Below are 57671 nucleotides of genomic sequence, written 5' to 3' on the forward strand. Positions count from 1 at the left end.
AGCACGTCGGTCTTCTTCAGGCCGCCGAGGAAGAAGGCTTCGTCGACGTTGACGTTCCAGGTGCGCAGCGTGTGGATCACGCGCTGGTGCGCCGGACTGTTGCGGGCGGTGACGATGGCGATGCGCACCGGGCATTCCTTGGGCGGGAACTGTTTCTGGATGGCCGACAGCGCCAGCAGCAGCTTGGCGAACGGGCCTTCCTTCATGGCCTTGTTGCGGTTGCGCTGTTCATGCTTGGCGAAGGCTTCCAGGCCTTTCTCGGCGAAGATGCGTTCCGACTCCGGCGAGAACAGCACGGCGTCGCCGTCGAAGGCGATGCGGATCTGGTTTTCCGGCGCGCTGTATTCGACCGGGGCGGTGTAGAGCTGGGCGGCGGCGACGCCGGCGTCGATGGCTTCCTGTACGTCGCCGGTATCGCGCGAGAGGAACAGGTCGATCTTGAACGCCTTCAGGTAAGGCGCGGTCGGGCCGCCGCCGGTGAAGGCGGCGCGGCTGATGTCGAGCTTGTGGGCGGCGATGGCGTTGAAGGCGCGCAGGCCGGTATCGGGCGTGTTGCGCGAGATGACCACCACTTCCACCAGGCGGCGCCCGGGGATCAGGTCGTTGAGCCTGAGCAGCGCCTTGGCCAGCGGGAAAGCGGTGCCGGGTTCCAGTGCATCGTTTTCGTGGGCACGCTGGTAATCGGCGTAGGCGTCTACCCCTTGCTCGTCATAGATGGCGTTTTCGGCTTCCAGATCGAACAGGGCGCGCGAAGAGATTCCGATGACGAGTTTGTCTGAGAGGTCGTAGGGCATGAAAGCATTCCGTAACTGGATCAACCATGATTGTAGAACTCATTTCATCAATAGGCGTGAGATGCGTTCTGCTCAGAAAGGACGCTGGCAAGGAAGGCGCGCGAGGCGTCGTGTGGCGGTGCCAAACGCAAGGAGCGCAACGCGGCCAGCGCCCTTTCTGAGCAGAACCCGGAGGGAGCGGCCCGTTTGGGCGGATTGCCGCGTTACGAATTTGGGTCAAGACGCCCAGTCTTGACCCAAATTCGCGCCTTGCACTCCATCCCAAACGGGACTCGCTCGCACTCACGCCTATTGATGAAATGAGTTCTAGAGCGGCACGGGGCGTTGCGCCGGCCTTGCCGGTGTGTGGCGGGCGGTTAGGGTGTGGCAAGGCCGCCAGTTATGCGAAATTTTCATGTCTGGATCGAACTTGCTGATATAACTGTATAACGTCGCTTAAAAGTATTCATTTGTCTGATTTTTTGGTCGTTTCTTCCGGTAAAAACAAAAAATCGCGTTGCCGATCGATCGATAAATTTGTATGATGACCGGATAACCTTACGATAACGACGCGAGACAGCATGTTTCAGAAAATCCCTGCACAGGCGCTTAGCGACAGGGTTGCCCGGCAACTGCTGGACAACATCGATGGCGGCGCTTTCCCGCGCGGCAGCAAGTTGCCTACCGAGGCGGTGCTGGCGCAGGAGTTCGGCGTCAGCCGCACCGTGGTGCGCGAGGCGATCTCGCGCCTGAAGCATGAGGGCGTGGTGGAACCGCGCCAGGGCAGCGGCGTTTTCGTGACGGAGCAGGCGGGTATCAAACCGCTACGCATTGACTATGCTGAAGTGAGTTCGCCCGACGCGGTATTGCAGATCGTCGAACTGCGCCGCGCGATCGAGGCCGAGGTGGCGGCGCAGGCGGCCAAGCGCCGCACCGAGGCCGATATCGAGGCGATCGAGGCGGCGCTGGCGCGTATCGGCACGGACGTGGCCGCCGGCGGCGACGGCGTGGCCGCCGATGTGGCGTTCCACCGGGCGCTGGCGCAGGCCACGCGCAATCCGTACTTCATCAAGACGCTGGAGTTCCTCTCGCAGTACCTGGAGGCGGCCACGGCAGTCACGCGCGGCAACGAAGCCCGCTACGAGGATTTTTCGCGCCAGGTGCGCGAAGAGCACGAAGCCATCGTCGAGGCGATCCGCGCCGGCGACGAGATGGCGGCGCGCAACGCGGCGCAGGCGCATATGTTCAATGCGGCGCGGCGCTTGAGCCTGGGGCAGAGCTAGCCCCCTGGCAGGGCAGGATTACGAATAGGCGACGCCGGCCAAGGCCGGCGTCACATCATCAACCGGCGCAGGTCTGCATCACGACAATGGCAGCGGCGCTTTTTGCTTCTCTCAGTGGAGACAACGATGTCCAAGAATGTGGGTGTGATCGGTTTGGGTGCGATGGGTTTCGGCGTCGCCAGTTCGCTGTTGCGCGCAGGCTTCAACGTGCATGCCTGCGATGTGCGCAAGGAAGTGCTGGATAAGTTCGCCGCCGCCGGCGGCGTGGCCTGCGCCAATCCGGCCGAGCTGGCCAAATCGGTCGACGTGGTGATCACGCTGGTGGTCAATGCCGCCCAGACCGAAGCCGTGCTGTTCGGCGAGAACGGTGCGGCGTCGGCCCTGAAGCCCGGTAGCGTGGTGATCTCCAGCGCCACCGTGGCGCCGGATTTCGCCATCGAACTGGGCAAGCGCCTGGGCGAGCAGGGCCTGCTGCTGCTGGACGCGCCGGTGTCCGGCGGCGCCGCGCGCGCCGCTTCGGGCGAGATGACCATGATGACCTCCGGTCCCGACGAGGTGTACGCCAAGATCGAAGACGTGTTGCAGGGCATGGCCGGCAAGGTCTACCGCCTGGGCAACGCGCACGGCATCGGTTCCAAGGTCAAGATCATCAACCAGCTGCTGGCCGGCGTGCATATCGCCGCCTCCGCCGAAGCGATGGCGCTGGGCCTGCGCGAAGGCGTGAACCCGGATGCGCTGTACGACGTCATCACCCACAGCGCCGGCAATTCCTGGATGTTCGAGAACCGCGTGCCGCACATCCTCAACGGCGACTACACCCCGCTGTCGGCGGTCGACATCTTCGTCAAGGACCTGGGCCTGGTGCTCGATACCGCCCGCCGCAGCAAGTTCCCGCTGCCGCTCTCGGCCGCCGCGCACCAGATGTTCATGATGGCCTCCACCGCCGGCCACGGCGGCGAGGACGACTCGGCCGTGATCAAGATCTTCCCGGGCATCGACCTGCCCGCGGCCAAGGCCAAGTAAGCACGCTCTAATATTCCGGAGTCAACCATGTCACAAGCCAAACCTCTCCTGGGTTGCATCGCCGACGATTTCACCGGCGCCACCGACCTGGCCAACATGCTGGTGCGCGGCGGCATGCGCACGGTGCAGACCATCGGCGTGCCGGCCGAGATGCCCGCCGTCGCCGCCGATGCGCTGGTGATCGCATTGAAGTCGCGCACCATCCCCGCCGCCGAGGCCATCGAGCAATCGCTGGCCGCGCTGCGCTGGCTGCAGCAGCAGGGCTGCACGCAGTTCTTCTTCAAGTATTGCTCCACGTTCGACTCCACCGACGCCGGCAACATCGGCCAGGTGACCGACGCGCTGATGAAGGAATTGGGCGTGGACTTCACCATAGCCTGCCCGGCCTTCCCGGAAAACGGCCGCACCATCTACCGCGGCTACCTGTTCGTTGCCGATGCGCTGTTGAACGAATCCGGCATGGAAAACCATCCGTTGACGCCGATGACCGACGCCAACCTGGTGCGCGTGCTGCAGCGCCAGACCGCATCCAAGGTCGGCCTGGTGCGCTACGACGCCGTGGCGCGCGGCGCGGCCGCCGTGCAGGAGCGCTTCACCGCATTGCGCGCCGACGGCGTGAAGATGGCCATCGCCGATGCGGTCTCCGACAAGGATCTGTTCACGCTGGGCGAAGCCTGCGCCGAACTGAAGCTGATCACCGGCGGTTCCGGCGTGGCGCTGGGCCTGCCCGAGAATTTCCGTCGCGCCGGCTTGCTGCATGCGGTCGGCGAAGCGGCGCAACTGCCCAAGGTGGACGGCTTGTCCGTGGTGCTGGCAGGCAGCGCCTCCAAGGCCACCAATGCGCAGGTCGCCGAATGGAAGGCCACGCGCCCGTCGTTCCGTATCGACCCGCTGGCCCTGGCGCGCGGCGAGGATGTGGTCGGCCAGGCGCTGGCTTTCTCCGACGAACGGATCAAGAACGAGCCGGTGCTGATCTATGCGACCGCCACGTCGGATGAGGTCAAGGCGGTACAGAAGGAACTGGGCGTGGCCAAGGCCGGCCACATCGTCGAACAGGCGCTGGCCGCCATCGCTGCCGGCCTGAAGCAGCGCGGCGTGCGCCAGTTCGTGGTGGCCGGCGGCGAGACCTCGGGCGCGGTGGTGCAGGCGCTGGACGTGCGCGCGCTGCGCATCGGCCCGCAGATCGACCCGGGTGTGCCGGCGACCGCCACGCTGGATGCGCAGCCGATCGCCCTGGCGCTGAAGTCGGGTAATTTCGGCACCGTCGATTTCTTCGAGAAGGCGCTGCGCGCGTTGGCGGGGAAGGCGGCATGAGCATCGAAGCCAAACTGCGCGAAGAGATCTGCCGCATCGGCGCATCGCTGTACCAGCGCGGCTATACCGTCGGTTCGGCCGGCAACATCAGCGCGCGGCTGGACGACGGCTGGCTGATCACGCCGACCGACGCCTGCCTCGGCTTCCTCGACCCGGCCGCGATCTCCAAGGTCGATGCCGGCGGCAACTGGGTAGCCGGAGACAAGCCGTCCAAGACGTTGGTGCTGCACCGCGCGGTGTACGACAACAATCCCGAGATGCATGCGGTGGTGCACACCCATTCCACCCACCTGGTCAGCCTGACCATCAAGGGCGTGTGGAAGGAAGAAGACGTGCTGCCGCCGATCACGCCGTATTACGTGATGAAGGTCGGCCATATCCCGCTGATCAAGTACGCGCGCCCCGGCGCGCCGGAAGTGGCCGAGCAGGTGGCGAAGATCGCCGCCAAGGTGCGCGGCGTGCTGCTGGAGCGGCTTGGTCCGGTGGTCTGGGAAAGCTCGGTCTCCAAGGCCGCCTTCGCGCTGGAAGAGCTGGAAGAGACCGCCAAGCTGTGGCATCTCTGCGGCGGAGCCGCGGCGCTGGAAGAAGCGGCGTTGCAGGAGTTGCGCGACGTATTCAAGGCGCGCTGGTAAACAACAGCGCTCCCGTTTTTGCGACAAGCGTGGCGGCGCCGCCTGCGCCGCCACGTGCCTTCCGCGCATGAAGCTTGCCGGAAGGGAAAGAGCCGGCACAAGACCGGACGATCAATCTTGAGGAAGCAGTCTGTCGTTTGCCCGCCTATGCGTATCCGGACGCAACCGCGCCCGCGATGCGAGCCAGCCGATAACCGCCCTTTCATATTGAATCCATAAATTGCCCGCATGCGAATGCGGGCGCCAAGCAACCAGCGGCCGTCACCAACGGCCGATACCTCTTAGGGAGATGTAGTAAGCATGACCACCGCAACCACCACCGCCGCTGCCGCAAGCGGCGCCAACGAGCAGGCCAAGGACGGCCTGTACAAGAAAGTCTTCTGGCGCATCATGCCGTTCCTGATGCTGTGCTACGTGATCGCTTATCTCGATCGCGTCAACGTCGGCTTCGCCAAGCTGCAGATGTCGGCCGACCTCGGCTTCTCGGAAACCGTGTTCGGCCTGGGCGCCGGCCTGTTCTTCATCGGCTACTTCCTGTTCGAAGTGCCGTCCAACATCCTGATGCATAAGGTCGGCGCGCGCATCTGGATCGCCCGCATCATGATCACCTGGGGCATCCTCTCGGCCGTGTTCATGTTCGTGCAGAACGCGACCCAGTTCTATATCCTGCGCTTCCTGCTGGGCCTGGCCGAGGCCGGCTTCTATCCCGGCATCATCCTGTACCTGACCTACTGGTTCCCGTCGCACCGCCGCGCCAAGGTGATCGCGGTGTTCATGTCCGGCATCCCGGTGGCCGGCATCCTGGGCAACCCGCTGTCGGGCTGGATCATGGACGCGTTCCACCAGAACGGCGGCCTGGAAGGCTGGCAGTGGATGTTCCTGATCGAAGCGATCCCGGCCGTGCTGATCGGCCTGGTGACGCTGCTGTACCTGGACAACGACGTCAAGAGCGCCAAGTGGCTGAGCGATGACGAGAAGAAGATGCTGCAAGCCGACATCGACGGCGACCAGAAGGGCAAGGAAAGCGGCCACGGCTTCGGCGCCATCGTCAAGGATGGCCGCGTATGGCTGATGTGCCTGATCTACTTCGCCTTCGTCATGGGCCAATACGGCCTGACGCTGTGGATGCCGACCCTGGTCAAGGCCACCGGCGTCGTCGGCAACCTGCAGATCGGCCTGCTGTCGGCGATCCCGTTCGGCTGCGCCATCGTCGCCATGAACCTGATCGGCCGCAGCGCCGACCGCATGCGCGAGCGCCGCTGGCACCTGGTGGTGCCGGCCATGATGGGTTGCGTGGGCTTCATCGGCGCCGCCATGTTCGCCGACAACACCGCGATCTCGATCGCCGCGCTGTCGCTGGCCGCCGCCGGCGTGCTGACCTGCGCGCCGCTGTTCTGGTCGCTGCCGACTTCGTTCCTGTCGGGCGCCGCCGCTGCCGTAGGCATCGCCGCCATCAACTCGGTGGGCAACCTGGCCGGCTTCGTCAGCCCGTACCTGATCGGCTACTTCAAGGACCTGACCAAGAGCAATGCGACCGGCATGTACATGCTGGCCGTGATGCTGGTGGTGGGCGCCATCGCGACACTGGTGACCAAGCCCAACGTGGTCAACAAGTAATATTTCCGTAAAATCCGGGCATGGCCGGTTCCGGTTGCCGGGGCCGGCCGCACCTCAACATTCAAGGAGCACACGATGCTGCGTTTTGCCGCCAACCTGAGCATGATGTATGCCGAACACGATTTCCTGGACCGTTTCGCCGCCGCGGCGAAGGATGGCTTCCCGGGCGTCGAATTCCTGTTCCCGTACGATTACCAGCCTGAGGAAATCAAGTCGCGCCTGGACGCCAACGGCCTGACCCAAGCGCTGTTCAACGCGCCGCCGGGAGACTGGGCCGCCGGCGAACGCGGCATCGCCTCGCTGCCGGGCCGCGAAGACGAATTCAAGCGCAGCATCGAGACCGCGCTGAAGTACGCCTCGGTGATCGGCAACAAGACGCTGCACGTGATGGCCGGCCTGATCAAGCCGGGCCAGGACCGCGCCAAGCACCGCGCCGTGTACGTGGACAACCTGTCGTACGCCGCGCACCAGGCGGAGTCGGCCGGCATCACCGTGGTGATCGAGCCGATCAACACCCGCAACATCCCCGGTTTCTTCCTGAACCGCCAGGACGATGCGCAAGCCATCTGCGCCGAGATCGGCGCAGAGAACCTGAAGGTGCAGTTCGATTGCTATCACTGCCAGATCGTCGAAGGCGACGTCGCCGTGAAGTTGAAGCGCGACATGGCCGGCATCGGCCACATCCAGATCGCCGGCGTGCCCGAGCGCCATGAGCCGGATGTGGGCGAACTGAACTATCCCTACCTGCTCAAGCTGATCGATACGCTCGGTTACCAGGGCTGGATCGGCTGCGAATACAACCCCGCCGGCGCCACATCGGCCGGCCTGGGGTGGCTCAAGGCGATCGCTGCCCAGGGACTGACCCAGTTGAAGGCTTGATCGAGGTAGTTGCCATCAGGCCGCATACGGGCCACAAACAAAAAGCGGAACGCATATACGTTCCGCTTTTTTTATGCATCAGAGAGGCGCGCTGGTGCTGCCGGCATCATGCGGGCGCGTTGCCATACGGCCGACGCCAGCCGGCGAAGGAGATCCGCAGTCGTCAGCGCTGGCGCAACATGTTAAGCTTGCGGCTTCAACATGACTCGCTCGCGGTTCGCTCTGATGGAGACGGTTTTGTACAGGCATCCTCAAATGCCGGAGACAAGAATCGGACAGGCAGTTGAATCCGGCAGGCGCATTGAGCCAAGCTTAGTGCCAGACCTTTCGGGGCAGCCGGTTCCGGCGCCCTCGAAGCCGGTAGTCTGAAATCCCCAAGTTCATGCAGACACGCGCAATTGGCGACGAAAGTACGCTTTTGCCGTCGCATCCTGCATGGCCATTGTGCAAGCCTGGGGAACGGATCTCACTTCATCAAACACGGATTAGACAATGTTGAAAAAATCCTTCCTGGCATTGCTGGGATTTGTATTTGCGCTGGTGCTGGCACCGGCTTCGCAGGCAGCCGACGTCAAGAAAGTCGACGTGCTGCTGATTGGCGGCGGCATCATGAGCTCCACGCTGGCGGTCTGGCTCAATGAGCTGGAGCCGGGCTGGTCGATGGAAATGGTCGAGCGCCTCGACGGTGTCGCCCAGGAAAGCTCCAACGGCTGGAACAATGCCGGTACCGGCCACTCGGCGTTGGCCGAGCTGAACTACACGCCGGAGAACAAGGACGGCAAGATCGAGATCGCCAAGGCCATCGAGATCAACGAAGCCTTCCAGATCTCGCGCCAGTTCTGGGCCTGGCAGGTCAGGCACAGCGTGCTGAAGAATCCGCGCTCCTTCATCAACTCGACTCCGCACATGAGTTTCATCTGGGGCGACGAGAACGTGGCTTACCTGAAGAAGCGCTATGAAGCGCTGCAGGCCAGCCCGCTGTTTGCCGGCATGCAGTATTCGGAAGACCACGAACAGATCAAGAAGTGGGTGCCGCTGATGATGGAAGGGCGCGATCCCCGGCAGAAGCTGGCCGCCACCTGGACGCCGCTGGGCACCGACGTCAACTTCGGCGAAATCACCCGCCAGTTCGCCGCCTACCTGCAGACCCGCCCCAATTTCACGCTCAAGCTTTCCAGCGAAGTGCGGGATATCACACGTAATGCCGATGGCACCTGGCGTATCGGCTACAAGAACCTGAAGGACGGCAGCACGACCGAGACCGACGCCAAGTTCGTCTTTATCGGCGCCGGCGGCGGCGCACTGAAGCTGCTGCAAAAATCGGGCATTCCGGAAGCGCGCGAGTACGCCGGCTTCCCGGTGGGCGGTTCCTTCCTTGTGACCGACAACCCGGCGGTGGCGGAGCGCCACCTGGCGAAGGCCTACGGCAAGGCTTCGGTCGGCGCGCCGCCGATGTCGGTGCCGCACCTGGATACTCGCGTATTGGACGGCAAGCGCGTGATCCTGTTCGGCCCCTTCGCCACGTTCTCCACCAAGTTCCTGAAGGAAGGCTCGTACTGGGACCTGTTCTCCAGCACCACCACGCACAATGCCTGGCCGATGGTGAAGGTCGGCGTCGCCGAATACCCGCTGGTGGAATACCTGGCCGGCCAGCTGATGCTGTCGGACGACGAGCGCTTCGCCGCGCTCAAGGAATACTTCCCCAATGCCAAGAAGGAAGACTGGCGCCTGTGGCAAGCCGGCCAGCGCGTGCAGATCATCAAGCGCGATGAAGAGAAGGGGGGCGTGCTGAGGCTGGGCACCGAGATCGTCGCCGCCAAGGATGGCAGCATCGCCGGTCTGCTGGGCGCTTCGCCGGGGGCATCGACTGCCGCGCCGATCATGCTCAGCGTGCTGGAGAAGGTGTTCAAGGACAAGGTCGCCACGCCCGCATGGCAAGCCAAGATCCGCCAGATCGTGCCGAGCTACGGCACCAAGCTCAACGATCATCCCGACCAGGTCGCCAAGGAGTGGGCTTACACCAGCGACGTGCTGCAACTGGCGCCGCCTCCGGCCATCGCGCCCAAGGCCGGGCAACCTGACGGCGGCCGCGCCAGCATGAGCAAGCCACAAGAGAAAGCCGCGGCCGACATGGCGTTGTGAGCGTGATGGTTTAGGGCCTGTTCACAGGCTTGTCGAGTAACAGCAAGGGCCGCCAGGCCGTGATGCCGTTCAGTGAATAGCTGAACGGCATTTTCATTTGTGCTGTTGAAATGCGGCGTCGCCGGCCCCGATGTGCCGTTGCGCCCGATCGATATGCATTGGCGCAAGCTGGTCAGTACCACGATAAAAAAATACAACAAATGCCATTTTAATTTTTTGATCCCATCTAAAAAATTGCTTCTATCCACAAAGGAGAAGTCATGGGGAATCAGAAGCTTTAATGTTTCTCCATCCGACTGAAGTACGGATCCTCAAGACTATTTTTATAGAAGGATGTCAAATGAAAAAATCACTGCTGGCACTGGCCGTCCTTGGCGCATTCGCAGGTGCTGCTCAAGCACAAAGCTCCGTTACCATCTACGGTATCGTTGATACTGGCGTTGTTTACCAAAGCAAAGTCGCCACCGGCGGCGGTAACACTGGCAGCAAGTTCAGCCTGAACTCGGGCGTCGTCCAAGGTTCGCGTATCGGCTTCAAGGGCGTTGAAGATCTGGGCGGCGGCCTGTCGGCCGTGTTCAACCTGGAGGCCGGTTTCAACAACGATACCGGCGGCCTGCAAGGCTCCGATGCGGCGACTTCCTCCAACCTGTTCCGCCGCAAGTCGGTGGTCGGCCTGGCCGGCGGTTTCGGTACCGTGCTGCTGGGGCGCCAGACTGACTTCGCCGACACCATTTCCGCCTACACCTCGGTTGCCGACTTCGGCGGCTGGACCGGTAACGTCGGCCACAACCTGGACCGCCTGGAAGGCACCCGCACCAACAACTCGATTTCCTACACCACCAACAACCTGAGCGGCTTCACCGGTAACCTGATCTATGGCTTCGGCGAAACCGCTGGCAAGACTTCCGCCGGCCAGTCCTTCGGCGCGGGCGTGAAGTACGACAACGGCCCGCTGGGCCTGGGCTTGAACTACTACCAGTCCAAGGCCAACGGCACCGCCTTCTCGTCGGATACCGCCCTGATCCCGTCGTCGAGCACCACCGCTTCGGTCAACACCCTGGACGGCACTGCCGGCAACACCGCCTACAAGGGCTGGAACCTGGTGGGTTCGTACCAGTTCGGCCCGGCGCGCGTGTACGCCAACTGGTCGCGCGTGAAGCAGGACCTCAATACCCAGGCCAATCTGACCGCCGTCGGCGTCGGCCCGCTGGATACGGTGACCAACCGTACCCTGGCGCGCGCGAACAAGGCTGACGTGTACGAAATCGGTACCGCCTACTCGCTGAGCCCGTCGCTGAAGCTGCTGGCAGCGGTGGAACACACCCGCGCCCAGTTCGACGGCGTGTCGGGCAAGGGCAAGCTGACCCAGTACAACATCGGTACCGACTACTGGCTGTCCAAGCGCACCGACCTGTATGCCTTCCTGGCGTACACGAAGGGCACCGACATGGTCAACACCGGCGTATCTGACAGCACCGGTGTCGATGGCAACCAGGCAGCCGTGGCCGTGGGTATCCGCCACAAGTTCTGATGCATTCGTCGCCCGTTGGGCGACTATGCATGAGCTTTTAAAAACAGGGGGCGCCGCATGATTTTCATGCGGTGTCCCTTTTGTTTTTTTACTCGCGAAGCTACGGAGATCGATTTTTCATTGCGATATTTTTTGCTCGGGACAAGCACGGCAATACATTCCGGATGAGTTGAAGCTGAGCCGGACGAAGGAGTTTTTCACTCTGCGCCTGGGCCATTGTTCAGGTGTGTCTTTGCAGTCCTGAACAGTAACCGCGATCTTGTAGCGGCGAATTTCTTAACAAGCATCAGCGATTCGTAATAGTCGATTGCGCCATTGAATTTTTGGCGCCGTCCGCTGCCAAAATACCGCAATCGTCAACACCGGCTCTGCCGGAATCTCCGGAAACCCGGAACCGCCACACCCAACAGAAGGCCCGACTCGGCATTGTCGCCGACCGATCACCAGGGCACAGAAATCCGACGCAGTGATATGCGCCGGCGGGGGATTCTTTTGTCTTTGATTTTACGAATCCAGGCGTCGCCACGACGCCACCTGTTGGAGAGATTTCATGCCTCACCGTCATTGCCTTTTTGTGGATCTCTCCGACGCCCATTCTCATCAAGCTTACGGAAGCGACAGGTAACCACAATGGCGACACGCGAAGAACTGGCCGTGATCAAGGCCGCACGAGCAGGCGAATCCAAAGCGCAACTGGCATTGGGCAGCCGCTACCTTTATGGCGGAACCGGACTGCCCAGAAGCAACGGCACCGCATTCTACTGGCTCAAGCGGGCGGCCCAGCAAGGGGTCGACGACGCCTGGATGATGATAGGGCGCAATATCCCTTATGAGCAGGTCAAGGACCTGTCGCCGCCGAGCGAAGCTGCGGTGTGGTACGAGAAGGCGTTCGATGCGGGCGTCACGCATGCCGGGCTCACATTTGCGCGCCTGGTGCTGGAGAACACGGAACAGTTCGACAGCAACAGTCACGCGAGGGCGATCGGCGCCTTGTCTTTCCTGGCCAGCAAGGACGACCACCAGGCGCAGTGGCTGCTGGCGCAGCAAATGCAGATGCACGGCCATGACGAGGATAGCGACGGCGCGACCGGGGAGAGGCTCAAGGCGATGCTGCCTGGCGGCGTCCTCAAGCTGGAAGACCGGTTGATCAGCGAGGCGGCACAGGCAGGCATCGAGCAGGCGCAGTACGCGTTGCTGGACAAGGCCTGGAAGAAAGCCGATTACGCGGGTTTTGCGCGCGGCGCCGCGGTACTGGTCAAGCGGCTGTTCGAACGCAATGCCGTTGCGGTAGCGCAGATGGAAAAGGAGGCGGACGTCGCCGGCGGTGTTTCCCTGTCGACCGAGGAGTCGGCCTTGCTGCTGCGGTTTGCGCAATGGCGCCTGCGGGCGCCGAAGCCGGACCTGGTCGAGATAGAGCATGCCCTGGAGCTGGCCGCCCTGGCCGGCAACACCGAGGCGCAGCTGGAACTGGGCCTGCTCTGCGCCAAGATCGACCGTGAGGGTAACCGGGTCTTCATGAAACACGGCCTGGCTAACTTCAAGAAGGCGCTGCACTGGCTGACGCTGGCCGGCGATGGCGGGGCGGCGCCGGCATGGCATGCGCTAGCCAGAATCTATTCGCGCTCGATCTACTCGCAGCGCAACCTGGAAGTCGCCCTGCGGTACCTGGAAAAGGCCGCGGACATGGGGCTGGTGGAAGCGCAATGCGAATTCGCGCAGGTCTCCTGGCGCAACCGCCGCGATGACAAGCTCAACGATGTGCGGGCGCTGTACTGGTGGCAACAGGCGGCCGGACAAGGCAACCGGCAGGCCAGGGAGGCGCTGGAGGCGTTTTCGGCGCGCGCCCATCCCAGCGCCTGGGCCGTGGCCGCCATGGGGCGCCTGGACGACAAATTCAGGAATGCCAACCCGTTCCTGAGCGCGCGGGTCGAACTGGCGGCGACGTTCGGCCTGACCAAGCCGGAGGCCTTGCTGATCGACGTGAAGCATGCCGACTACGGCCATTGCCTGGTGGTCGATATTTGCGACTGCTACGCCAGGAGCAAGCGCCGCCTGGTCGCCATCGAGACCGATGAGCAGCGATCCACATTGAATCGCATCGGCCGCCTGTTCAGCGATGTCGATTGCAGCTTCAGCGGCCTGGAAGGAAATTACCGGCAGCGGCAATACCGCCTGAAGACGTCGTTTCCCGACATCGCGTAGCGGGGATGTTCCTGTGCCGTGGAGGCGCAAAAAAACGGCGCATGGAACATGCGCCGTAACCTCAAAGACTATTTCAAGCAAGGAGATGCGGGATTCAGAAGCGGGTACGCATACCCACCGCAAGTTCGGTCTGGTTCTTGAAACCGTTGGCGGAGCCGACGCGATAATCGCCGGTGAGCTTCATGTAGTCGGCGGCGACGTACAGTTCGGTGCGCTTGGAGAGGTGGTAGAACATCGATGCGTACAGCGTCGATTTCTTGCCTGAGCTGGTTGCGGTCGAACCCGATGCGTCGCTGTAGGCGTTGAGCGTGGAATCGCCGGCCTTGTTCAAGGCCGCATTGCTGGCATTCATGACCTGGTAGCCCAGTTCGTAGTCCATCACGCCTTGCGGCGTCAGCTTGGTCGAGACGGTCCAGGCATTGTCGGTACGCTTGCCCAGCGCGCCTTGTTCGGCGGTGTAACGGAAGTAGCCGGCATTGAGGCGCACCAGCTTGTTGAGGAAGTAGCTGCCGCCCAGGGAGTAGGACTTGTGCTTTTCCGTGGTGGCGTCGACCTTGTTGTTGACGTTGGCTTCGTTGTAGAAGCCCGACACCAGGTAGCTGCTGCCGTTGTAGCCGAGCGCCAGCGACTTGGTGGAGCCGGAGTTGAGGGAGCCGGCGACTTCGCCGAACTGGTAGCCGGCGCCGGCGACGATGCCGTTGTTGAAGACTTTCTTCCAGACCAGGCCGTTATCGTAACGGGTACCCGTTGCGCTGCCGGCGTAGAAGATCATCTGCTTGAAGTTGTTGTTGTTGGTGAAGCCGCCTTCTTCGTAACCCAGCGCCTCGGAGCCGTAGGCGTCGCCATAGATCTGCGCGAAGTCGCGCGCCAGCGTGTTCTGGCGACCCAGGGTTACCTGGCCGAAGGTGTTCTTGTCTGCGAGGCCGACCCACGAATCGCGGTTGAACAGCACGCCCGGGGTATCCATTTCGCCGGTGCCGACCACGAATTCCGCTTCCAGCTTGAAGATGGCGCTCATGCCGCCGCCCAGGTCTTCATTGCCCTTGAAGCCGAGCCGGTTGCCGCTGAAGTAGGCGGTCGAGATGCCGGTCAGGCGGTGGCCGCTGGCGTCGGCATTGTTCTTGGTGCTGATGGTGGCATCGATCAAGCCATAGATGGTCACGCTCGATTGCGCCTGTGCGCTGCCGACGCCCAGCAGGGCGAGTGCTGCCATTCCGGCAATTTTGGTCTTCATGTGGTGGTCTCCAATTATTCGGGTTTGTTTGCGCTGGGCCGGCTGCAGCCCAGTGGAGCCACTATAAAATTTTGATTCTTACGACTGGCTTTCAGTTTTCGCCGCGGCTGTCTTGTTTTCGCAACGAGGTGGCGCGCGATATCAATGCGGCAACCCCGCGCTCATTGCCGGACGGGAATGGTGACGGTCACGGTCAGGCCGCGCTGTTCGTCGGAGGACGAGAGCGCGACGACGGCGCCGATGGCTGCCGCGATCTCGGCCACGATGGCCAAACCGAGGCCGGTGCCGTCAGGCTGGCCGGAGCTGAGGCGGTAGAAGCGTTCGAACACGCGCTGCCGCTCTTGCTCCGGGATGCCGGGGCCATTGTCGGCCACTTTCAGGACAATCGCCGCCTCGTTCCTTGCGAGCGATACCGTGACGATGCCGCCGCGAGGCGTATAGCGCAGGGCATTGTCGACCAGGTTGGAGACCAGTTCGTGCAGCATCCCGTTTCCGACGGTCACGCTGTCATATGCGCAATCGAAACCGAGGTCGATGCGCTTCTCCTGCGCGAACATGGCGAATTCTTCCAGGGTCTGCTGCACCACCGCGACCAGGTCGATTTCTTCCTCGCCTGCGCCGCCCCGCTTGTCGCCGGCGGCTTCCGCGCTGGACAGGAGCAGCAATTGGTTGACCAGGCGGATGCCATGCTGCAGCGAGATATCCATGCCGCGCAGCGCGGCATCCTTGCCCTGGAGATCGCCGCTGCGCAAGCCGTAGTCGACCTGGGTGGCCAGCACCGTCAAGGGCGTGCGCAACTGGTGGGAGGCATTGGCAATGAAGCGGCTATGCGCGGCCATATGCTCGTCCAGGCGCGTGACGTAGTGATTGACGGCATCGACGATCGGGACCAGTTCATCCGGGATGTTCAGCTTGGCGAGCGGTTCGAGCGAATCGGGCTTGCGATGCTGCATATGGTCCCGCAGTTGCATCGCCGGCGCCAGCGCGCTGCGCACGCCCAGGCCGAGCAGCACCGCGACGAATACCAGGATCAGCGAATGCTGCAGGACCGCGTGTTCCCAGATCTGGTCGGAAAAGATCTTGTGGGCCTGCAGGGTTTGCGCGACTTCGACGATGACCAGTTCGTCATCCGGCGCGGCAATGACGGATTTCCCATAAGCGGAAATGCGCACCTTCTCGCCCCGGAAGCTTGCGGTGAAGAAGATCGATGATTCCGGGCTCAGCTTGTCGGGCGGCAGGGGCAGGTCGTCCGATCCCGCCAGCAAGGTGCCGTTGGCGGCGGTGACCCGGTAATAGACATGGTCGTGGGCGCTCGACTGGAACAGCTCCAGCGCCGACGGCGGGACCTCCACCTGGAAAATGCCGTCGTCATAGCGTATCTGTTCGGCGATGATGCGGGCCGAACCGAGCAGCAGGCGGTCGTGGGTGGCGGTGGCCATGTCTACCGCGTTGCGATAGGTGACCCAGCTGCTGACTGCGACGAAGATGCCTAGCGGGAGCAGCAGCCACAGCAGGAGCTGGCTGCGCAGGCTAGTCAAGCTGGCCGCTCTGCTTGAGGATATAGCCCAGGCCGCGCAAGGTCACGATGGCCACGTCGCTGTTGGCCAGTTTCTTGCGCAAGCGGTGGATATAGACTTCGATCGCTTCGGAAGAGGCCGACTCGTTCATGGCGAACAAGGTGTCGGAGATCATCTTCTTGCTTACCGTCTTGCCTGATTTCAGCATCAGGGTTTCCAGCACGGCGTGCTCGCGCGGCGGCAGCGACAGCATCGCCGCGTCGAGCGTGAAGGCGCGGGTATTGCTGTCGTAGAGCAGGGAGCCGCATTGCCAATGCGGGCAGGGGTGCTGTTCGGAGCGGCGCAGCAGGGCGCGCATCCGGGCTTCCAGTTCCTTGACGGCGAAAGGCTTGCCCAGGTAGTCGTCGGCGCCCAGGTCGAGGCTGACCACGCGGCCCTCGACCGAGTTGTTGGCCGTCAGCATCAGTACCGGGACGGTACTGGCGCGTGCGCGCAACCGTTTGACGACTTCGTTCCCATTGAGCTTGGGCAAGGAAATGTCGAGCACGACCAGATCGTATTGTTGCGTCAGCAGCAGGTGATCGGCGCCCTCTCCATCGTAGACGCAATCGACCGAAAAATTGCTGCGCTCGAAGGTCAGCGACAGCCAGTCGGCCAGCGGCCTGTGATCCTCGGCCAGAAGAATGCGCATGGTGTCTCCATCTTTGTAGTTATTGCGCCGCCAACATTGTCGAGCTGGGCCAGCTCACGGCTACATATTCCTCGTAAGCTAGTAGACAATACTTAGGAAATGCTGAGGATTGCGGGGGCGGGATGATAAAAGCGCTTTGGAGTGTGCGGTTGTCAGTGTATTGACAGGTATGCCGCATAGTTTGCGGCCTTTTACACTCAAGGATGTGGTTTCCTGACTATAAAAACAGAAACGCCAACCATCGATGGTTGGCGTTTCTGTATATTGAAACATCGCAATATATCTGATGATTCTCTCGCCGGCTTCCGGCATCAATGCGGTTTTTGCAAGATGAGCGGCTCCAGCCATTTTGCAATATATTCCGATCCCGTTACCGACAAGTGGTCATAGTCTCGGTACAGCAGTTTTCCGTTTTGCATGATCGGGCATTGCCTGTCGTCGCAAAGCTTTGTTGCGCTGTCGAAGACTTGCACTTGAGGGAAATCTTTCAGGATGCGTGTAACGATCTCGCGGTAGTCATGTGTTTTTTCGTCAAATGCCTGTCGGGAAATGGCGCAGTTTCCGATTGCAGATATGCTGGGGCGCAATGGCAAGTGGATATCGAGGCAGTATTTGGGATGGAATTCGAGTATGGGGATATCCAGCACGAAGACGATGCGTTTGCCCTTGTTGGTCAAGCGTGTCAGGATTTCCCGCAAGGCTTGCTCCGAGGCGGCCTTGAGAGACGGTTCGAAATAAATATCCCAGCGCGCCGAGATGACTACGGTACGAATGTCATCGCTTGTGGCGGCTGAAAAAATGCGATTTTTGTTAGCGAGGCAATCGGTTCGCTTGGGGTCGGCAGATACGCCGGAAAATCCTAGGCAAGCCCCCATCGAGCGTACCGTGATGATTTCCTTCGTTCCAGAGGAGGCAGAGGTCAAGCCATCGAACAAATGCCAGGCATGGGAGTCTCCCAAGAGGAATATGGTGGGTTTCCCTGCTTTCGATTGCCGGCAGAATTCGATACCTTGTCCATCGGCAGCTTGGCAAATAGGGTCTGCGTTACCTGTGAACACAGGTTCCAATTCGTAATTCGACGGCAACCGGAACGATAAGCCGTTTCTTTCGAAGTCGTTGTAGCCGATGTAGCCAACGGCTGCTAAAACCAGAACGAGCGTAACCGGTATTGCCCAAGTGTTGCGTCCAAAGCGAATGGGCTTTTCCAACAGGCGATATGTAAGCCAGGCCAGCAAGAAGCTCAAGGCGACGGCGGCCATGCGAATGCGGGATGACGGTGTGGTCGCTGTGATGATATGGGCGAACGACAATAGCGGCCAATGCCATAGGTAAAGAGGATAGCTGATCAGGCCTACCCAGACCATCAGGCGATTGCCCAGTATGTGACGATTTACCCAGGCTTGTGGCCCGGACAGGACCAGCAATGCCGCACCAGTCACGGGCAGGAGCGCCCACCATCCGGGGAATAGGCTGTTCCTGTCGATGGTCCCCAATGCCGCGACAATCAGTGCCAGGCCGAATCCGGACAGGATATGGTTCGCTTTGGCATCGCCCCCGGAAAGCCACTTTGTGATGGTGCTATTGAGGCGCGTGGTTGCTAGCGCGCATGTTGCGCCGGCCAGCAATTCCCAGACGCGCGTTGCGGGATGATAGAAGGTTCCGGAGGCATCTTCATGTATCCACCATACATTCAAGCCGAAAGAGATCACCATGAGCACCAGAACCATGGCGCGCATATTTAGATTGCTTCTCCAGATGGCCCAGGCCAGCAAGGGGTAAAAAAGGTAGAACTGCTCTTCAACCGACAGGGACCAGAGATGAAGGAGCGGTTTGAGGTCCGATGCCACATCAAAATAGCCCGATTCTTTCCACAATACGAAGTTTTGTACGAAGCCTGCGCCGGCAGCCATATGCTTGCCCAGTTGTTTGTATTCGTCCGGCAGCAATGAGAACCAGCCGACGATGAAACAGGTCGTGAGTACCAGGGCCAGCGCGGGGAAAATGCGCTTGATGCGGTGCAGATAGAAGTTCGTGAAAGAGAACGTGTTCTTTTCCATTCCCCGGAAGATGATCGAGGAAATCAGGAAGCCGGAGATGACGAAGAAGATATCGACGCCGACGAAACCGCCGTGCAATAGGTTGGGAAAAGCGTGGAAGCAAACGACGGAGAGGATGGCGACCGCTCTCAGTCCATCAATATCAGGTCGATAGGCAAGCGGCATATCGCGCTTGACTGCCGGTTCGGCAACTTTCATTTCCCCCGCATCCCCGTTTTTATATGTAAGGCCGTTTATCAGGCGTCTGGAATCTGGAAATCCTGGGTAATCCAGAGAGCCAAGCCCGATTTATATATTGTGATGAATAAGATAAAAAAGAAAAACGCCAACCGGTGAGGGCTGGCGTTTTCAGGACGTTCTTGACGGCCTGGAGTGGGATCGAACCACCGGCACAAGGATTTCAATCCGTACAGCACCAATGCTATGAAACGGCGATAGCCTCATTTCAATCGATTGGCATCTTGTGGCGCAGCAACGATCGGCATTATATAGCATTGCCGTTGTCGGCTGGCCCACGAAGCCCTGAATGGTTGCGACCTGTTGATAAAAGACATCAGGCTTTTACGGAAGGTCAGTGTGTCGCTTCATGATTTCGGCGGATTGGGATAGAGTCGGACCAAATTCCTCACACCGGATTCGGCACCGCGCAAGATCAGTCTTGCTATCTTTTTTGATAAGACGACGCTGGTTTTTTCAACTGGGATCAGGCCGATACTGGCAATGAGACAGATAGTTACGGTCGAGAAAAAAATAAGGAAGCAAGAGTGAAGGTTGGATAAGCCAAACCTTGGAAGGTGAATGGCTAAATACGATGACCAGGAGCAAATGACCAGGATCTGAATTAGATACAGGGGAAATGAAATTTTCCCCAAAAATTCAGAAATACGTGTTGAAAAAAACGACTTCAGCCAAGAAGAGAAGGATACCGAGAAAACAATCGCAGTCGCGATCAAGAAAGTAATTTTGTCGTTCCCGCGGAAGAAGGTCGAGGCAATAGCCGCAATAGCAAAGATACACAGCAAAACGATTTGAGAGGGACATTTGTAGATGGCCATATCCCCAGACTGGTATTTTTTATTCAATTCGGCGATGACGTATCCCGCGACGAAGCAAGCGTAGAGTGTTTCAAATAGATACAAGGCCAAGCCGAGTATTCCAATGATTTTCCATTGGATTTTTTCAGTTTTTCTGAATACTGCAAGATACAAGTAAATAAAAAACGATCCATACAATTCGGTTCGCATCGTCCATAAGCTGGAATTGTATGTGCCTGCATCATCGTATTTTAGAAAGACGTCGTGAAGCGAGAATTTAAGTGCCTTAAGGAAGTTGGCATCAAAGTTATAAAATGTCCCAAGCCAATTGGCATATGCAGGTTCTGCTCTGGTCGCTTCTACGTTGAAAAACAAGCCGAATTTTAATAAAAGGTAGGCAATGCAACTGGTAAACAGAATGGGGATCATCAGTCGGAAGTACCGTGCCGCCGCGGCAAGTCCCAAATTCCGTTTTGGCGGGACTAAATGAGCGGCGCTGAGGGCGTATCCTGAAAGCACAAAGAAAATCAGAACGGCAAGATGCCCATCGGTGACGAATCGCAAAAAAACACCAAAGATGAAGCCCCAGTAGTGATGATCGGCGATATCGCTCATCAACTTCTCTTTGTTGAAATGAAGCTGTGGCGTAAATATCGCCAAGAAGTTTGCGACAAGGTGCGAGAGCAAGACCATGAGCGATGCCCAGCCCCTTATGCCGTCAAGGAAAATAACGCGGATTGAGTTTTTCACCAAAGTCTCATTGTCTTGTTTTGACCATATTGGATGTTCAGTATGGTTACCAACGATTTTATCAATCGGGTTGTGTAATGCGTATCGGAAGCTGATTGGTGAGCGCTGAACGTTGCCGCTTTCGTCGAACTACGGAAATGGATGAATTTGCTTGTTAAGGAGAGGGGGGGGGCAAAAGCCGAAGTACGGGTTAAGCCGAGGACAAGGCAAGCATATGGATTTTTCTGTCTCGGAAATGAAAAACGCCAACCCGAAGGTTGGCGTTTTTTATAACTTGGTGGCCCGGGGCGGAATCGAACCACCGACACAAGGATTTTCAATCCTCTGCTCTACCGACTGAGCTACCAGGCCAAGACGGAGAATTATAGCAAAGAAAAAAAATAGCGCAAGGACTTTCTCAAAAATAATTTACGGGGCCGAGTTTATAATGCCTCCCATGACTTCCAACACCCAATCCATCACTGCTTCGCCGGCCGCTGCCGGTACCGATATCTGCATCGTCGGCAACGGCGCGGTAGGCAAGGCCGCCGCGCTCGGGCTGGCGCAGGCGGGTTTGCGGGTGACGCTGTTGGCGCCGCCGGCGCGCCAGGCGGTGACGGATGCGGCCAGTTGGGATGTGCGCGTATATGCGCTGAACCATACTGCGCGCCGGCTGCTGTCGTCGGTGCGGGTCTGGGAGGCGATGGATGCCGGGCGCATCGCGCCGGTGGATAACATGACGGTGTTCGGAGACGGCGCGCCGGAGCAGGGCGGCGCAGGTTCGTTGTCCTTCGATGCCTACGGCGCGCACACCGATGCGCTGGCGTGGATCGTCGAAGACCGCAACCTGGATGCCGCGCTCAATGCCGCGTTGCGTTTCGCGCCCAATGTGAAACTGGTGCAGGGGCGGGCGGCGGCGTTGTCGGTGTCAGCCGATGCGGCCACGATCGCGCTCGAATCCGGCGAAAGCATTGCGGCATCGCTGGTGGTGGGCGCCGATGGCGGCCATTCGTGGGTGCGCGGGCAATGCGACATCGGACTCGATTACCGCGCCTACGGCCAGCGCGCCATCGTCACCAATTTCAGTTGCGAGAAGCCGCACCTGGGCGTGGCCTACCAATGGTTCAGTCCCGCCGAGGGCGTGATCGCGCTGTTGCCGTTGCCGGGCGACCGGGTTTCCCTGGTGTGGTCGGCGCCGGATGTATTGGCCGGGCAATTGCTGGCGCTGCCGGCGTCGGAACTGGCGCAGCGTTTGGCGGCCTGGGCCGGGCCGGTGCTGGGGGCGCTCGCGCCCTTGCAGCCGGAAGTGGTCAAGGCTTTCCCGCTGGCGCTGATCAAGCCGCACGCGATGATCGCCGAGCGCGTGGCGTTGGTCGGCGATGCCGCGCATGTGGTTCATCCGATGGCCGGCCACGGCATGAACCTGGGCTTTGCCGACGTATCGGCATTGGTCGATACGCTGGCCGCGCGCGAGCCGCAATACGACTGCGGCGACAGCCGCGTGCTGCGCCGCTATGCGCGTGCGCGCAAGGAAGAAGTCTTGCTGATGCAGCTGGCCACCGATGGCCTGAACCGTATTTTTTCCAGCGAAGCCGAGCCGTTGCGCGTCGCGCGCAATATCGGAATGAACCTGGTCAACCATCTGCCTGTCTTAAAACGCCGGCTGATCGTGCACGCACTGGGGAAGTGAGTGCGTGCGGCCGATTTGAGGTAAGGTGATGCGCTTGGCCGTTTGGCGGTCGCGGCGCTCTCCTTCCGCCCCTAACCCGTTAATTAACCCCCTTTCCTTGAGGCGGCCGACAGGTTTGCCCAGGCATTTGATTTGGATCAGGACTGACATGAATAATTTTCTGAGCGCCGGCCCGGCGCGCAAGCTGCGCCGTATCTGCATGGCCGTGGCGGTATTGGCATCGACGGTGGCGGGCGTTTCGGCCCACGCGCAGGCCGAGGCGGCCGACAGCACCGAGGCCACCATCAAGAAGCTGATCGAGCCGCGCCTGGGCAAGGATGCCAAGGTCGATGCGGTGACCAAGACCCCGTATGCCGGCCTGTATGAGATCCAGATCGACGGCGACGTGATCTATACCGACGCCAAGGCGCAATACCTGTTCATCGGGCGCGTGGTCGATTCGCAGACCTACCGCGACTTCACCAAGGAAAAGATCGAAGCCATCAACAAGGTGCCTTTCGCCGGCCTGCCGCTGGACAAGGCGATCAAGACCGTCAAGGGCAACGGCAAGCGCGTGATGGCGATCTTCGAGGATCCGAACTGCATCTACTGCAAGCGCCTGCACAAGACGCTGCAGGAGGTCGACAACATCACCGTCTATACCTTCCAGTACAACATCCTGTCGCCGGATTCCATCTCCAAATCGCGCAACATCTGGTGCGCGCCCAACCCGAGCCGTGCCTGGAGCGACTGGATGCTCAACGGCAAGGAAGCCCCGGTGGCCGCCGCCAGCTGCAATGCCCCGCATGAGGACGTGCTGGCGCTGGGCAAGAAGATGAAGGTCACCGGCACGCCGACCATCATCTTCACCGACGGCTCGCGCGTGCCGGGCGCGATCGACGCCAAGGCGCTGGAGCAGAAGCTGTCTTCGCTGAAGTAATCAGTATGCAATGAACAAGGGGCGGCCGTATGACGGTCGCCCCTTGTTGTTGATGCGCCTGTATGCGCTTCTTTATTTTCCGGTATGCAGTTCCATCATCGCCGCTTCGAACTTGCCCTGGCACAGCAGCGGGATCACACCCAGGCTCTTGTCCAGCGCTTCGTTGATCAATGCCTGCTCGTCCTTGCGCGGACGGTGCAGCACGAAATCGGCCACCGGCTGCTGCAGGCCCAGCGTGCGCGGATGGCCGATGCCCAGGCGCAGGCGCCAGTAGTCCTGCGTGCCGAGCGCCGCGGTGATGTCCTTCAGGCCGTTGTGGCCGCCGGAGGAGCCGCCTTTCTTGATGCGCGCCACGCCCGGCGCCAGGTCGAGCTCGTCATGCACCACCAGCACTTCGTCGGGCTCGATCTTGTAGAAGCGCGCCAGTGCGCCGACCGATTGCCCGGAACGGTTCATGTAGGTCTGCGGTTCCAGCAGCCAGACTTCGTTGCCGGACACCTGGGTCTTGAGCGCCAGCGCGTTGAAGCGCGCCTCGCGCGCCAGGCGCACCGGGCCGGCCAGGTTGTCGACCAGCCAGAAGCCGGCGTTGTGCCGGGTTTGTTCGTATTCGGGGCCGGGGTTGCCGAGGCCGACGATGAGACGGATGGACATATTGCAAAAATGGACAGAAGTACGCCGGTGATTCGGCAAGTAAAGCGGGGATTATCCCGAGTTTGCCGTTCCGCGTCCAATCTCGCCGGTCTTGTCAAGATTGGCGCATGTGCTTGAATTGCGTATCATCCAACGCTTGTTTTTCTTTACTGTTTTTATTGTTGACTGGGTTTCACAATGCTGCCTTCTATCGAACAACGACTCGCCCTTGAACTCGTCGCCAAGCCGGTTCAGGTCGCTGCCGCCATCGCCTTGCTGGACGAAGGTGCAACCGTCCCCTTCATCGCCCGCTACCGCAAGGAAGTGACCGGCGGCCTGGACGATACGCAACTGCGCCTGCTGGAAGAGCGCCTGCGCTACCTGCGCGAGCTGGAGGCCCGCCGTGCCGCGATCATCGCCTCGATCGAAGAGCAGGGCAAGATGACGCCGGTGCTGCTGGACGCCATCGTCCACGCGGAAGACAAGACCCGCCTGGAAGACCTGTACCTGCCCTACAAGCCCAAGCGCCGCACCAAGGCGCAGATCGCCGCCGAAGCCGGCCTGACCGAACTGGCCGATGCGTTGCTGAACGATCCCACGTTGAATCCCGAAGAAGAAGCCGCCAAGTACATCAAGCCGGCCTTCACCACCGACAACGGCGACAATCCCGGCGTGCCCGATGCCAAGGCGGCGCTGGACGGCGCGCGCCAGATCCTGATGGAGCGCTTCTCGGAAGATGCCCAGCTGCTGCAGAGCCTGCGCGAATACCTGACCGAACACGGCGTGGTCGAATCGAAAGTGGTGGAAGGCAAGCAGGATGCCGGCGAAAAGTTCGCCGACTACTTCGACTACTCCGAGACCTTCGGCACGATTCCCTCACACCGCGCGCTGGCCCTGTTCCGCGGCCGCCGCGAAGAGATGCTGAACGTCGTGCTGCGCCTGGACAGCGAAGAGGAAAAGCCGAAGTGGGATGCCCCGCACAACCCTTGCGAAGGCCGCATCGCCGCGCGCTTCGGCGTTTCCAACAAGGGGCGCGCCGCCGACAAGTGGCTGTCCGACACGGTGCGCTGGGCCTGGCGCGTGAAGGTGTTCATGCACCTGGAGACCGAACTGATGACCAAGCTGCGCGAAGAGGCCGAGCTTGAGGCCATCAACGTCTTCGCCCGCAATCTGAAGGACCTGCTGCTGGCCGCGCCTGCCGGCCCGCGCGCCACCATGGGCCTGGACCCGGGCCTGCGCACCGGCGTCAAGGTCGCCATCGTCGACGCCACCGGCAAGGTGGTCGCCACCGACACCATCTACCCGCACCAGCCGCGCAACGACTGGCATGGTTCGCTGCACACGCTGTCGCAGCTGGCCGAGAAGCACAAGGTGTCGCTGATCTCGATCGGCAACGGCACCGCTTCGCGCGAGACCGACAAGCTGGCGCAGGACCTGATCAAGCTGCGCCCGGAACTGAAGCTGACCAAGATCGTGGTGTCGGAAGCCGGCGCTTCGGTGTATTCGGCCTCCGAATTCGCTTCCAAGGAATTGCCTGAACTGGACGTGTCGCTGCGCGGCGCGGTCTCGATCGCGCGCCGCCTGCAAGATCCGCTGGCCGAGCTGGTCAAGATCGATCCCAAGTCGATTGGCGTCGGCCAGTACCAGCATGACGTCAGCCAGACCCAACTGGCGCGTTCGCTGGACGCCGTGGTGGAGGATTGCGTCAACGCCGTCGGCGTCGATGTGAACACCGCCTCGGCGCCGCTGTTGGCGCGCGTGTCGGGCCTGAATGCCAGCGTGGCGCAGAGCATCGTTTCCTACCGCGACATGAAGGGCATGTTCGCCTCGCGCGCTGCGCTGCGCGAGGTGCCGCGCCTGGGCGACAAGACCTTCGAGCAGGCCGCTGGCTTCCTGCGCGTGATGAACGGCGAGAACCCGCTGGACGCGTCCGCGGTGCATCCGGAATCGTATCCGCTGGTGGAAAAGATCCTGGCCGACATCAAGAAGGACGTGAAGGGCGTGATCGGCCAGACCTCGCTGCTGAAAGGACTGTCGCCGGCCAAGTATGCCGACGAGAAATTCGGCGTACCCACCGTCACCGACATCCTGAAGGAACTCGACAAGCCGGGCCGCGACCCGCGTCCGGAATTCACCACCGCCACCTTCAAGGAAGGCGTGGAAGAGATCAAGGATTTGCGTCCGGACATGATCCTCGAAGGCGTGGTGACCAACGTGGCGGCCTTCGGCGCCTTCGTCGACATCGGCGTGCACCAGGACGGCCTGGTGCACATCTCGGCGCTGTCGAACACCTTCGTCAAGGATCCGCATACCGTGGTCAAGGCCGGCCAGGTGGTCAAGGTCAAGGTGCTGGAAGTGGACGAGAAGCGCAAGCGTATCGCCCTGACCATGCGCCTGAACGACACCGCGCCGGCGCCGGGGGCGCGCAACGAGCAGCGCGGCGACCGCAACGATGCGCGCCGTTTGTCGCAGTACCAGAACCAGCGCTCGCGCGAGCAGGCGCCGGCCAACAATGCGATGGCGGCGGCGTTTGCTAAATTGAAGGGCTGAGTTTGCCGGCGGAAGGATTGCGCCGGTGAAAAGAAAACAGGCTGTTCCTTTGCGGGAACGGCCTGTTTTTTTGTTGCCTGGCAGATGTGCGTGCGTTCAGGCAGTGGTGCTGATGCGCGTCTGGCTCACCGAAATCGAGATGCTGACGGTGGTTTCGCTGGCTACCACGGTGCCGCCGCCGGCGTCGTTGCCATTGCCATTGTCGGTATCGCCGTTATCGCCCTCCTGCTTGCCGCCCTTGATCTTGGCGATGAAGTCGGCCAGCGACTTCTGCACCAGGTCATAGGTCTTGTCGATGTTGCCGGCGATGTCGCCGTTGAGCACGTTCAGGCTGTCGAGGATGCCGCGCGCTTCCTTGAAGCCCTGGTCGACGCCCTTGAAAATCAGGTTCATGTAGTTGTCGACGTTGGTGCTGTCGTCATCGTTCGGATGGTTCTTCCTGAACAGCTCGAACATGTTGGTGATGAACGAAACGATGCGGCCTGCCGTGCCTTCGGGGGAGTTGTCCTGCGACATGGCGTTCTGGATGGCGTTGTCGCCCAGTTCCGGGCGCAGCACGTCGTTGATGTTCTCAATCGCGCTCTTGTAGACCAGCGACAACGGATCGTTCTGCGAATTGAGCGACACTTCCAGCGACGCTTGCAGGATGGAAACGTTGAGCTGGGCACGGGCGCCGGATTCGGTCAGCAGGTTGGCCTTTTTCGCCTCGGCGATCTTGTCGCCGGATGACGAGGCGGCCTGCGGGCTGGCCTGGTCGGTGGAAGTGGCGGTGGTGGGCAGCATGGACTTGGCGTCGACGTTGCCGGTAGCGGTGCTGATGGCCATAACGGTCTCCTGTACAAGGACCGCGCACGGAAAAAAGGGGGGGGAAAGCGGCAGTCCTTCGTCAACTTACGGCAGGCGCAGCGGATTCTGAAGGTCAGAAGAACAACTTCTGATGTAAGAATTTCGGTGTGGAATTGAGACAGAACGTATCGTTTTGTGTGGAGTTGCCGGATTTTAACAATTTGCCAGACTGCTTTTTCAGCCTCGTACCGCTGGCCGGCGTTCGGCGTCTCCCCCCTTTCGCAAACCGGCGCCGCTCATTCCCGCTCAATGGGCGAAGGTGCCGGCTTTGGTGAACGTGGTGAGATCGACATAGGTGGAGCCGTGGTGATTGGATTTGGAAAAATTGATCCGGTATCCGAGCCCGTCGTAGTTCTTTTCATTGATGCTTTCCAGCGCGACAATCAGTTTTTCCCGCGTCAGGGCGGGATTCGCGCGCCTGATGCCTTCCGCCAGCACCTTGGCGGCGATGAAGCCTTCCAGTCCGAGATGGCTGAAATCGCCGATGTGGGCCCGGGACATCGTCTGCTGGTATTCGCGCACGATCGGCAAACCTGGTTTCCACGGAAAGGGCACGATCTGCGAGACGATCAGTCCGCTCAGCGCTTTGCGGGGGCCGTTGGCCAGCGTGCTGTAGACCAGCGACGAGCAATAGACGTATCCGCGGTAGCCTTTGGCGCGCAGGATGCCGATCAGGGGAACATTGAGCGCCGGCGAGATGCTCATGGCCAGGATGATGTCCGGGCGCGCCCGGATGAGCTTGCCGGCCATGTCTTCCATGCTTTGGCCGATGGCGCTTTCCGCCGTCACCAGCTCGACCCTGGCGGCGGCGATCATGCGCTGCATGAGGGCGCTGCTGGGGATGTCGGGAGCGTCGGTGAAGATCGCCATGCGTTTCAGGCCGACCTTGGAAAAATGGGCGAACAGGTAATTGTATTCATCAACGTAGCTGGCGCGGACGGTGAAGACATGACGGTTGAATTCGGCGTAGACGACGCGGGCGCCGGTGACGGGCGCGAAGAATGCCGCGCCGTTCTGATTGACCACCGGCAGCACGGCGCTGCTGGTCTGCCAGCCGACATAGCCGAACAGCGCCAGGGCCTTGTCGGCTTGCAGCAGTTGCTGGGTGTTCCGGATCGCCAGGACCGGGTCGCCCTTGTCGTCCAGCGATACCAGCCTGATCCGGCGGCCGCCGATGCCGCCCTGGCGGTTGAGCTGAGTGAAGTAGGCGTTGGCGCCGGCCAGGAATTGCCGGGTGACATGCGCATGCTGGCCGCTTAGGTCGGCCGATTGGCCGATCACGATGTCGTCGTCGGCGGCCGCGGCGCTACCGGCGAGGCAGGCGAGCAGCACGATGCCGAGCCGCACCAGCGCAGGTGTCCGCATGATGGCCTCCTTGTTGCGTGATCAGGGGGAACCCCCGATGTTATCAACGCCCCGCAGGAGTACAACGGCCGTTATCGGCAGCGGCCGGAATAGATGGGAAATCTCGAATTAATTATGCTTCTTCCATCAGGAACAGCCGCCGGTGCTCGCGGATCGCATAGCGGTCGGTCATGCCGGCGATGTAGTCGGCGACCTGGCGCGCCTGCTTGTGGCGGCGTTGCGTGTCGTCGGCGATGCCTTTGACCTGGTAGTCCGGCGGCAGCAGGTTGGGCTGGCCGACGAAGGCGTCGAACATCTCGCTGATGATGCGGCGCGCCTTGGCGGTCATGCGGTTGACCTGGTAATGGCGGTAGAGGTTTTCGCGCAGGAATTTCTTCAGGATGGCGGCTTCGGCCGCCATCGCGTCGGAGAAGGCGATCAGGCGCGGCGCGTTGCGCACGTCCTCGATGCCGCGCGGCGCCGTGTCGGCGATGCGCGCCTGCGAGGTGTGGATCAGGTCGACGATGAGCGCATTGATCATGCGGCGCACCGTCTCGTGGATCACGCGGCGCCCGGTGATGCCGGGATAGGCCTGTTCCACCTCGCGCAGGTGGCGCGCGAAGAAATCCACCTCGCACATCTGCGCCATGCCCAGCAGGTTGGAGCGCAGGCCGTCGTCGATGTCGTGGTTGTTGTAGGCGATCTCGTCGGCCAGGTTGGCCAGTTGCGCCTCCAGAGAGGGCTGCTTTTTGTCGATGAATCGCTGGCCGACGTCGCCGAGCAGCCGGGCGTTGTGGAGCGAGCAGTGCTTGAGGATGCCTTCGCGCGTCTCGAAGGTCAGGTTCAGGCCGTCGAAGGCGGCGTAATGCTGCTCCAGCTCATCCACCACGCGCAGGCTTTGCAGGTTGTGTTCGAAGCCGCCGTGTTCCTTCATGCAGTCGTTGAGCTCGTCCTGCCCGGCATGGCCGAACGGCGTGTGGCCGAGGTCGTGGGCCAGCGAGATTGCTTCTACCAGGTCTTCGTTGAGCTGGAGGTTGCGCGCGCAGGAGCGCGCGATCTGCGCGACTTCGATGCTGTGGGTCAGGCGCGTGCGGAACAGGTCGCCTTCGTGGTTGACGAAGACCTGGGTCTTGTATTCGAGGCGGCGAAAGGCCGTGGAGTGGACGATGCGGTCGCGGTCGCGCTGGAATTCGCTGCGCGAACCCGGTGGGGTTTCACTGAAGCGCCGGCCCCTTGAACTGGCCGGGTTGGCGGCGTAGGGGGCTAAGACTTGCGGCGCTTCAAATGACATCTCACTCTCCGGAGGTGCAGGCCGCCAGGGTTTGCATCAGCAATTCCTGCGGCGCGTTGGTAATCAGCGGACTTCCCAGCGGTTTGATCAGGATGAACTTGATCTGGCCGCCTTCGTTTTTCTTGTCGACTTCCATCAGTTCCAGCCAGCGCCCGGCGCCAAGATCGGGCGCCACCGTCGGCAAGCCGGCCGCTGCCGTCACGGCGCGCAGGCGTTCTCGCGCAGCGGCGTCGATATAGCCTAGGCGCAGCGACAGGTCGGCCGCCATCACCATGCCGCAGCCGACCGCTTCGCCGTGCAGCCATTCGCCGTAGCCCAGGCCGTTTTCGATGGCGTGGCCGAAGGTGTGGCCGAAGTTGAGGATGGCGCGCAGGCCGCCTTCGCGCTCGTCCTGGCGCACCACGTCGGCCTTGATCTCGCAGGAGCGCCGGATGGCGTAGGCCAGCGCGGTGTCGTCCTTGGCCACCAGCTTGCCCACGTTGGCTTCGATCCAGTCGAAGAAGGGTGCGTCGATGATGGCGCCGTGCTTGATCACTTCGGCGATGCCGGCGGAAAGTTCACGGGCGGGGAGCGTGTGCAGCGTGCCGGTGTCGGCGATCACCGCCTGCGGCTGGTAGAAGGCGCCGATCATGTTCTTGCCCAGCGGGTGGTTGATGCCGGTCTTGCCGCCCACCGACGAATCCACCTGCGACAGCAGCGTGGTCGGCACCTGCACGAAAGGCACGCCGCGCATGTAGGAGGCCGCGGCGAAGCCGGTCAGGTCGCCGATGACGCCGCCGCCCAGCGCGACCAGCGTGGTCTTGCGGTCGCATTTCTCGGTCAGCAGCGCGTCGAAGATGCGCATCAGTCTGGACCAGTTCTTGTGCTCTTCGCCGTCCGGCAACACGATCTCGGTGACCTGCTTGCCGGCCGCGCGCAGGGCGCGGCTGACCTTGTCCAGGTACAGCGGGCCGACCTTGTCGTTGGTGACGATGGCGGCGCGACGGCCCTTGACGAACTGCGGCAGCAGCGCGGGATCGTCGAGCAGGCCGCGGCCGACCAGGATGGGATAGCTGCGCTCGCCCAGGTCGACTTCAAGGGTGATCGGGGCGGCGCTGGCGGGATTGGCTTGGTTCATGGGACTTGCGTTCTGGAGATGGCCGGAGCCGGAGTAGGTGGCGATCGAGGCGCTTGCGGCAAAGGCCATGCCGCTTTCGCCGGCAACCATCGCCGCGCTGGCGCGTTCGACAACCATTGTATCGGCAGCGGCACAATCGGTTTCGACGTGTTTGGGGGAAAGCTCCAGGTGGCTCATGATGGTCTGCACCAGGAACTGCACGTTGGGGCGGTTGGTTTCGACGATGAAGTCGGCCACTTCACGGTACAGCGGTTCGCGCTGGCGCGACAGCTCTTCCAGCTTGCGGCGCGGGTCGGCGGTTTGCAGCAGCGGGCGGCTCTTGTCGCGGCCGGTGCGCTGGAGGATCTGGCTGACGCTGGCGCGCAGGTAGATCACGGTGCCGCGGCGCTTGAGGTTCTCGCGGTTTTCGGCGCGCAGCACGGCGCCGCCGCCGGTGGCCAGCACGATGTCGGGCTGCGAGGAGAGGTCGCGGATGACTTCGGCTTCGCGGCGGCGGAAACTCTCCTCGCCTTCGATCTCGAAGATGACCGGAATCGATGCGCCGGTGCGCGCCTCGATTTCGTGGTCCGAATCGACGAAGCGCTTGCCCAGCTTCTTGGCCAGGGCGCGGCCTATGGTGGTCTTGCCGGCTCCCATCAGGCCGACAAGGAAGATGCTTCCTGTCATATCAAAAATTCTGCGCAAAATGCCACGCGACGGGGACTTATTCAGCGCTGCCTTAGGCTAAAACGCCGATTCTACCGTCCTTGGCGGCCCGCCGGGGAAAAATGCGCATCAAGGGCGGTACGGGGCCGCCACCACCCGCGGCGTCAGGAAAATCAGCAGTTCGGTCTTGTCCTGTATTCGGGCGCTGTGCCGGAACAGGCCGCCCAGCACCGGGATGTCGCCCAGTAGCGGCACCTTGGCCTCGCGCCGGTGTTCGGTCTGGGTGTAGATGCCGCCGATCACCACGGTGCCGCCGTCCTCCACCTCGACCTGGGTCTTTACGTGCTTGGTGTTGATCGCCAGCCCGCCGGGCGTGGCGGTGCCGCGGCTGTCCTTGTTGACGTCGACACTGAGGATGACGTTGCCGTCCGGCGTGATCTGCGGCGTCACCTCCAGCTTCAGGTTGGCCTTCTTGAAAGCAGTGGCGGTCGCGCCGCTGCTGGTGGATTGCTGGTAGGGAATTTCCTCGCCCTGTTCGATCAGCGCGGTTTGCTGGTCGGCGGTGATCACGCGCGGGCTGGAGACGATCTTGCCGCGTCCTTCGGACTCCAGCGCCGACAGCTCGACATTGAGGTAACGGTGCGCGGCGGCGTTGAACAGGGTGAAGGCGAAACTGCCCGGCAACGCGCCGCCGATGGCCGGGGCCGGAAGGTTGACGGCGGATTCCCTGGCGAAGGCGCCGGGCGTGGGCGGCGCCTGCCCGCTCAGTTCGCCCGCATGGCCGTAGGAATTGCCGATGGCCGCGCCATTGGTTCTGGCCGACAAGCCTAGCCGTACCCCGAGGTTGCGGCCGAAGCTGTCGTCGGCCTCGACGATGCGCGCCTCGATCAGCACCTGGCGCGCGGCCACGTCGATGCGTTCGAGCAGCTTGCGGATATTGGCCAGCACGGCGATGGTATCGGTGACGAACAACTGGTTGGTGCGGGCATCCACCACCGCGCTGCCGCGCCGCGAGAGCAGGGCGTTGCGGCGCTCGGCCAGTACCGCGCCGTCTTCGCCGATGCCGAAGGCGCGGCGGAAGGCCTCGGCGCGCTGGTAGTTGAGCTGGAACACCTCGGCATGCAGCGGTTCGAGGTCGGCGATCGCGGCCTTTTGTTCCAGCTCCTGTTTTTCGCGCGCCAGCATTTCCTCGCGCGGCGCGATCCAGACGATGTTGCCGTTGCGCCGCATGCCCAGTCCGCGCGCCTGCATGATGGTGTCGAGCGCCTGGTCCCAGGGGACGTCCTTGAGACGCAGGCTGAGCTGCCCGCCGACGGCGTCGCTGGCGATGATGTTGAGCCCGGTGAAATCGGCCAGCACTTGCAGCGCCGAACGGACGTCGATGTTCTGGAAGTTCAGCGACAGTTTTTCACCCTGGTAGCTGTTTCCCGCCGCCGGACGGTGCGGATGCGCCGTCGCCGGCAGCACATCGATCAGCAAACGACGCCCGAGCTGGTAGGCGTTGTAGCGCCACAGTCCCTGCGGTTCGATCACCAGCCGCGTGCCGCCATCGTGGCGCATGGCGGCATAGCGCGCCACCGGCGTGGCGAAGTCGCCCACATCCAGGCGGCGCTGCAGCGAGGCGGGCAACTGGGCGCCGGGAATGTCGGCAATGATTTTCTGGCCCGACTGGCGCACCTGGACCTGGGTTTGCGCCGACGGCAGTTCCAGCTCGATCCGCCCTTCGCCGGCCGGGCCGCGGCGGAAGTCGATGCCGGCCAGCAGGGGCGGGGAGGCATCGAGCTGTTGCGGGGACTCATGCCTTTCGCGCAGCGAGATGCGCAGCCGCCGTCCGTCATGGTGCAACTGGTGCGTCGCGCTGCGTTTGAGGTCGAGCAGCAGGCGCAAGCGCCGCTCATCGGCCGCCAGTGTGGCCCTGCTGACGATCCCGGCGCCACGCACGCTGCGGCTGATGCCGTCGGCATTGGTGGTGAGGGGGAAATCGAGTACCAGGCGCGGCGGGTTGAGGGTGGCGAACTCTGTCATTTGCCCCGGTTCGGGGGGATGGGTGAAGTGCAGTTCGACGACGGCCGCATCGTCTTTCGGTTGTACGCTGATCGACTCAAGCTGGTTTTCTGCGGCAACCGACGGCAGGGGTGAGAAAGCGCAGGCCAGCAGGATGAGCAAGAAACGGATGATGGGCATTACGCATCCGCTCCCGGCCGGACCAGCCGGCGCTGCTTCGGCTGGCGGGCTGGCCGCATGCCGGACGCCGATGCCGGCGGATCGCCGTTTCCTATTTCCAACACACGTGTCGTTCCCCCGTTGGCTATTTCCACCGACTGTTCGTCGACGCGGATGACGCGCCCCAGCTTCGCGGGCAGTTCGTCGCCGGTGCGTACCCGTACGCTGCGGCCGTCCACTTGCAGTACCGCGTAGGCGGAACCTTCTTGCACCAGTGTGCCAAGCACGCGGATCTGCGGCTCGATGTTTTGGATTGGTTTGGCATGCTCCGAATCAGCCTTGCGGCCGGAGACGTTGGCGTTGCGCCGCTGAGCCATGCCGAATGGATCGGCATGCGGGCCATCGATGGCGACAGTTTCGGCATCGGAAGCGCCGGCCTGTTCGGGTTGTTGTGCTACCTGTACCCGGGAGCCGGCTTCGCGTTTGGCCGAGGCGATCCAGGCGCGGGTCGCCTCGGTCTGCTCTGCTGCGCCGCAGCCGGCCAGCAGGCCGGCAATGAACAAATACACCGGCAGGCGGGGAATGCGGGGCGATGTCATGGTTGGGTATCCGCGTCGCGCAGCGCAGCGCTCAGGACGGCTTTCATCAGCAAGGCCTGGCCGCCGTCGCGCGTGGCGTGGAGGGCCAGTTCCATCGATTCGATCCGTACCGGAAGCGGCGGCCGGGTGACTAGTTCCACGAACCGCAGCAAGCTGGCGTATTCGCCGCCCACGCTGATTTCGGCGTGGGCTGGCGGCAGCGGCTTGAACGATGCCATCTCCAGGCCACATTCCTCGGCGCGGCGCGCCAGCTTGAGTTGCAGTAACCCGGCATCGGCATGGCCGTCTTGCGTCCATAGCTGTTCTTGCGCGACCAGCAAGCGCATGCCGAGCAGGTTTTCCTGTGCACGTAACGCCGGCAACCCGGAGGTTTTTGCCAACGCGTCGGTCAGGCGCGATTGCAAGCTGTGGCGCAGGTTTTCCGCGGCCTGGCGCAGTGCGCTGCGCTCGTGCGCATACAGGACTAGCCCGCTGGCGGCGCAAGCCAGTGCCGCCGCCAGCAGCAGCACGATGCGCGCGGCCGGCGGCCAATGCGCGGGATGCGTCGGCAAGGCGGGCCGCCGTTTCATTTGCGTCCGTCGGCATCGGCAGGGCCGTCCAATGGCGGCAGCGTCAAGGGCAGCGATAGCGTGAAGTCGTAGCGTCCGCCGCCGGGATGCGTTTCCAGCGCCCGCAGCTCGTGCAGGGTGGCGCCTTCCATGCCGGCCTGGCGCAGGGCCTCGGCATAGGCCTGGACATCGCGCATTTCGGCCGCATGGCCGCGCAGTTCGCCCGCGCCTGTTTGCAGGGCGATCCGGTACAGCCGGATTTCCGGCCGCGCTGCGGCGGAGGCGGCGCGCAGCAGCGAAGCGGCCTGCGCGCGCAGGATGGCTTGCCGGTCCAGCGTCGCGAGGCGGGATTGCATGTGCGCGATATTGCGTTGGCTTGCCGCGAGCTGCTCCAGCTGCGGTTGCAGCGCCTGCAATTCCTGCTGCAGCAGGCGGTTGGCCGTGCCGATGCCGTTTGTATGGGCATCGATGCGCATGGCCAGTGCCAGTACCGGCAGGATGCCCAGCAACGCGGCAAACGCCAGCCAGCGGTAGAACGTGCGCTCGCGGGCCCGGCGGCGCTGGAGCGGGGACAGGGAGAAATTCAGGGAGTCGGGGCAATCGCTCACGTCAGTCCTTCGGCGGCGAGCGCAATGGCGCAGTGAAATGCGGAAAGGTGACGCGGCCCGGCTGCAGTCGCCGCATGGTCTTCGACAAGGATCTGCGGGGGGAGTGCGGCAACCGTTGCGGGGATTCCGGCGTATTTGCGCAGCGCCGCCGCCAGCGCATCCAGGCCGCAGGCATCGCCGCTTAGCAGCAGCCGTGGCGCTGGCCGCAGCAGCGGCGCCAGTTCTGTCAGCAGGCCGGCGCTCGGCGAACCGTCCGGCCGCCAGGCGAGCGGATGCCAGTGTTGCGCGTGCAGCGACAGCCAGGCTGCGGCGGCGTCCAGGTGCAGGACGGCGGCATCGGGATCCGGGGCGCGCAGGAAGGCCGCGAGGCGCCAACCGTCCACCAGTACCGCGCATGCGGCCATGCCCAGCGATTCGGCCAGGGCCAGCCGGTCTTCCACCAGCATGGCCGGTGCGGCGGCGGCCAGGACTTGCACATCGGCGGGCGAGGCCGGCGCCGGGCCGAGCACCCGGTAGTCGATGGCCCATTCATCCGGCGGTTGTCGCAGGCAGGCGGCCACTTCGGCGCGGACTTGCGCCCAGCGCTGCAGTTCGCTCGAAGCGGCCGGCAGCGTCAGCCGGATCAATGCGACCGTTGTCGCGGGGATGGCCAGGGCAATCGGGCCGACAGGGGATGCAGGTCGCCGCAGCAACTGGCGGCAGCCGGTTGCCAGCAGTTCGAAGTCGCCGATCCGGCCATCGTCGCAGATGGGCCGGTCGAAGACATGTTCGGCCAGCAGCGCCAGCCGCAGCCCGCCGCGCTGCCGGCGCAGTACGGCCAGCCTGATGCGGTCGGCGCCGATGTCCAGCCCGGCGCACACGCCATGGGCGCCGATTCGGCCTTGCTTCAATGCCAGTGAAAATGCCACGCGGAAGTGCCTTGTCGGAATGCATATCGATGGAGCCGGTGATTGTTCGGCAGGCCGCATCGGGCAGGCAATAGATGAAACTTGAGGAATGCCGCGCAAATGAATCGGGCAGGGCGGGAACCGCGACGGCAGGCCAGGTCCCAAGGGTTTGGTCTATTTGCAACACTCGCCATCTTCCAGGCGCGGGACGATTGCCTGCCGATTGCGCCAAATCGATGCAAATTGAACGCAGTTCGAAGCCGATCCTCCTTCGCGGCGGCATTCCGGCGCCGCTTGCCGCCGCCGGCAGGCGGTCGGCAAGGGCGAGCCGCTATAATGCGTCCTTACTCGTTTAATCCGGCCACGGCTTGATTTGGCCCGCATCTATCTAGTTTATTTCGCATGTCTTCACCTCCAAACGCTGGCGAGAAACCGAATCCGACTCCGGCTGGCAAGCCGCAAGCGGACACGGAAAAAGCCCCGCGCAAGCGCCTGCACTGGTCCGCCCGTTTCGCCCTCGGTTTCTTCGGCATCGTCCTCGGCGTGGTGGTCATGGCCGCGCTGGGCGTGACCTTCATCGTCGCGCTGACCTATCCCAAGCTGCCCGACCTCGACACGCTGACCGACTACCGTCCCAAGATCCCGCTGCGCATCTTCTCGGCCGACGGCGTGCTGATCGGCGAGTTCGGCGAGGAGCGCCGCAACCTGGTGCACTTCAAGGACATCCCCGACATCATGAAGAAGGCCGTGCTGGCCATCGAGGACGACCGTTTCTATGAGCATGGCGGGGTCGACTACCAGGGCATCCTGCGCGCCACCTTCTCCAACCTCTCGGGCGGCGGCGGCGGCGCCTCCACCATCACCCAGCAGGTGGCCCGCAATTTCTTCCTGACCAGCAACGAGCCGACCTTCCTGCAGAAGGCCACGCGCAAATTCTTCTATGAGATCCCGCTGGCCTGGAAGATCGAGAACAACCTGACCAAGGACCAGATCCTCGAGGTCTACATGAACCAGATTTATCTGGGCCAGCGCGCTTACGGCTTCGCCTCGGCCGCCCAGATCTATTTCGGCAAGCAACTGAAGGACCTCAGCATCGCCGAAGCGGCGATGCTGGCCGGCCTGCCCAAGGCGCCGTCGGCCTACAACCCGGTGGTCAACCCCAAGCGCGCCCATGCGCGCCAGCAGTACATCCTGTGGCGCATGCGCCAGCTGGGCTACATCACCGAACCGCAATACGTGGCGGCGCGCGATGAGGAACTGCAGGTCAAGGGCGACAGCTCGGCCTTCGGCATGCATGCCGAATACGTGGCTGAAATGGCGCGCCAGCTGGTGTATGCGCAGTACAAGGACGAGACCTATACGCGCGGCCTGAACGTGTTCACCACCATTACCAAGGCCGACCAGGACGCCGCCTACATCGCCCTGCGCCGCGGCATCATCGACTACGAGCGGCGCCACGGCTACCGCGGCCCGGAAGGCTACATGGAGCTGCCCGAGGGCGCCTCCAAGGAAGCGGTGGAAGACGCCATCGAAGTCGAGCTGGCCGACCATCCCGACAGTGACGACATGGTCGCGGCCGTGGTGCTGGAAGCCAAGCCCAAGGAAATCACCGCGGTGCTGGCCACCGGCGAGGAAATCACGATTTCCGGTTCCGGCCTGGGCTTCGGCGCCAACCTGCTGTCGGACAAGGCGCCGCCGCAGAAGAAGATCCGCCGCGGCGCCATCATCCGCGTGTTCCAGGACGGCAAGAGCTGGATCATCACGCAGATGCCGGAAGTCGAGTCGGCCTTCGTCTCGGTCAACAGCAATGACGGCGCGATCCGTTCGCTGGTGGGCGGCTTCGACTTCAACCGCAACAAGTTCAACCACGTGACGCAGGCATGGCGCCAGCCGGGCTCGTCGTTCAAGCCGTTCATCTATTCCTCGTCGCTGGAGAAGGGCTTGTCGCCGGCCACCATCATCAACGATGCGCCGCTGACCTTCACCCAGACCGGCGGCCAGGTGTGGCAGCCGAAGAACTATGGCGGCAAGTTCGAAGGCCCGATCTCGATGCGCCGCGCGCTGCAGAAATCGATCAACATGGTCTCGATCCGCATCCTGGAGCGCGTGGGCGTGAAGTATGCGCAGGAGTACATCACCCGCTTCGGCTTCGACGCCGACAAGAACCCGCCCTACCTGACGCTGGCGCTGGGCGCCGGCGCCGTCACGCCGCTGCAGATGGTGGGCGCGTACTCGGTGTTCGCCAACGGCGGCTACAAGATCAACCCCTACCTGATCACCAAGGTGGTCGACAACAACGGCGCCGTGCTGTCGCAGGCCAAGCCGGCCACGACCGACGACGAGGCCAACCGCGTGATCGACGCGCGCAATGCCTTCATCATGGACAGCATGCTGCGCGACGTGGTGCGCCACGGCACCGCGGTCAAGGCCCTGTCGCTGAAGCGCACCGACCTGGCCGGCAAGACCGGCACCACCAACGACTCGATGGACGCCTGGTTCGCCGGCTACCAGCCGGGCCTGACGGCGATCGCCTGGATCGGCTACGACCAGCCCAAGAGCCTGGGCGACCGCGAAACCGGCGGCGGCCTGGCGCTGCCGGTGTGGATCAGCTACATGTCGAAGGTGCTGAAGGATGTGCCCAATGTCGACCGCAAGGTGCCGGACGGCATCATCGAGTCCGGCGGCGAGTACTACTATGCCGAGTATCCGCCCGCGGCCATGGTGCGCGACCTGGGCATGGGCGACCGGCCGCAGTTGTCGCCGGAAGAGGAAAAGGCCAAGACGCAGATGAAGAACGAGTTGTTCTGATTGTTGGCGCAACGCCGTCATCGCAGGATTGAAAAAACGCCGTCCGCTATAACAGCGGACGGCGTTTTTTATGTGTGCTAGAAAATTACTTCAGTTTTTGCCGGCAACGAAGTGCGCGATCCGCCGCATCGCCAGCATGGTCAGCACTTCGTCCTGCTCCACGCCGTGGTCGCTCAGCTTGACGATCACGGTGCGGGTGGCGGGGTTGACGTAGATGTACTGGCCGAAAACGCCGATGGCAGAGAAATCGCGGTCGGTTTCGTTGCCGGGGGGGATCCACCAGCCATCGCGGTAGTCGAGGGCGTCGCCGCGGTTGACCGGCTGGCGCGGTTCGTCGGCCCAGGCGGCGCTGACCACCTGCTTGCCGCCGGCGCGCCCCTGGTTCAGGTAGAGCAGGCCCAGCTTGGCGAAGTCGCGGGTGGTGGTGTTGATGCAGCAGAAGGCCTTTTCGACGCCGTGGGCCTTGCTGTCGGTGCTCCAGGTGGCGTCCTGCTCCATGCCCAGCGGTTCCCACAGCATCTGCTGCGCATAGCTTGACAGGCTCTGCCCGGTGGCGCGCGCCAGCACCCGCGACAGCACCAGCGTATCCACGCTGCGGTATTCGAAGCGCGTGCCCGGCGCGAAACGCAGGCCGCTGAGGCCGGCCAGGAATTTGCCGAGATCGGTGCTGACATACATGCGCACCACCGGCGAAGTAAGCGAGCCGCCGTAGCGTTCGTCGACATCGATGCCGGAGCGCATGTCGAGCAGCTGTCCGACCGTGATGTGGCCATAGGCCGGAGCGATCTCCTCGGCGCTGAGGTAGTTGCCGATCGGTTCCCGCAGCGACGGCAGCTTGCCTTCGGCCAGGGCCGCGCCGGTCAGCGTGGCGACGAAGGACTTGGCGACCGAGAACGAGGTGAAGCGCGAGTTGGCGTCATAGCCATCGAGGTAGCGCTCGAACACGACCTGGCCATCCTGCACGACCAGGAAGGCGTGGGTGTGCGTGGCCTGGAGGAATGCGTCGGTGCCGAGCGTGCCGCCGTCTTTCCACGGCAGCGCCAGGTCGAGCGGGCGCAGTGCGGTGGGCAGCGGGGCCGGATGGCTGGAGCGCCGGATCGGGTTGGCGTCGTACAGCTTGTAGGTCTGGCTGCGTGGCGTCAGATCCAATTGCAGGTTCACCAATACCGGCAGGCTGGGCAGGTCGGCGGCGCGGCGCGCGGCCTCGGCGCCGCCGAGCAGCAAGGCAACGATGGCGGCGCCGGCCAGCAGCCGGGATTTTTTGGTCATGGGCATGCGCGTGCCGGCTCAGGCCGTTTGCCGGCGGGCCAGGTACTGGCGGTAGCCGCGCGCGCGCAGCTCGCAGGCCGGGCACTTGCCGCAGCCATGCCCCCAGTCGTGCAGCGCGCCGCGTTCGCCCAGGTAGCAGGTATGCGTTTCGGTGCGCACCAGTTCGACCAGTGCGTCGCCGCCCAGCGTGCGGGCCAGCTCCCAGGTCTCGGCCTTGTCGATCCACATCAGCGGGGTTTCCACTTTCAGTTGCGTGGCCATGCCGAGGTTGAGCGCGACTTGCAGCGCCTTCATCGTATCGTCGCGGCAATCGGGGTAGCCGGAAAAATCGGTTTCGCACATGCCGCCCACCAGCACGTTCAGGCCGCGGCGATAGGCCAGGGTGGCCGCCACCGTCATGAACAGCAGGTTGCGTCCGGGGACGAAGGTGTTGGGCAGGCCGTTGTCCTGCATGGCGATCTCGACCTCGCTCGTCAGGGCGGTATCGGAGATCGCGCCGATCAGCGACAGGTCGATCATGTGGTCCTCGCCCAGGCGCGCCTGCCATTCGGGCGAGAAGCCCTTCATCTTTTCCAGCAGCGCCGGGCGCACGCTCAGTTCGATGGCGTGGCGCTGGCCGTAGTCGAAGCCGATGGTTTCCACGCGCTGGTAGCGCGCCAGCGCCCAGGCCAGGCAGGTGGTGGAATCCTGACCGCCGGAAAACAGCACCAGCGCGCTTTGGGTATTGACGGTCGGTGCGGATGGGGCGGCGGAAGAAGTGGGGGACATGTTGCTTGCCTGTTCGTGTGATGACGGTATTCAAATGCGGCGGGGCCTGGTTCGACGATGTGTCGATTCAGGCCCCGCGTCTGGATTGTCGCAGTGCCGGCACGGTGGCCAGCCTATGCAGCAAGCTTAGTTGGTTTTCTTGACCGAATCCAGTACCTGCTCGATATAGTCGCCATCCGGGTCGGTGAATTTCAGGCGCACTGGATACCACTCCATCGCGGGCGCCAGCCAGATATCGAGCTTCTGGCCCTGGTCGTCCGGCGGCGGGGCGCGCAGGATGTGGACGGCGGCGGTTTCGCCCTGGGCAGTCCTGACCTTTTCGCGGCCGACCACCTTGAAGGTCCATTGCTCGGCGTCGCGCGGGCCGGCCACGAAGAACTTCCATTCCGAATTGGGCGTCATCTTCGCCGCGTTGGCGCGGGCGATCGCGACCAGTTGCCAGGTGACGCCGGTGCGATCCTGCTCGCCGCCTTGCAGCGGGAAGCTGTCGGCCGATTGCGTGAAGGTGATCTTGTTCTGCTCGCGGTTGAAGGTGGTGGTCGAAGGATCGCGGCGCAGGCGCTTCTCGATGAAGCGTTCCGGCGCCAGGCCGTAGGCGTCGATGGCGCCTTCGCTGCTGGTTTCCAGGATCTTGCCCAGCAGCATCGCGCGGGTTTCGGTGGTGGCGCTGTAGCGGGTCTTGCTGCCGGTCCATTTCACCAGGCCCTGGCCTTTGATGTCCAGGCCGCTTTGCTTGGCCTGGATGGAATATGTCAGCTCGGCCGAGGGCGGCAGGTTGAAGGCGCGCTTTTCGACCGGATGCGGACTGTCGGCGGCATGCGCCAGCGGCGCGGCGAGCAGGGCGGTTGCGATGGTGGCGATGCGGAAGATGTGCATGGCGGGCTCTTCGTGTTGGTCTCTGTGAATGGGGGCGATTGGTTCGATTGTTTTCGATTTTGACAGGGCTTGCCGCAAAAGTTGCGGCCTTATTGTTTCAGTCTGTATAGCAGCATATCCAGGTAATCGCCGTTCTGGCGTGGATCGGTATAGCGCAGGCGCACCGGATACCAGTCGCGCAGCGGCGCCAGCCAGATGTCGATGCGCTGGTCGTAGGAACCGGGCTGGGGCATGCGCACCACGTGCCAGGCGCGCATTTCGCCGATGGGGAGCTTGAGGTCTTCCTCGCCCAGCACCTGGATGCGCCAGACTTCGCCATCGCGCACGCCGGCCACGAACAGGTCGATCACCGCGCCGGGCCGGTATTTGCCGGCATCGCCGCGGCCGATCGCGGCCAGTTGCCAGACCAGGCTGGCGCGGTCCTGTTCGCCGCCGTTGCGCGGATAGCTTTCGGTCGAGGCCGAGAAGCTGATGACGTTGCGCGCGCGGTTGAAGTGCGTATTGGTGGCGGATTTGCGCATGCGCTTTTCGGTGTACAGCTCGGGCGAGACGCCGAAGGCATCGATCTCGCCGCTGCTGGAGAAATCGAGGAAGGTGAAAAGGAAGTCCTCGGCCTTGCCATCCAGCCGGTAGGTCTTGCCGTCGGTTTTCCAGTCCAGCGTGCCGGAGCCGTGCACGGGCATCTGGTTGTAGGCGGCCTGGACGTCGTATTCCAGGCGCGCCGAGGGCGGCGGATCGGTGTCGTAGTGGGTGCCGGCGGCGGGCGGTTGCGCTTCCGCTTGCGCATTGCCGTCCTTGCCGCCCGCGGCGGTATTTTCGCTGCCGTCCACAGCGCCGGAAGGGGCTGCGACGGTTTCTGGCGAAGTTGGCGCGGCGACGGCGACTACCGTTTCCCTGATCGGCTCGTCGGGAGGTTCTATCGATGCCGGCGGCGCCTTGCGTGGGGCGGCTGTCTTCTTCGGCGGTGTGTTTTTTGGGGCAGGCGGCTTGGCCGCCGGCAGCGAGACTGGCTGTTGCGGCGGCGGCACCGGCCGCAGCACGACCGAGATGGCTTGCTGGCTGTCCGGCGCGGCGGATGCGATCAGGTGGCGCTTGCCCCAGTCCACCAGCAGCAGGTGCAGTGCGAGGGAAAGCGCCACCAGCGCCAGCACGCGCGGCCAGCGCCTGGGATGGCGGGAAACTTCTGTCATGGCGGCAAGTGTATCGGATCGGGCTGGCGTCGTCGTGGCGGCGCGGGTAATTCCGGAGGCAATTTCAAACAACGTACAATGCGGCTTCTTCAAGGGGGAGGGCGGTGCGCCGTGCGGGTGCGCCGCTTGTGCGCCCCGCGACTTTCCACAGGATACCGATGAAGAAAATGAAGCTCCATTCATTGCTCTGCGCCGCCGTTGCCGCGCTGGCCATGCATGCTGCGGCGCCGGCCGCCGCGCCTGCCGCGCCGATCCGCATCGGCATGATCGACGGCTTGTCAGGCCCCTTCGCCAATGCCGGCGAGGCGGTGGTGCGCAACATCAGCTACGCCATCGACCGCATCAATGCGCGCGGCGGCGTGGCCCTGCCGGACGGCCGGCATCCGCTGCAGCTGTCCACGTTCGACAACAAGCTGGGCGTGGAGGATTCGCTGGTGCAGTTCCGCCAATTGACCGACCAGCGCATCCCCTTCCTGATCGAAGGCAACAGTTCGGCGGTGGCGGCGGCGCTGGTCGATGCGGTCAACAAGCACAACCAGCGCGAGCCGGATAACCGGGTGCTGTTCCTGAATTATTCGGCAGTCGATCCGGCGCTGACCAACGAGAAATGCAGCTTCTGGCACTTCCGTTTCGACGCCAGCGCCGACATGCGCATGCAGGCGCTGACCGAAGCCATCAAGGCCGACGCCAAGACCAGGCGCGTCTACATCATCGGGCAGGACTACAGCTTCGGCCGCCAGGTGGCCAAGGCCGCGCGCGAGCAATTGGCGGCCAAGCGGCCCGACATCGCCATCGTCGGCGACGAGCTGCATCCGATCGGCAAGATCAAGGATTTCGCGCCGTACATCGCCAAGATGAAGAGCGCCGGCGCCGATGCGGTGATCACCGGCAACTGGGGCAACGACCTGACGCTGCTGGTGAAGGCGGCCAGGGATGCCGGCTTCAAGGCCAAGTTCTATACCTTCTATGCCAACAGCCTGGGCGCGCCCGCGGCCATCGGCGACGCCGGCGTGGGCACGGTGCGCGCGGTGGCCGAATGGCATCCGAACGCCGGCACCGGCGCGGCCGATTCGCCCAGCGACGCCTTCTACCAGGAGTTCCGCAAGCGCTATCCGCAAGCCAAGGACGACTACCTGTACCTGCGCATGCAGGTGATGGTCGAGATGCTGGCCAAGGCCATCGAGAAAGCCAAAAGCGCCGATCCCAAGGCGGTTGCATATGCGCTGGAAGGCGCGCATTATCAGAGCGCGTTCCATGATGCCACCATGCGCGCGGCCGACCATCAACTGATCCAGCCCTTGTACCTGATGCTGATGCAGCGCGCCGACAGCGGCGGCATCCGCTTCGACAACGAAGGCAGCGGCTACGGCTTCCGCACCGAGCGCTTCATTCCGGCTGAGCAGACCGTGCTGCCGACTTCGTGCAGGATGCAGCGTCCGCCGCGCTGAGGCGGCGCTGTCCGGAGGCGCAAGAATGGCGCGCCGGCTTGCGTTTTGATGGGGTTCCAATATCCACGGGAGTATTCAATGCTGAATCAGGAAAAGATGCCGGGCGCGGGCTCGGTGGCCGATACGATCGAATTCATGAAGCAGATGTGGAGCGGCATGGGGGCGCCTTCGATCGTGGCGCCTTCGCTGTCGGTCGAGGATATCAATAAGAAGATCGCTGACCTCAAGACCGTGGCCTCCTGGCTGGAGCTCAACCTCAACATGCTCAAGGCCACCATACAGACGATGGAAGTGCAGAGCGCGACCTTGTCGACGCTGCAGGCCATGAGCGCCATCATGGCCTCGCGCGAGGCCGAGCCGGCGCCCGCCGAAGAGAAGCCGGATGCGCCGGCGTTCCCGTTCGGCTTCCCGATGTGGCCGGGCAGCATGCCGGCCGCTGCCGCCGGGGAGGAGGCGCAGCCGGAACCGGCGCCCGCCGCGGCGGAGCATGAAGCGCAGCCGCAGTCCGGCGGACCGGAGCCGGTTGCCGGCGGGGCGGCGGCGCCGGATGGCGCGGCGCAGCCGGGGACGGGGGCCGATTTCCAGTCCGCCATGGTCAATCCCAACGCCTGGTGGAATGTGTTGCAGCAGCAGTTCACGCACGCCGTGGGCAATGCGATGGCTGGCGTACAGGCCGGGCAGGAGCCGTTGCTCAAGCCGATCAAGCCGTCCAAAGCCGGGAAACCCGCCAAGCGTAGCGAAAATAAGACAATGCGGCCGGCTCCCAAGCCGGCGCCCAAAGCCAAGCCCCGGCCCGCCGCCAAGGGAGTTGCCTCGGTGAAGGCGGCCAAAAAGCCGGAGGCGGGCGCGCCGGTAGCCAAGAAAGTGCCAAAAAATCAGGCAAATACGAGCACGTCGGCGAAGGCGGGTGTTGTACAATCCCGGCAAAACAAGAAGCCCGCCTCCCGCAAGCCACCTTTCCCCTGATCCGACCCGCTGCAGAACCCGGCACGCCATGCTCGGTTCGTGTTGCTTGTCATATTCCTGAAACGTGGGAGTTCTAGTATGGGATGGGGAAAAACTTTGTTAAAATCAAATACTTAACGTATATAGGCAAACACACAGATGCTGTACCCTGAATTGTTCAAATCGCTCGAGCAGGTCCGTTGGAACATGGATAAGGACATCCCCTGGGACAAGTTCGATGCTTCGTTGCTCACCGACGAGCAGGCCCAGACCATCCGCATGAATGCGATCACGGAATGGTCCGCGCTGCCGGCGACCGAAATGTTCCTGCGCGACAACCGCGGCGACAGCGATTTTTCGGCATTCATGTCGGTATGGTTCTTTGAGGAACAGAAGCACTCGCTGGTGCTGATGGAATACCTGCGCCGCTTCCGTCCGGACCTGGCGCCGACCGAGGAGGAGCTGCACAACGTGCGCTTCGAGTTCGATCCCGCGCCGCCGCTGGAAACCCTGATGATGCACTTCTGTGGCGAAATCCGCCTGAACCACTGGTACCGCTGCGCCGCCGACTGGCACACCGAGCCGGTCATCAAGCAGATCTACAAGATCATCAGCCAGGACGAAGCCCGCCACGGCGGCGCCTACCTGCGCTACATGAAGAAGGCCCTGAACGAAGTGGGCGACAAGGCCCGCGCGGCCTTCGCCAAGATCGGCGTGCTGATGGCCTCCGCCCGCCGCACCGAAAAGCCGCTGCACCCGACCAACCTGCACGTCAACCAGGCGCTGTTCCCCAACGACACGGTGCAAAGCCGCCTGCCCGACCCGGAATGGCTGGAGCGCTGGCTGGACAGCCAGATCAAGTTCGACACCGAATGGGAAAAGAAGGTGGTCGACCGCATCCTGCACAACATGTCGCTGCTGTTCGAGCGTACTTTCGAGACAGTGCAGGAACTCAACCGCTACCGCAAGGAAGTCGCCCAGCGCCTGATGCCGGGCGAGGCTGTCGCCACTGCCTGAGTAGCGGGCGGTTATCGCGCAGTACACGGAGGCCCCCACGGGGCCGTCCGCAGGCAGTAAAATCGAAAGCCGCACATCGTTGCGGCTTTTTTTCATTCCCGCCGGCCATTTGCCGCCGGCACAACACGATCCAAGATGGCCGATTTCGAAGACAAGGTATGTACCCGCGCCCAGCTCAAGGAGCGCATTTCCCGATTGCCCAAGCCGGTGGTGCTGACCAACGGCGTATTCGACATCCTGCACCGAGGCCATGTGACCTATCTGGCGCAGGCGCGCGCGCAGGGTGCTTCGCTGGTGGTGGCGGCCAATACCGACGCCTCGGTCAAGCGCCTGGGCAAGGGCGACGACCGGCCGATCAATACCTGTGACGACCGCATGGCTGTGCTGGCCGCGTTGGAGTCGGTATCGCTGGTGGTGCCGTTCGACGAGGACACGGCACTGGAAGTGGTGCAGGAAGCGCAGCCGGAAATCTACGTCAAGGGCGGCGACTACGATATGCACGCCATCCCCGAAGGCCGTGCCGTGGCGGCATATGGCGGCCAGGTGCTGGCGATCGCCTTCGAACACGACCGTTCGACCACCAAGCTGCTGGCCAAGGTACGCAAGCTGGCGGGCTGATATTGCGCATCAGGAACGACAAGGCCGGCAGGAGCTTGCGCTCGCTGCCGGCCTTGTCGTTTCTGCCCGATGCCAGCGGGGATCAGTGGTGCATGTGGCCCTTCATGTCATCCTTGCCCGATGCCGCCGCCGGGTCTTCCACGTGGAGCATGACATCCACTTTGCCGGCCTTTTCGAAGGTCAGGGTCAGCGGCACCTTGTCGCCCGCCTTGAGCGGCTGGGACAAGCCCATCAGCATGATGTGGTAGCCGTTGCCCGGTTGCATGGCGATCTTTTGGCCGGGCTGGATTGCCAGGCCGCCGTCGACTTCGCGCATTTTCATCAGGTTGCCTTCCATCGCCATCGTGTGGATTTCGGTCGTTTTGGCGACCGGCGACGACAGGGCGACCAGCTTGTCCGGCGTCGTTCCCTTGTTTTCCAGGCTCAGGTAGGCGCCGCCGGCCGGCTGGCCGGGAACGGTGGCGCGCGCGTAGGGATGGCCGATTTCGAGTTGGCCCAGCTTGTAGCCGTGCGCCTGCGACAGCGGTGCGACGGCGAACAGGGCGATGGCCGCGGCGATGCCGGCGGCGCGTTGGAAAAATTGCTTCATACGGTGATCCTTTGGGTGTGTTGGCGCCGGAGCGCGCGGGCGGATGCCGCGCCATTCCATCCGGCCGGTGTTTGTCGTGCTGCGGAGATGATCAGGCCGCGGGCGGCGCCCGGGCGCGGGGCGAACCCGGCGCGAGACTGGGGGATGCGCTGGTCCGGGATGCCCGCGCTACCGGGTAGCTGATGCCGGGCGCGGCGGCTGCGGCCAAGCCGGCCGCCGGCAGCGGATAAGGCGGCTGGCTGCCGCAGCATAGCTGGCAATGGGCCGCCGCATGCGCCGGCGCGCCGCCGGAATTGCCGGCGCCGCCGGCCACGCTGCAGATTGCCATGGCGGGGGAATCTTGCGGCGCCCGCGCGAAGGCGGACGGCAACCAGGGCCCGGCCGCCATGGCCGCGGCCAGCCCCAGGCAAAGCAAGGCGCGCCGCCAGAACGGCATGCCGGCACGCCTGTTGTAGCGGCGTGCGACAGGGCGATGCGAGGTTGGCGGGAGGCGGGACATGATGGCCGATTATAGCAACTGGCCGCCGCCAGCCGCTGCGGCGCGGATGAGCGGCCTGGATGCGAGCAATGATCGATGATGCCGAGGCGAGGCGGTCCGTGTCGCTCTGCGGGCGGCGCTTTAACGCGAGATCCGCCGTCAGGCCGATGCGGCGGCCCGGCGGCAATGGCGCTGTGCAAATTGATTGTTGAGATGCGCTAGGCTAGACTTACCGTCTTTTCCAGTATTCCAGATAATTTCAACAAACAATTTCCCAAGGGAGACCTCATGTCCTACAACACCAAATTGACGCTGCGCGCCCTGGTCGGCGCATTGTCCCTGGCCGCGGTTTGCGCGGCGCCCGCCATGGCGGCCGACAAGGCCGTTTCGGTGACCGCCATCGTCGAGCACCCGGCACTGGACGCGGTCCGCGACGGCGTCAAGGATGAGTTGAAGGATGAAGGCTTCGAAGCCGGCAAGAACCTGAAGTGGGAATACCAGAGCGCCCAGGGCAACACCGGCACCGCCGCCCAGATCGCCCGCAAGTTCGTCGGCGACAAGCCGGACGCCATCGTCGCCATCGCCACGCCGTCGGCCCAGGCGCTGGTGGCCGCCACCAAGACCATTCCCGTGATCTATTCCGGCGTGACCGATCCGGTCGCCGCGCAGCTGGTCAAGGACTGGAAGGCCTCTGGCACCAACGTCACCGGCGTGTCCGATGTGCTGGAACTGGACAAGCAGGTCGACCTGATCAAGCGCGTGGTGCCCAAGGCCAAGCGCGTGGGCATGGTCTACAACCCGGGCGAAGCCAACTCGGCCGTGGTGGTCAAGGCCCTGAAGGAACTGCTGGCCAAGTCCGGCATGACCCTGGTCGAAGCCGCGGCGCCGCGTTCGGTTGACGTCGGTACCGCCGCCAAGAGCCTGATCGGCAAGGTCGACGTGATCTACACCAACACCGACAACAACGTGGTCTCGGCCTACGAATCGCTGGTCAAGGTCGGCAACGATGCCAAGATCCCGCTGGTGGCCTCCGACACCGACAGCGTCAAGCGCGGCGCCATCGCCGCCCTGGGCGTGAACTACTATGACCTGGGCCGCCAGACCGGCAAGGTGGTGGCGCGCATCCTGAAGGGCGAAAAGCCGGGCGACATCGCGTCGGCTACCAGCAGCAAGCTGGAATTGTTCGTCAATACCGCCGCCGCGCAAAAGCAGGGCGTGACCCTGGCGCCGGAACTGGTGAGCTCGGCCAAGACCGTCATCAAGCAATAAGTTAAAGTAGCGCCTGACGAAGCAGACCGATCCCGCTATTGAGCGGGATCGTTTTATCCGGTGCCGCAAGCCGGCATCGGCGTGTCGTTATCGTCATCTATGACATATATGAATAAGGGGCCGGGCACAGGGTTGCCCAGGCGCCGACCACAATGAAAGAGGAGAGGACTGTGTTTGCATTGACCAAATCGTTGCGCGCCATCGTCGGCGCACTGGCCATCGGCGCCGTTTGCGCCTCCGCGCTGGCTGCGGAGAAGGTGGTTGCCGTGACTTCCTATGTCGAACACCCGGCGCTGGATGCCGTGCGCGACGGTACCAAGGATGAACTGATCGCCGAAGGCTTCGAACCCGGCAAGAACCTGAAGTGGGATTTCCAGAGCGCGCAAGGCAATGCCGGCACCGCAGGCCAGATCGCCAAGAAGTTCGTGGGCGACAATCCCGATGTGATCGTGGCCATCGCCACCCCGTCGGCGCAGCCCATCGTGGCCGCCACCAAGACCATCCCCGTCGTCTACTCGGCCATCGCCGACCCGATGGCGGCCCAGTTGGTCAAGGACTGGAAGCCGTCCGGCACCAACGTGACCGGCCTGTCGCATATGCTCGATCCGGTCAGGCAAGTCGAGGTCATCAAGCGCGTGGTGCCCAACGCCAAGCGCGTCGGGATCGTTTACAATCCGGGCGAAGCCAATTCCGTCTCGGCCCTGAACAACATCAAGGGCGAGCTGCAGAAGGCCGGCATCACTCTGGTCGAAGCCGCCGCGCCGCGCTCGGTTGACGTGGCCCCGGCCGCCAAGAGCCTGGTCGGCAAGATCGACGTGATGTACACCACCACCGACAACAACGTGGTCTCGGTCTTCGAATCGCTGGCCAAGGTCTGCAACGATGCCAAGATCCCGCTGATCGCCTCCGACACCGGCAGCGTCAAGCGCGGCGCGGTGGCGGCGCTGGGCGTGAACTTCTACGACCTGGGGCGCCAGACCGGCAAGGTGGTGGTGCGTATCCTGAAGGGCGAGAAGCCGGGCGATATCGCTTCGTCGACCAGCAAGAACCTTGAGCTTTACGTCAATACCTCGGCAGCGCAAAAGCAGGGTGTGACCTTGTCGCCGGACTTCGTGAAGTCGGCGGCCAAAGTCCTGAACTGATCCGCTCTGCCTGGCAACGCGAAGCGCCGCGCCATCCCTGCAGCGCTTCGCGGAACGCAGAAGACATTCGGCATTTGCGTACCGCGCAATGCCGAATGTGTTTTTTTAAGAAAGACCTTTTATGTCGCTGTATACGCTGTTGGGCGCACTGGAAATCGGCCTGATTTTCAGCCTCGTGGCCCTCGGAGTGCTGATTTCCTTCCGCATTCTCACCTTCCCCGACCTGACCGTCGACGGCAGTTTTCCGCTGGGCGGCGCTGTCGCCGCCACCATGATCGCGGCAGGCTATAACCCGTTCCTGGCGACCGGCGTCGCCATCCTGGCCGGCGCGCTGGCCGGCTTCACCACCGCCTGGCTGAACGTGCGGCTCAAGATCATGGACCTGCTGGCCAGTATCCTGATGATGATCGCGCTGTACTCGATCAACCTGCGCGTGATGGGCAAGCCCAACGTGCCGCTGATCTCCGAGCCGACCATCTTCACCATCCTGCAGCCCGACTGGATTCCCGACTATGTCGGCCGTCCGCTGATCCTGCTGGTGGTGGTGATCGTCGCCAAGCTGCTGCTGGACTGGTTCTTCTCCTCCGAAATCGGCCTGGCCATGCGCGCCACCGGCGCCAACGCCCGCATGGCGCGCGCCCAGGGCATCGCCACCGGCACCGCCACGCTGGCCGGCATGGCCCTGGCCAACGCCCTGGTGGCGCTGGCCGGCGCATTGTTCGCGCAGACCCAGGGCGGTTCCGACATTTCGATGGGCATCGGCACCATCGTGATCGGCCTGGCGGCCGTGATCATCGGCGAGAACATCCTGCCGGCGCGCCGTCTGGTATTGACCACGCTGGCGGTGATTTTGGGCGCCATCCTGTACCGCTTCTTCATCGCGCTGGCCCTGAACAGCGACTTCATCGGCCTGCAGGCGCAGGACCTGAACCTGGTGACCGCGGTGCTGGTGATGCTGGCGCTGGTGTTGCCGATGGGCAAGCGCAAGTTGAAACTGTTGAAGAAGGGAGCCTGAGATGTTGAAAGCAAGCGATCTCAAGATCACCTTCAATCCCGGCACGCCGATCGAGAATCCGGCGCTGCGCGGCCTGTCGCTGGAAATCCCGACCGGCCAGTTCGTGGCCGTGATCGGCTCCAACGGCGCCGGCAAGTCGACCTTCCTGAACGCCATCTCGGGCGACCTGCTGATGGATTCGGGCAAGATCGAAATCGACGGCACCGACGTTACCCGCAAGCAGGCGTGGGATCGCGCCGGCATGGTGGCGCGCGTGTTCCAGGACCCGATGGCGGGCACCTGCGAGGCGCTCACCATCGAGGAAAACATGGCGCTGGCGATGGCGCGCGGCCGCCGCCGCGGCTTCCACTTCGCCATCCGCGGCAAGATGCGCGAGCTGTTCCGCGAGAAGCTGGCGATCCTGAACCTGGGCCTGGAAAACCGCCTGGCCGACCGTATCGGTTTGCTGTCGGGCGGCCAGCGCCAGGCGGTCAGCCTGCTGATGGCGTCGCTGCAGCCTTCGCGCATCCTGCTGCTGGATGAGCACACCGCCGCGCTCGATCCCAAGACCGCCGCCTTCGTGCTGGAACTGACCGCCAAGATCGTGGCCGAGAGCAAGCTGACCACGATGATGGTCACGCACAGCATGCGCCAGGCGCTGGACTACGGCGACCGCACCGTGATGCTGCACCAGGGCAAGGTGGTGCTGGACGTGTCGGGCAAGGAACGCGCCGGGCTGGATGTGCCGGACCTGCTCAAGATGTTCGAGCAGACGCGCGGCGAGAAACTGTCGGACGATGCGCTGCTGCTCGGCTGAGTATGGCGTGCTGATAAAAAAACGGCTCCCGCGGGAGCCGTTTTTTATTGTGCCTCAGCTTCCGCCGGCATAGCCGTTCTGCCGCCAGGCCTCGTACACCACCACCGCCACGGTATTGGAGAGGTTGAGGCTGCGGTTGTCCGGCCGCATCGGCAGGCGGATGCGCTGCGCGGCGGGGAAGGACTCGCGCAGCGCCGGCGCCAGTCCGCGCGTTTCCGAACCGAACACGAACGTGTCGCCCGGGCGGAAGGCGAGGCCGGCGAAGGGCGTCGAGCCATGGGTGGTCATGGCGAACATGCGCGCCGGGTCGAATTGCGGATCGGCGCGGCGGCGTTCCAGGAAGGTCTCCCAGTCCGGATGCACCTGCATGGTCGCGTAGTCGTGGTAGTCGAGCCCGGCGCGCCGCATCTTGGCGTCGTCCAGGGGGAAGCCGAGCGGTTCGACCAGATGCAGTTGCGCGCCGGTGTTGGCGCACAGGCGGATGATGTTGCCGGTATTGGGAGGGATCTCCGGCTCGACCAGTACGACGTGGAACAAACAAATCTCCTGAAAATGCGGCGCCGGGTCAGCCCGGCAGGGTACGCGCGAAAACCAGGTTGGTCACGCGCTTGGCGCCGAAGCGCTTGAGGGTGATGGCCAGCTCGTTGAGGGTGTCGCCGGTGGTCATGACGTCGTCGACGATGCCCACATGGCGGCCGCGCACATGGTCCATGGCGTCGTAAGGCACGGCGAAGGCCTTGCGGATGTTGCGGGCGCGCGCCGCCAGCGGCAGGCCGGACTGCGCCTGGGTTTCCTTCACGCGCTCCAGCAGGTGCGGATGGAGCGGGAGATCGAGCAGCCTGGACAGCGGCTTGGCGATTTCCAGCGCCTGGTTGAAGCCGCGCTCCCGCAGGCGGAGGCGGCCCAGCGGGACGGCTGCCAGCATGGTCGGCAACGGTAGCGGGGCATCGCTGCCCGGCAGCGGGTCGCGCAGCGCGGCATTGCGGATCAGTTCGGCCAGCAGCGGCGCCAGCCGCAGGTCGCCGCCGAACTTCAGGGCCAGCACCAGTTGGTCGGATGGCGCGAAATAATCGGTGGCGACGATGGTGGCGTCGAACGCGGGCCGGTTCTTGAGGCAGGCGCCGCAGCGCGTCTCCTTTCCTGTCGCCGGAATCGGCAGCGCGCACTGGACGCAGCGGCGGTGCTGGCGCGTGAAGAAGCGCCGCCGGCAAGGCGCGCACAGCGTCTCGCGCCCGGCATCGCCGCACAGGGCGCAGGACGAGGGCAACAGGTGCGGCAGGTGCGACAGGCGGGCCAGCAAGCGTTGCATCCAGCCGGGCTGTTGCGGCCTGGACGGCAGCGCGCGCAGGTTGGCGGCGGCGGTCTTGGGCGCGGCGGGCGCATTGCTGGGTTGGCGGGGTTTGACGTCCATGGGGTGGCGCCCGGGGAAAATGGATTTCGACTAAACTACGGCCATTATCTCACCTGTTTCACGATTCGATGTCCCTCAGTCCGCCTTCCGCCAGCGCCAAACTCAGCGCGCCTATCGATCTGCCTCTGGTGCGCCGTACCTTCGGCCGGCCGCAGCGGGTGGCCGAATCCGATTTCCTGCGGCGCGAGGTGTCCGCCCGCATGCAGGAACGCCTGGCGCTGGTGAAGATCTCCCCCAATCAGGTGCTGGATGCCGGCTGCGGCGAAGGCGCCGACCTGCCGATGCTGCAAAAGCGCTATCCCGACGCCCAGGTGGTGGGGCTGGACGGCGCCTACGGCATGCTGGCCGTGGCGGCCGAGCACCAGCGCGGCGCCCAGTCGGCGCTCAACCGCCTGTTCGGCTCCATCAACAAATGGCTGGGCGCTTCCGGCGGCCGTGGCAATGCTCCCGAGCTGGCCTGTGCCGACTTCGCCCAACTGCCGCTGGGCCAGCGTTCGCTCGACCTGGTCTGGTCCAACCTGGCGCTGCACTGGCACCCGCAGCCCGACCGCGTGTTCGCCGAGTGGCGCCGGGTGCTGCGGGTGGAAGGCTTGCTGATGTTTTCCTGCTTCGGTCCGGATACCCTGCGCGAAGTGCGCAGCGCCTTCGAAAGCATCGACCTGGCGCCGCATACCCTGCCGTTCGTGGACATGCACGATTTCGGCGACATGCTGGTCAATGCCGGCTTTTCCACGCCGGTGATGGACATGGAAACGATTACCGTGACCTACGAGACGCCGCAGCGCCTGCTGGAAGACGTGCGCGCCTGGGGCGGCAATCCGCTGGAAACACGCCGCCGCGGGCTGCTTTCGCGCGCCCAGCGGCAGCGCTTGCTGGCCGCGTTCGAGGCGATGCGCAACCGCGACGGCAAGATACCGCTGACCTTCGAGGTTGTGTACGGCCATGCCTTCCGGCCGGTGCCGAAACAGACCTCATCGGGCGAAAGCATCATCCGCTTCGATTTGCCGAGGAAATAGTGGCGGCGGCATATATGGGTTAGTCGCCAAAGTCCATCTGGATTTGGCTGTCGTTGTTGTATCGTTACGCCCTGCTAAATCGGGCGCCGGCTCCGCAAACCAGGCTGCAGGCGGGGAAGCGGGCGGTGGTCTAAGGCCGGGGGCGTCCGGTCGAAGTGTTGAGAGGCATGGGATGGCGTTTGCTTGATCACCGGCGGCGTTACCCCTTATACTCAAACGGTTAAAAAATAAATAAAGAGCCGCAGTGAGGGCGGCAGCAGCGCCACAACGCGTCCGGGGGCGGCAGCAATCCCGTCGATGCAGTGCGCCGGCAGGCCTTCCAGCGGCTCGATTGAGAGACACGCTCGACCGACTATCATGCTGGCGAGGTGCTTATGGAGACGCGGGAATGGGTATTGAAGCGCAATTGTTCGATTGCGCCGCGCCAGCTGGCGTGGGTGTTCGCAATACTCTGTGCCGCATCGCTGACGGTCGCGTTGGCATTCACCGTCCATGGCGCCTGGACTATCCTGATTTTTTCTGTCATTGAGCTGGCGGCGGTCGGCATCGCCTTCCTGGCGTACGCCCGCCATGCAACTGATCGCGAGTATGTGGCCTTGTCGGACGATTGCCTGGTCGTCGAGTTGACGCGGGCTGGCAAGGCAAGCCGTACCAAGCTGGACCTGCGCCGTGCGCGCATCGATTTTCCTGTGGCTCGCCAGTCGCTGGTGGGGCTGGAAGGTCCCGGCATGCGGGTGGAGGTAGGCCGTTTTATGAGCGAATGGAAACGATGCGAGTTCGCGCGCGAGCTGGAACGCGAACTGTCCGCAAGGACCGGTATGTTGGCGAAATTCTAATTCTTATAATTTTGGGCTTTTGAGGAAATCCATGAAATATGCGAAGCGCCTTCAATCGTTGACCCTCGGTGCATCGCTGCTGGCGGCGGGAATCCCGTCCTGGGCAGTGGTGGACAGTCCAGGGGGACCCGCAGTAAGGCAGATGAACTTCCAGCCGCCCGTCACCAAGATCGCCGAACAAATCTACGACCTGCACATCCTGATGCTGATCATCTGCCTGGTGATCTTCGTGGCGGTGTTCGGCGTGATGTTCTATTCCATCCTCAAGCACCGCAAGTCGCTCGGCCACAAGGCCGCGACCTTCCACGAAAGCACGGCGGTCGAGATCGCCTGGACCGTGGTGCCGTTCCTGATCGTGATCGGCATGGCGCTGCCTGCCACCAAGACCGTGGTGTCGATGAAGGATACTTCCAACGCCGACCTCACCATCAAGGTCACCGGCATGCAGTGGAAGTGGGGCTACGACTACCTCAAGGGCGAAGGCGAAGGCATTTCCTTCCTCTCCAACCTGGCCACGCCGCGCGAGCAGGTCACCAACGCCGCGCTGACCAAGAACGACAACTACCTGCTGGAAGTCGACAATCCGGTCGTGGTGCCGGTCAACAAGAAGGTGCGCATTGTCACCACCGCCAATGACGTGATCCACTCGTGGACCATCCCGGCGTTCGGCGTCAAGCAGGATGCGATCCCCGGCTTCGTGCGCGACACCTGGTTCCGCGCCGAGAAGATCGGCACCTACCGCGGCCAGTGCGTCGAGTTGTGCGGCAAGGACCATGCCTTCATGCCCATCGTGGTGAACGTGGTCAGCGAGGCCGACTACAAGAAATGGGTCGATGAAAAGAAGAAGGAAATGGCGGCCAAGGCCGACGATCCGAACAAGACCTGGACCGTCGACGAGCTCAAGCAGCGCGGCGAGAAAGTCTATAACGCCAATTGCGCCGTCTGCCACCAGCCTACCGGCAAGGGCGTGCCCGGCGCCTTCCCGGCGCTGGATGGCGATCCGGTGGTCAACGGCCCCAAGGCGGAACAGATCCACGTGGTGTTGAACGGCAAGAACGCCATGCCGGCCTGGAAGACCGTCTTGAACGATACCGAAATCGCCGCGGTGATCACCTATACACGCAACAGCTGGTCCAACAAGGCGCAGGAAAACATCGTGCAGCCTGCCGAAGTGCTGGCCGGCCGCAAGTAATCGATTGGAGAACAGGAATATGACCACTACCGTTGATCACGCGCCTGATCACCACGATCACGCGCACGGCCACGACCACTCGCATGACCATCCGCACGGCTGGCGCCGCTGGCTGTTCGCCACCAACCACAAGGACATCGGCACGCTCTACCTGTGGTTCTCGTTCACCATGCTGCTCTCGGGCGGCTTGCTGGCGCTGCTGATCCGCGCCGAGCTGTTCCAGCCGGGCCTGCAGTTCTTCCGTCCCGAGTTCTTCAACCAGCTGACCACCATGCACGGCCTGGTGATGGTGTTCGGCGCCATCATGCCGGCCTTCGTCGGCTTTGCCAACTGGATGATCCCGCTGCAGATCGGGGCCTCCGACATGGCGTTCGCGCGCATGAACAACTTCTCGTTCTGGCTGCTGCCGCCGGCCGCGATCCTGCTGGCGACCTCGTTCCTGGTGCCGGGCGGCGCGACCGCCGCCGGCTGGACGCTGTATGCGCCGCTGTCG

At 63.1% G+C, this 57671-nt stretch carries 50 protein-coding genes and 1 tRNA gene (2 of these 51 running past the window's edge); 26 read left to right on the forward strand and 25 right to left on the reverse strand.

Annotated elements, in window-relative coordinates; genetic code table 11:
* On the reverse strand, positions 1-794 hold the 5' portion of the coding sequence (locus tag J7548_RS07690) for a 5'-nucleotidase (RefSeq protein WP_290972671.1). Its footprint begins 169 nt before the window's first position; the window shows 794 of its 963 coding nt (coding positions 1-794); it begins with the start codon at positions 792-794; its stop codon lies beyond the left edge, outside the window.
* Between the two features lie 560 nt (positions 795-1354).
* Here J7548_RS07690 and J7548_RS07695 point away from each other — a divergent pair.
* From J7548_RS07695 to J7548_RS07735, 9 genes are all read left to right on the forward strand, one after another.
* On the forward strand, positions 1355-2056 hold the full coding sequence (locus tag J7548_RS07695) for a FadR/GntR family transcriptional regulator (RefSeq protein ID WP_290972674.1): 702 nt from the start codon (positions 1355-1357) through the stop codon (positions 2054-2056).
* 57 nt (positions 2057-2113) lie between these two features.
* Entirely contained in the window at positions 2114-3079 is a 966-nt protein-coding gene (gene ltnD, locus J7548_RS07700) for an L-threonate dehydrogenase (RefSeq protein ID WP_290973343.1), read from the forward strand.
* A 27-nt stretch (positions 3080-3106) separates the two neighbouring features.
* Positions 3107-4393 carry a 3-oxo-tetronate kinase gene (otnK, locus tag J7548_RS07705; RefSeq protein WP_290972677.1) on the forward strand — a complete coding sequence of 429 codons (1287 nt, stop codon included), beginning with the start codon at positions 3107-3109 and terminating at the stop codon, positions 4391-4393.
* The gene (locus tag J7548_RS07710) at positions 4390-5025 is read left to right on the forward strand and encodes an aldolase (RefSeq protein ID WP_290972680.1); all 636 of its coding nucleotides are present in this window, start codon (positions 4390-4392) and stop codon (positions 5023-5025) included. The genes otnK and J7548_RS07710 overlap by 4 nt, the downstream gene beginning before the upstream one ends.
* 300 nt (positions 5026-5325) lie before the next feature.
* A complete protein-coding gene (locus tag J7548_RS07715) occupies positions 5326-6642 on the forward strand; it encodes an MFS transporter (protein ID WP_290972683.1) in 1317 nt (438 codons plus the stop codon).
* Positions 6643-6717: 75 nt separating this feature from the next.
* The gene (gene otnI / locus J7548_RS07720) at positions 6718-7521 is read left to right on the forward strand and encodes a 2-oxo-tetronate isomerase (protein WP_290972686.1); all 804 of its coding nucleotides are present in this window, start codon (positions 6718-6720) and stop codon (positions 7519-7521) included.
* A 492-nt stretch (positions 7522-8013) separates the two neighbouring features.
* Positions 8014-9663 (forward strand): malate dehydrogenase (quinone), encoded by a 1650-nt coding sequence (gene mqo, locus J7548_RS07725; protein ID WP_290972690.1) that lies wholly within the window; start codon positions 8014-8016, stop codon positions 9661-9663.
* Between the two features lie 340 nt (positions 9664-10003).
* Positions 10004-11194, forward strand: a complete 1191-nt coding sequence (locus tag J7548_RS07730; protein WP_290972693.1) for a porin — start codon at positions 10004-10006, stop codon at positions 11192-11194.
* A gap of 630 nt (positions 11195-11824) precedes the next feature.
* The gene (locus J7548_RS07735; RefSeq protein ID WP_290972696.1) at positions 11825-13396 is read left to right on the forward strand and encodes a hypothetical protein; all 1572 of its coding nucleotides are present in this window, start codon (positions 11825-11827) and stop codon (positions 13394-13396) included.
* A gap of 94 nt (positions 13397-13490) precedes the next feature.
* On the opposite strand, the gene J7548_RS07740 is transcribed toward J7548_RS07735, so the two are convergent.
* The 6 genes from J7548_RS07740 to J7548_RS07765 form a co-directional block, all read right to left on the reverse strand.
* A complete protein-coding gene (locus tag J7548_RS07740; RefSeq protein WP_290972699.1) occupies positions 13491-14630 on the reverse strand; it encodes a porin in 1140 nt (379 codons plus the stop codon).
* Positions 14631-14791: 161 nt separating this feature from the next.
* On the reverse strand, positions 14792-16168 hold the full coding sequence (locus J7548_RS07745) for a sensor histidine kinase (RefSeq protein ID WP_290972701.1): 1377 nt from the start codon (positions 16166-16168) through the stop codon (positions 14792-14794).
* Complete coding sequence (locus tag J7548_RS07750; protein WP_290972702.1) at positions 16161-16838, reverse strand: response regulator; 678 nt, start codon at positions 16836-16838, stop codon at positions 16161-16163. Before J7548_RS07750 ends, J7548_RS07745 begins: the two co-directional genes overlap by 8 nt.
* A gap of 311 nt (positions 16839-17149) precedes the next feature.
* On the reverse strand, positions 17150-19093 hold the full coding sequence (locus J7548_RS07755; RefSeq protein WP_290972705.1) for an acyltransferase family protein: 1944 nt from the start codon (positions 19091-19093) through the stop codon (positions 17150-17152).
* Positions 19094-19479: 386 nt separating this feature from the next.
* On the reverse strand, positions 19480-20679 hold the full coding sequence (locus tag J7548_RS07760) for an acyltransferase (protein ID WP_290972708.1): 1200 nt from the start codon (positions 20677-20679) through the stop codon (positions 19480-19482).
* A gap of 275 nt (positions 20680-20954) precedes the next feature.
* A tRNA-Phe gene (locus J7548_RS07765) sits at positions 20955-21030 on the reverse strand.
* An 85-nt stretch (positions 21031-21115) separates the two neighbouring features.
* Between J7548_RS07765 and J7548_RS07770 the strand changes: the two genes are divergently transcribed.
* Complete coding sequence (locus tag J7548_RS07770) at positions 21116-22348, forward strand: FAD-dependent monooxygenase (protein WP_290972715.1); 1233 nt, start codon at positions 21116-21118, stop codon at positions 22346-22348.
* Between the two features lie 148 nt (positions 22349-22496).
* Positions 22497-23267 carry a DsbC family protein gene (locus J7548_RS07775; protein WP_290972718.1) on the forward strand — a complete coding sequence of 257 codons (771 nt, stop codon included), beginning with the start codon at positions 22497-22499 and terminating at the stop codon, positions 23265-23267.
* A 72-nt stretch (positions 23268-23339) separates the two neighbouring features.
* On the opposite strand, the gene pth is transcribed toward J7548_RS07775, so the two are convergent.
* The gene (gene pth / locus J7548_RS07780; RefSeq protein ID WP_290972721.1) at positions 23340-23918 is read right to left on the reverse strand and encodes an aminoacyl-tRNA hydrolase; all 579 of its coding nucleotides are present in this window, start codon (positions 23916-23918) and stop codon (positions 23340-23342) included.
* A 177-nt stretch (positions 23919-24095) separates the two neighbouring features.
* On the opposite strand from pth, the gene J7548_RS07785 reads away from it, so the two are divergent.
* Positions 24096-26447 (forward strand): Tex family protein, encoded by a 2352-nt coding sequence (locus J7548_RS07785; protein ID WP_290972724.1) that lies wholly within the window; start codon positions 24096-24098, stop codon positions 26445-26447.
* 96 nt (positions 26448-26543) lie between these two features.
* On the opposite strand, the gene J7548_RS07790 is transcribed toward J7548_RS07785, so the two are convergent.
* From J7548_RS07790 to pilM, 9 genes are all read right to left on the reverse strand, one after another.
* Positions 26544-27272, reverse strand: coding sequence for a DUF5610 domain-containing protein (locus J7548_RS07790; RefSeq protein ID WP_290972726.1), 729 nt, complete (start codon positions 27270-27272; stop codon positions 26544-26546).
* Between the two features lie 267 nt (positions 27273-27539).
* Positions 27540-28658, reverse strand: coding sequence for an ABC transporter substrate-binding protein (locus J7548_RS07795; RefSeq protein ID WP_290972729.1), 1119 nt, complete (start codon positions 28656-28658; stop codon positions 27540-27542).
* A 112-nt stretch (positions 28659-28770) separates the two neighbouring features.
* Positions 28771-29928, reverse strand: coding sequence for a deoxyguanosinetriphosphate triphosphohydrolase (locus J7548_RS07800; protein ID WP_290972733.1), 1158 nt, complete (start codon positions 29926-29928; stop codon positions 28771-28773).
* 1 nt (position 29929) lies between these two features.
* Positions 29930-31711 (reverse strand): bifunctional shikimate kinase/3-dehydroquinate synthase AroKB, encoded by a 1782-nt coding sequence (gene aroKB, locus J7548_RS07805; protein ID WP_290972736.1) that lies wholly within the window; start codon positions 31709-31711, stop codon positions 29930-29932.
* Between the two features lie 108 nt (positions 31712-31819).
* A complete protein-coding gene (pilQ, locus tag J7548_RS07810) occupies positions 31820-33874 on the reverse strand; it encodes a type IV pilus secretin PilQ (protein ID WP_290972739.1) in 2055 nt (684 codons plus the stop codon).
* Entirely contained in the window at positions 33874-34452 is a 579-nt protein-coding gene (locus tag J7548_RS07815; protein ID WP_290972742.1) for a pilus assembly protein PilP, read from the reverse strand. The genes pilQ and J7548_RS07815 overlap by 1 nt, the downstream gene beginning before the upstream one ends.
* Positions 34449-35021, reverse strand: a complete 573-nt coding sequence (locus J7548_RS07820) for a hypothetical protein (protein WP_290972745.1) — start codon at positions 35019-35021, stop codon at positions 34449-34451. The genes J7548_RS07815 and J7548_RS07820 overlap by 4 nt, the downstream gene beginning before the upstream one ends.
* Complete coding sequence (locus tag J7548_RS07825; protein ID WP_290972747.1) at positions 35018-35608, reverse strand: pilus assembly protein; 591 nt, start codon at positions 35606-35608, stop codon at positions 35018-35020. Before J7548_RS07825 ends, J7548_RS07820 begins: the two co-directional genes overlap by 4 nt.
* On the reverse strand, positions 35605-36516 hold the full coding sequence (gene pilM / locus J7548_RS07830; RefSeq protein WP_290972750.1) for a pilus assembly protein PilM: 912 nt from the start codon (positions 36514-36516) through the stop codon (positions 35605-35607). Before pilM ends, J7548_RS07825 begins: the two co-directional genes overlap by 4 nt.
* Positions 36517-37047: 531 nt before the next feature.
* Between pilM and J7548_RS07835 the strand changes: the two genes are divergently transcribed.
* On the forward strand, positions 37048-39303 hold the full coding sequence (locus tag J7548_RS07835) for a penicillin-binding protein 1A (RefSeq protein ID WP_290973346.1): 2256 nt from the start codon (positions 37048-37050) through the stop codon (positions 39301-39303).
* Between the two features lie 90 nt (positions 39304-39393).
* Here the strand turns inward: J7548_RS07835 and J7548_RS07840 are convergent, their stop codons facing one another.
* From J7548_RS07840 to J7548_RS07855, 4 genes are all read right to left on the reverse strand, one after another.
* A complete protein-coding gene (locus J7548_RS07840; RefSeq protein ID WP_343584061.1) occupies positions 39394-40572 on the reverse strand; it encodes a serine hydrolase in 1179 nt (392 codons plus the stop codon).
* 18 nt (positions 40573-40590) lie between these two features.
* Entirely contained in the window at positions 40591-41340 is a 750-nt protein-coding gene (gene queC / locus J7548_RS07845) for a 7-cyano-7-deazaguanine synthase QueC (RefSeq protein ID WP_290972758.1), read from the reverse strand.
* Between the two features lie 126 nt (positions 41341-41466).
* A complete protein-coding gene (locus tag J7548_RS07850; RefSeq protein WP_290972761.1) occupies positions 41467-42216 on the reverse strand; it encodes a DUF3108 domain-containing protein in 750 nt (249 codons plus the stop codon).
* An 89-nt stretch (positions 42217-42305) separates the two neighbouring features.
* Positions 42306-43406 carry a DUF3108 domain-containing protein gene (locus tag J7548_RS07855; protein ID WP_290972764.1) on the reverse strand — a complete coding sequence of 367 codons (1101 nt, stop codon included), beginning with the start codon at positions 43404-43406 and terminating at the stop codon, positions 42306-42308.
* A gap of 212 nt (positions 43407-43618) precedes the next feature.
* Here J7548_RS07855 and J7548_RS07860 point away from each other — a divergent pair, with 212 nt between their 5' ends.
* The 4 genes from J7548_RS07860 to rfaE2 all read left to right on the forward strand — a co-directional run bounded on the left by J7548_RS07860 (position 43619) and on the right by rfaE2 (position 47434).
* Complete coding sequence (locus J7548_RS07860; RefSeq protein ID WP_290973349.1) at positions 43619-44854, forward strand: branched-chain amino acid ABC transporter substrate-binding protein; 1236 nt, start codon at positions 43619-43621, stop codon at positions 44852-44854.
* Positions 44855-44932: 78 nt separating this feature from the next.
* Positions 44933-45820, forward strand: a complete 888-nt coding sequence (locus J7548_RS07865; protein WP_290972767.1) for a PhaM family polyhydroxyalkanoate granule multifunctional regulatory protein — start codon at positions 44933-44935, stop codon at positions 45818-45820.
* A 138-nt stretch (positions 45821-45958) separates the two neighbouring features.
* On the forward strand, positions 45959-46816 hold the full coding sequence (locus tag J7548_RS07870; RefSeq protein WP_290972770.1) for a diiron oxygenase: 858 nt from the start codon (positions 45959-45961) through the stop codon (positions 46814-46816).
* A 135-nt stretch (positions 46817-46951) separates the two neighbouring features.
* Positions 46952-47434: a D-glycero-beta-D-manno-heptose 1-phosphate adenylyltransferase gene (rfaE2, locus tag J7548_RS07875; RefSeq protein WP_290972773.1), complete on the forward strand. Its 483-nt coding sequence runs from the start codon at positions 46952-46954 to the stop codon at positions 47432-47434.
* Between the two features lie 82 nt (positions 47435-47516).
* On the opposite strand, the gene J7548_RS07880 is transcribed toward rfaE2, so the two are convergent.
* Both J7548_RS07880 and J7548_RS07885 read right to left on the reverse strand, forming a co-directional pair.
* A complete protein-coding gene (locus J7548_RS07880; protein WP_290972776.1) occupies positions 47517-48023 on the reverse strand; it encodes a copper chaperone PCu(A)C in 507 nt (168 codons plus the stop codon).
* 91 nt (positions 48024-48114) lie between these two features.
* Positions 48115-48351, reverse strand: coding sequence for a hypothetical protein (locus J7548_RS07885; protein WP_290972778.1), 237 nt, complete (start codon positions 48349-48351; stop codon positions 48115-48117).
* Here J7548_RS07885 and J7548_RS07890 point away from each other — a divergent pair.
* From J7548_RS07890 to J7548_RS07910, 5 genes are all read left to right on the forward strand, one after another.
* Positions 48350-48478 (forward strand): hypothetical protein, encoded by a 129-nt coding sequence (locus tag J7548_RS07890; RefSeq protein ID WP_290972781.1) that lies wholly within the window; start codon positions 48350-48352, stop codon positions 48476-48478. The genes J7548_RS07885 and J7548_RS07890 overlap by 2 nt on opposite strands.
* 311 nt (positions 48479-48789) lie before the next feature.
* Positions 48790-49770, forward strand: a complete 981-nt coding sequence (locus J7548_RS07895; protein ID WP_290972783.1) for an ABC transporter substrate-binding protein — start codon at positions 48790-48792, stop codon at positions 49768-49770.
* A 152-nt stretch (positions 49771-49922) separates the two neighbouring features.
* Positions 49923-50912, forward strand: coding sequence for an ABC transporter substrate-binding protein (locus tag J7548_RS07900; RefSeq protein ID WP_290972785.1), 990 nt, complete (start codon positions 49923-49925; stop codon positions 50910-50912).
* Positions 50913-51033: 121 nt separating this feature from the next.
* On the forward strand, positions 51034-51927 hold the full coding sequence (locus J7548_RS07905) for an ABC transporter permease (protein ID WP_290972786.1): 894 nt from the start codon (positions 51034-51036) through the stop codon (positions 51925-51927).
* A 1-nt stretch (position 51928) separates the two neighbouring features.
* Positions 51929-52723 (forward strand): ABC transporter ATP-binding protein, encoded by a 795-nt coding sequence (locus J7548_RS07910; protein ID WP_290972789.1) that lies wholly within the window; start codon positions 51929-51931, stop codon positions 52721-52723.
* A 54-nt stretch (positions 52724-52777) separates the two neighbouring features.
* On the opposite strand, the gene trmL is transcribed toward J7548_RS07910, so the two are convergent.
* Together trmL and J7548_RS07920 are read right to left on the reverse strand one after the other, a co-directional pair.
* Positions 52778-53260 carry a tRNA (uridine(34)/cytosine(34)/5-carboxymethylaminomethyluridine(34)-2'-O)-methyltransferase TrmL gene (gene trmL, locus J7548_RS07915; protein ID WP_290972792.1) on the reverse strand — a complete coding sequence of 161 codons (483 nt, stop codon included), beginning with the start codon at positions 53258-53260 and terminating at the stop codon, positions 52778-52780.
* Positions 53261-53288: 28 nt separating this feature from the next.
* A complete protein-coding gene (locus J7548_RS07920) occupies positions 53289-54134 on the reverse strand; it encodes a ComF family protein (RefSeq protein WP_290972795.1) in 846 nt (281 codons plus the stop codon).
* Positions 54135-54202: 68 nt separating this feature from the next.
* On the opposite strand from J7548_RS07920, the gene J7548_RS07925 reads away from it, so the two are divergent.
* The 4 genes from J7548_RS07925 to ctaD form a co-directional block, all read left to right on the forward strand.
* Complete coding sequence (locus J7548_RS07925; RefSeq protein ID WP_290972798.1) at positions 54203-55150, forward strand: methyltransferase domain-containing protein; 948 nt, start codon at positions 54203-54205, stop codon at positions 55148-55150.
* Positions 55151-55524: 374 nt separating this feature from the next.
* Positions 55525-55986 carry a DUF2244 domain-containing protein gene (locus J7548_RS07930; protein WP_290972801.1) on the forward strand — a complete coding sequence of 154 codons (462 nt, stop codon included), beginning with the start codon at positions 55525-55527 and terminating at the stop codon, positions 55984-55986.
* 31 nt (positions 55987-56017) lie between these two features.
* Entirely contained in the window at positions 56018-57178 is a 1161-nt protein-coding gene (coxB, locus tag J7548_RS07935; protein WP_290972804.1) for a cytochrome c oxidase subunit II, read from the forward strand.
* Between the two features lie 19 nt (positions 57179-57197).
* A protein-coding gene (ctaD, locus tag J7548_RS07940; RefSeq protein WP_290972806.1) for a cytochrome c oxidase subunit I crosses the window boundary here: on the forward strand, positions 57198-57671 show its 5' end (the start). Its footprint extends 1137 nt past the window's final position; 474 of the gene's 1611 nt are visible here — the first part of the coding sequence; it begins with the start codon at positions 57198-57200; its stop codon lies beyond the right edge, outside the window.

Source organism: Herbaspirillum sp. (genome assembly GCF_017744395.1).
Classification (GTDB): domain Bacteria; phylum Pseudomonadota; class Gammaproteobacteria; order Burkholderiales; family Burkholderiaceae_D; genus Herbaspirillum.

Coding starts and splice junctions, on each gene's coding strand:
- J7548_RS07740 (WP_290972699.1), bottom strand. CDS start 14,630: ATGAAGACCAAAATTGCCGGAATGGCAGCACTCGCCCTGCTGGGCGTC.
- J7548_RS07860 (WP_290973349.1), top strand. CDS start 43,619: ATGCATGCTGCGGCGCCGGCCGCCGCGCCTGCCGCGCCGATCCGCATC.
- J7548_RS07870 (WP_290972770.1), top strand. CDS start 45,959: ATGCTGTACCCTGAATTGTTCAAATCGCTCGAGCAGGTCCGTTGGAAC.
- coxB (WP_290972804.1), top strand. CDS start 56,018: ATGAAATATGCGAAGCGCCTTCAATCGTTGACCCTCGGTGCATCGCTG.
- J7548_RS07800 (WP_290972733.1), bottom strand. CDS start 29,928: ATGTCATTTGAAGCGCCGCAAGTCTTAGCCCCCTACGCCGCCAACCCG.
- J7548_RS07820 (WP_290972745.1), bottom strand. CDS start 35,021: ATGAAACGGCGGCCCGCCTTGCCGACGCATCCCGCGCATTGGCCGCCG.
- otnK (WP_290972677.1), top strand. CDS start 3,107: ATGTCACAAGCCAAACCTCTCCTGGGTTGCATCGCCGACGATTTCACC.
- J7548_RS07895 (WP_290972783.1), top strand. CDS start 48,790: ATGTCCTACAACACCAAATTGACGCTGCGCGCCCTGGTCGGCGCATTG.
- J7548_RS07730 (WP_290972693.1), top strand. CDS start 10,004: ATGAAAAAATCACTGCTGGCACTGGCCGTCCTTGGCGCATTCGCAGGT.
- otnI (WP_290972686.1), top strand. CDS start 6,718: ATGCTGCGTTTTGCCGCCAACCTGAGCATGATGTATGCCGAACACGAT.
- J7548_RS07695 (WP_290972674.1), top strand. CDS start 1,355: ATGTTTCAGAAAATCCCTGCACAGGCGCTTAGCGACAGGGTTGCCCGG.
- J7548_RS07910 (WP_290972789.1), top strand. CDS start 51,929: ATGTTGAAAGCAAGCGATCTCAAGATCACCTTCAATCCCGGCACGCCG.
- J7548_RS07835 (WP_290973346.1), top strand. CDS start 37,048: ATGGCCGCGCTGGGCGTGACCTTCATCGTCGCGCTGACCTATCCCAAG.
- J7548_RS07865 (WP_290972767.1), top strand. CDS start 44,933: ATGCTGAATCAGGAAAAGATGCCGGGCGCGGGCTCGGTGGCCGATACG.
- J7548_RS07770 (WP_290972715.1), top strand. CDS start 21,116: ATGACTTCCAACACCCAATCCATCACTGCTTCGCCGGCCGCTGCCGGT.
- mqo (WP_290972690.1), top strand. CDS start 8,014: ATGTTGAAAAAATCCTTCCTGGCATTGCTGGGATTTGTATTTGCGCTG.
- queC (WP_290972758.1), bottom strand. CDS start 41,340: ATGTCCCCCACTTCTTCCGCCGCCCCATCCGCACCGACCGTCAATACC.
- J7548_RS07925 (WP_290972798.1), top strand. CDS start 54,203: ATGTCCCTCAGTCCGCCTTCCGCCAGCGCCAAACTCAGCGCGCCTATC.
- pilQ (WP_290972739.1), bottom strand. CDS start 33,874: ATGCCCATCATCCGTTTCTTGCTCATCCTGCTGGCCTGCGCTTTCTCA.
- J7548_RS07905 (WP_290972786.1), top strand. CDS start 51,034: ATGTCGCTGTATACGCTGTTGGGCGCACTGGAAATCGGCCTGATTTTC.
- J7548_RS07900 (WP_290972785.1), top strand. CDS start 49,923: ATGAAAGAGGAGAGGACTGTGTTTGCATTGACCAAATCGTTGCGCGCC.
- J7548_RS07755 (WP_290972705.1), bottom strand. CDS start 19,093: ATGAAAGTTGCCGAACCGGCAGTCAAGCGCGATATGCCGCTTGCCTAT.
- J7548_RS07930 (WP_290972801.1), top strand. CDS start 55,525: ATGGAGACGCGGGAATGGGTATTGAAGCGCAATTGTTCGATTGCGCCG.
- J7548_RS07850 (WP_290972761.1), bottom strand. CDS start 42,216: ATGCACATCTTCCGCATCGCCACCATCGCAACCGCCCTGCTCGCCGCG.
- J7548_RS07785 (WP_290972724.1), top strand. CDS start 24,096: ATGCTGCCTTCTATCGAACAACGACTCGCCCTTGAACTCGTCGCCAAG.
- J7548_RS07715 (WP_290972683.1), top strand. CDS start 5,326: ATGACCACCGCAACCACCACCGCCGCTGCCGCAAGCGGCGCCAACGAG.
- J7548_RS07710 (WP_290972680.1), top strand. CDS start 4,390: ATGAGCATCGAAGCCAAACTGCGCGAAGAGATCTGCCGCATCGGCGCA.
- J7548_RS07855 (WP_290972764.1), bottom strand. CDS start 43,406: ATGACAGAAGTTTCCCGCCATCCCAGGCGCTGGCCGCGCGTGCTGGCG.
- J7548_RS07840 (WP_343584061.1), bottom strand. CDS start 40,572: ATGACCAAAAAATCCCGGCTGCTGGCCGGCGCCGCCATCGTTGCCTTG.
- aroKB (WP_290972736.1), bottom strand. CDS start 31,711: ATGACAGGAAGCATCTTCCTTGTCGGCCTGATGGGAGCCGGCAAGACC.
- pth (WP_290972721.1), bottom strand. CDS start 23,918: ATGTCCATCCGTCTCATCGTCGGCCTCGGCAACCCCGGCCCCGAATAC.
- J7548_RS07815 (WP_290972742.1), bottom strand. CDS start 34,452: ATGACATCGCCCCGCATTCCCCGCCTGCCGGTGTATTTGTTCATTGCC.
- J7548_RS07790 (WP_290972726.1), bottom strand. CDS start 27,272: ATGGCCATCAGCACCGCTACCGGCAACGTCGACGCCAAGTCCATGCTG.
- J7548_RS07750 (WP_290972702.1), bottom strand. CDS start 16,838: ATGCGCATTCTTCTGGCCGAGGATCACAGGCCGCTGGCCGACTGGCTG.
- J7548_RS07920 (WP_290972795.1), bottom strand. CDS start 54,134: ATGGACGTCAAACCCCGCCAACCCAGCAATGCGCCCGCCGCGCCCAAG.
- J7548_RS07775 (WP_290972718.1), top strand. CDS start 22,497: ATGAATAATTTTCTGAGCGCCGGCCCGGCGCGCAAGCTGCGCCGTATC.
- J7548_RS07890 (WP_290972781.1), top strand. CDS start 48,350: ATGGCGGGGGAATCTTGCGGCGCCCGCGCGAAGGCGGACGGCAACCAG.
- rfaE2 (WP_290972773.1), top strand. CDS start 46,952: ATGGCCGATTTCGAAGACAAGGTATGTACCCGCGCCCAGCTCAAGGAG.
- J7548_RS07795 (WP_290972729.1), bottom strand. CDS start 28,658: ATGCGGACACCTGCGCTGGTGCGGCTCGGCATCGTGCTGCTCGCCTGC.
- J7548_RS07880 (WP_290972776.1), bottom strand. CDS start 48,023: ATGAAGCAATTTTTCCAACGCGCCGCCGGCATCGCCGCGGCCATCGCC.
- J7548_RS07735 (WP_290972696.1), top strand. CDS start 11,825: ATGGCGACACGCGAAGAACTGGCCGTGATCAAGGCCGCACGAGCAGGC.
- J7548_RS07885 (WP_290972778.1), bottom strand. CDS start 48,351: ATGGCAATCTGCAGCGTGGCCGGCGGCGCCGGCAATTCCGGCGGCGCG.